Genomic DNA, 55150 nt, shown 5'->3' with positions numbered 1-55150 from the left:
CGCCCCGGCCGCGATGCCGTCACCGCACTCATCGGCGAGGGCTCGGTCGACATGCTCAATGTCGTCGTGTGGCTCGGCTGGCTCGTCCCGCTCATCATCGCCGCCGTGTGGGCGCACCGCCGCGATGAGGGCCGCCGCTTCTCCTGACTCGCCCACCTGAGTCACCTGCCCTCGGCACGGTCCGGCATCCGAGACGATGCCGGACCGCTGTCGTGGCGCTCACCAGGAGAATCACCGCTGACCACGCCAAGCGGGAACTCCCCGCCATCGATCCTTGACCGTGACCTGCGCCACACGTACTGTGAATGCAACACCGTTGCGTTTTATGCAACTCATGAGTTCTCTGCTTCCAAGGGAGGAAGCCATGGTCATGGAACCGAAAGCCCCCAGCCCTGAGACCGCGCCCGAAGGGACGCGACCGCACCCGGTGCGCAGCACCTCGGGCGCCTACGGGCCTACGCTCAGCGGACAAGGGCGCACACATCCCGACGGCGTCGATCGCGCCACCCGGCGGCGGGTGATCGCCGCGAGCTTCATCGGCAACTTCGTCGAATGGTTCGACTACGCCGTCTACGGCTACCTCGCCACCACCATCGCCGTGGTGTTCTTCCCCGAAAGCGACCGCCAGGTGGCACTGCTCTCGACGTTCGCACTCTTCGCCATCAGCTTCCTCATCCGCCCGATCGGCGGGTTCTTCTGGGGTCACCTCGGCGACCGGGTCGGCCGGCGCGTGGCATTGAGCTGGTCGATCCTGCTGATGTCGCTGGCAACCTTCTGCATCGCCCTCATCCCCGGATATGCGACCATCGGGTTCTGGGCGCCGGTCCTGCTGCTCATCATGCGCGTCGTCCAGGGATTCTCCGCCTCCGGTGAGTATGCCGGAGCCTCGGCGTTCCTCGTCGAATACGCCCCACCCCACCGCCGCGGGATCTACGCCGCGATCGTGCCGGCCTCGACGGCGACCGGACTGCTCATGGGCTCACTCATCGCCGCACTCCTCTATGGCGTGCTCTCCCCCGATCAGCTCTCCGACTGGGGCTGGCGGATCCCGTTCCTGCTCGCCGCCCCGATGGGCCTCATCGGCCGCTACATCCGCACGAAGCTCGAAGACACCCCGGTGTTCAAGGAGATGGCCGCTGAGGACGAGGCGATCAAGGCACCAGCCGGAGACCTGTTCAAGAAGCACTGGAAGGTGCTCATCCTCGCCTCCGGAGCCGTGCTGCTCAACGCCGTGGGCTTCTACCTGCTGCTGAGCTACATGCCGACCTACCTCACCGAGGTTGTCAAGCTCAGCCCGACCCTGTCGAACCTCTCGACTACCGTCGCACTGTTGACCTACATCGGCTTCATCCTGCTCACCGGATTGCTGTCCGACCGGCTCGGCCGCAAAAAGGTCCTCATCTCCGCCTCGGTGCTGTTCATGCTGCTGACGGTGCCGCTGTTCATGGTGCTCGACACCGGAATCTTCGTGCTCATCATATGCGTCCAGGTGGCACTCGGTGCGCTGCTGACCCTCAACGACGGCACCCTGCCGAGCTTCCTTGCCGAGCAGTTCCCGACCCGCGTGCGTTACTCCGGCTTCGCAGTGTGCTTCAACCTGTCGAATGCGCTCTTCGGCGGCACCGCCCCGTTCATGGCGACCTTCCTCATCGCCGCCAGCGGCTCGGATCTCGCACCGGCCTGGTACCTCGTCGCCGCAGCGCTCGTCTCCCTCATCGCAGTGGCCCTGGCGAAGGAGACCTTCCGCAAACCGCTCGAACACGACTGACCACCACAGCACCACCACTGGTCCACACCCAACCCGATCCTGCCCGAAAGGAGACTCACATGTCCTTCACCGCACCCCACACGGCCACTCCTCCCACCACGGCCGGGGCACCCAACCCAGCCGATCCGCCGCAGGCGACCCCCGCCTCGGCGGCGGAGGCCATGGCGGCCGAACGGCTGAAGATCATGCACAACGGCCAGAAGGTGCCGCTGACCTTCTCTCCTGCCGAGTTCGAACGCCGGCTCGGCGGGCTGCGCGACATCATGGCCGAACAGGACTGCGACGCCGTCGTGCTGACCTCGTATCACGGGATCAAGTACTACTCCGACTTCCTCTTCACCTCCTTCGGCCGCTCGTATGCGCTCGTCGTCACGCCAGAGGATTCGGTGTCGGTGACCGCGAACATCGACGCCGGGATGCCGTGGCGGCGCAGCCACGGAGAGAACATCGTCTACACCGACTGGCGGCGGGACAACTACTTCTTCGGCATCACCGAAGCCCTGCGCCAGCGCAGCATCCGCACCCGCCGGATCGGCGTCGAGTACGACTTCCTCACCCTCGACCAGCACGCGAAGCTGCAAGCAGCGCTGCCGGATGCCGAGCTCGTCGACATCAGTGCGGCGGCGACGCGGCAGCGGATGGTGAAGTCAGCCGAGGAGATCGAGGTCATCACGCATGGCGCACGGATCGCCGACATCGGCGGATATGCCGTGCGCGAGGCGATCCGGGAGGGCATCAGCGAATACGAGGTCGCCCTCATCGGCACCGAGGCGATGGTCCACGAGATCGCCCGCACCTTCCCCGACTCCGAGATCCGCGACACCTGGGTATGGTTCCAGTCCGGAATCAACACCGACGGGGCGCACAACTGGGCGACCACCCGCAAGCTTGAGCACGGCGACATCCTCTCGCTCAACTGCTTCCCGATGAGCTCGGGCTACTACACGGCACTCGAGCGCACACTGTTCCTCGGCGAGCCGAATGAGCGCAGCCTGCAGCTGTGGAAGACGAACGTCGAGGTGCATGAGGCCGGTCTGGAGCTCATCCGCCCCGGCGCGGTGTGCTCGGAGATCGCCGCTGAGCTCAACCTCATCTACGCCGACGCCGGGCTGCTGCCCAACCGCACCTTCGGCTACGGGCACTCCTTCGGGGTGCTCAGCCACTATTACGGCCGTGAGGCCGGCCTGGAGCTGCGCGAGGACATCGGCACCGTCATCGAACCGGGCATGGTCGTCTCCATGGAGCCGATGATTACGATCCCCGAAGGCCAGCCGGGTGCCGGCGGATACCGCGAGCACGACATCCTCGTCGTCGAAGAGAACGGTGCCCGCAACATCACCGGGTTCCCGTTCGGACCTGAGCACAACATTCTGTGACCAGCTGTGACCTGCCGCGCCCGCTAGGCTGTTGACAAGGAGGAAGACGATGCGAGAGTCCGATCCGGCAGCCGGGCGCGGCAGGTCCGTGACCGCGAACATCCTGGCAGTGCTGCGCTGCTTCTCCGTCGACGAGCCGCTGCTCGGTGTCACGGAGCTGGCAGCCCGCCTCGACCTGCACAAGTCCTCTGTCTCACGCATTCTCTCCGCCCTTGAAGCCGAAGAGGTCGTCGAGCAGGATCCGCATTCGAAGAAGTACCGGCTCGGCCTCGGCCTGCTTGCCATCGCCGGGCCGATGCTCGCGACCCTTGACATCCGCCGCTTCGCACTCCCCGTGCTCACCGAGCTCAGCGTGTCGACCGGGGAGACTGCTGCACTGACGGTGTGGAGTGCTGCTGAGGCGGTCGTCGTCGAGCAGGTGGCCAGCACCCAGATCATCAAGCACACTGTGCCACTCGGCACCCGCTACACCAACCTCGACTCCGCCTCGGTGCAGGTCTTCGCCGCCGAGGCGGAGGTCAGCGGCCAGCACACAGAACCGGGACTCGCCGAGCGTTTGGAGGAGGTGCGCACGCGCGGTTACGCCGTCAACCATGCCGCGACCTCTCCAGACGTCGTCGGCATCGCCGCTGGGGTCCGCGATCACCGCGGCGAACTCGTCGCAGCCATCATCATCGCTGCTCCCCTGTACCGGGTGCCCGATGACCGGATCGGCGAGCTCGGGGATGCCTGCGCGGCTGCGGCAGCGGACCTGTCGATGCGCCTGGGTCACCGCAGCTGATCATCTGCGTAAGCTGCCTGACGTAAGCTGATGCCAGACGAGGGAGGGAGGCGTCATGCACATCGTCGTCATCGGTTCGGGACTGGCCGGCATGGTCGCCGCCACCGAGGCCTGCGAGGCTGGGGCGACCGTCACGCTTCTCGATCAGGAGTCGGAGAACAACCTCGGCGGGCAGGCCTACTGGTCCTTCGGCGGGCTGTTCCTCATCGACTCGCCCGAACAGCGGCGGATGGGCATCCGCGACTCCCTTGACCTCGCCCACCGCGACTGGATGTCGACTGCCGGCTTCGATGAGTCCGATGTGTGGCCGCGCCGCTGGGCGGAGGCCTACCTGGAGTTCGCCGCCGGTGAGAAGCGCGCCTGGCTGGCGGCCAAGGGGCACCGGCTCTTCGCGATCGTCGGCTGGGCTGAGCGCGGTGACGGCCGGGCTGACGGGCACGGCAATTCGGTGCCGCGCTTCCACATCACCTGGGGCACCGGGCCCGGGGTCGTCGAACCGTTCCTGATCAGCGCCAAGGAGCACGTGCGCACCGGCCGACTCATCCCCCGCTTCCGGCACAAGGTCACCGAGCTCACCCGCTCACCTGCCGGGATCACCGGGGTTGCCGGGCACATGCTCGCAGATGACCCTGCCCCGCGCGGGAGGCCCACAACGTCCGAGGCGGTCGGCGACTTCTCGATCGCTGCCGATGCCGTCATCATCGCTTCCGGTGGGATCGGCGGGCGCCACGAGCTCGTACGCTCCGCCTGGCCCACGCGTCTGGGCGCCGCCCCGGAGTCGATGCTCACCGGCGTGCCGTCCTACGTCGACGGGTCGATGTTCCCCGTCGCGCAGGCGGCAGGCGCACACATCCACGCCCCGGATCGCATGTGGCACTACGTCGAGGGGATCCGCAACTGGAACCCGATCTGGCCCGGCCACGGCATCCGGATCCTGCCCGGGCCCTCCTCCCTGTGGCTCGATGCCGCAGGCAACCGCCTGCCGGCCCCGAACTTCCCCGGCTTCGACACGCTCGGCACACTCGGCCACCTGCGGGCCGGCGGGCATGAGCATTCCTGGTTCATCCTCAATGAGCGGATCATCTCCAAGGAGTTCGCGCTCTCCGGTTCAGAGCAGAACCCCGATCTCACCGGCCGTTCGGTCCGCAAGCTCGCCGGCCGCCTCGGCTCCGGGCCGCCCGGACCGGTGGCCGATTTCCTGCGCCACGGCGAGGATTTCCTCACTGCTGCGACAGTTCCCGATCTCGTCGGCCAGATGAACCGGCTCGAACCGGACCACGCACTCGATGCCGCAGCAATCGGCGAGCTCATCGCCGCCCGCGACGACCAGCTGGCCAACGGTTTCGGCAAGGATGCGCAGCTGGCTGCGATCCGCGATGCCCGCGGCTACCGGGGTGATCGGCTCATGCGCACTGCTGCCCCGCACCGGCTCACTGACCCGGCCGCCGGTCCGCTCATCGCTGTCCGCCTGCGCACGCTGACCCGCAAGACCCTCGGCGGGCTGCACACGGATCTCGACGCTCGCGTTCTCGACGCCTCCGGCACTCCGATCTCGGGGTTGTTCGCGGCGGGTGAGGCTGCCGGCTTCGGCGGTGGCGGCATGCACGGTCACCGGTCGCTGGAGGGCACGTTCCTCGGCGGCTGTCTGTTCTCCGGCCGGGTCGCCGGCCGCGCGGCGGCCTATGGCTGAGCCGATGGACACTCGTGGTCATGCCGCCTCCGGTCCCGAGGTGGTGCCTGCGGCAGGCGCGGTCGTCACCGATGGCCGTGGCCGGGTGCTGCTCGTGCTGCGGGGTTCGCAGCCGCACCGCGGCCGCTGGTCACTGCCCGGCGGGAAGGTCGAGCCGGGTGAGACCTGGCAGCAGGCCGCCGCCCGCGAGGTAGCCGAGGAGACCGGTCTTGAGGTGGCCATCGGTAGGCAGCTGCTGAGCCTCGACATTCCAGCTGGGGAGAATCGCATCTACCGTGTCCGGGATTTCGCTGCCACGGTCACCGGCGGTCAGCTGCGTGCACGTGATGATGCCGCTGATGCACGCTGGGTGACAGCCGAGGAGCTGGCGGCACTCACGCTGACTCCGAATCTCGATCGGCTGCTGTGTGACAGCGGCGTCTTCGACACCGACTGAATGACGTCAGCCCTGACTGCCCTCTGCCCCGCCTGCGTGGCGTTTGGCTTCGAGCGCCGCAGCGGCCTGCCGGCAGGTGAGCTCATTGATCCGCTCGGCCTCGTCGACGGCGACCGCAGTGTAGGCGCGCAGCCCGTCGCGATCGCGGCGCATCAGGTAGACATAGAGGCCTTCGGTCAGCAACCGTCCCTGGCTGTCGTAGAACAGCCAGCGCACATCAGCGAGGATGAGCTTGTCGGTGATCGCCCGGCAGCCCAGCAGGTCGTGGGCGATATCGGCCAATCCGAGCTGCTGGTAGCGGGGATAGCCCTGCTGGAGGCCTGCGGCCATCTCCTCCCGGGAATCGAGCACGCCGGCGAATTCATCGCTGATGACCATGCCCGGTTCACCCCACAGGCCAGCGCTCGTGTCCGCGTCGAAAGTGCGCAGTGAAGCGCCATAGGCGTGCAGGAATGCGTTGACCTGGGCGCGCGTCTTCTCGTCTGCGCTCCGGCCGATGAGCTGGTCGTCCGTCATGCTTCCACGGTAGGCCGGTGCCGCCGGTTCGTCGAGGGTGCTGCCGCCAGGCAGACGCTCAATCCCAGATGCCGGAGGCCCCGCGTCGGTGGGAGCCGATGAGGTGCGTGTCGACCATGCCGATGGCCTCCATGAGCGCATAGGCGCTCGTCGGGCCGACGAACCGGAACCCGCGGGCTTTGAGCGCCTTCGCTAGGGCCGCCGATTCTGCGGACGAGGTCGGGATCTCATCGACCGTACGCGGTCGCGGGGTCTCTGCCGGCTGGAACGACCAGATGAGATCGGGCAGCCCGCCGTCGGTCCGCAGGTCGATCGTCGCCTGGGCGTTGGTGATTGTGGCGCGGATCTTGGCGGAATTCCGGATGATCCGCGCATCATCGAGCAACTGAGTCACATCGGCCTCCGAGTACCGAGCAACTGTGTCGGGATCGAAGCCGGCGAACACCTCGCGGAAGGCCTCGCGCTTGCGCAGCACTGTCGCCCACGACAGGCCTGCCTGGAAGGCCTCTAAGCTGATGCGTTCGAACAGCCCGGCCTCATCTCTGACTGGCATGCCCCATTCGGTGTCGTAGTACTCCTGCAGGAGCGGGTCGGTGGCCGCCCAGGCCGGGCGGGCCAGCCCATCGGAACCGATGACGAGCCCTGTCGTCGCGCTCATGCAGCGGCCTCCAGTTCGAGCAGCTGCTGTTTGGCCGGCAGCCCGCCGCGATAGCCGCCGAGGCTGCCGTCAGAGCGCAGTACTCGGTGGCAGGGCACGATGAGCGGGATCGGGTTCTGGGCGCATGCGGTGCCGACTGCGCGCACGGCCGTCGGCTGGCCGACCGCAGCTGCGACTTCGCTGTAGCTTTGAGTGGTGCCGTAGGGGATCTCGGAGAGCTGACGCTGCACCTCGCGGCGGAATCCCGTTGACAGGCGCCGGTCGAGCGGGATGTCGAATTCGCGTCGCTGCCCGGCGAAGTACTCCTCGACTTGGGCTGCGATCGGCGCCAGCTGCGCGTCTGCTTCCAGCACGCGTGGGCTGATCTTCTCTGCCAGTTCAGCGAGCACCGCGTCGTGGTCTTCGCTGTCGAAGGCCACGCGCACCAGCCCTGTCGGGGTGGCCGCCAGCAGCAGTGCGCCGATCGGCGAGTCGATGATGGTGTAGCCGACATCGACGAGTCCGGCGTCTCCGGCGTGGTCGTCGAGCAGCTGGCGTACGCGGCGCATGTGCTCTTCGTCGAGTGGGAAGAGGTGGCTGAGGTCTTTCATGAGGATGCTCCGTTATCTGCCAGGTGGCCGGTGCCGACCCCCTCGCTGTCGAGGCGTCTGCGCAGGGCGGCGATGCCGTCAGCGGCGGCCCGCCGGACGGCAGCGGGTGTGCTTCCGGTGAGCTCGGCGGTCTGCACGTGAGTGAGCCCGCCGAGGTAGTGGTAACCGATGGCTTCACGCTGCCGGTCCGGAAGCCGGGCTACGTGGGTCCAGATCTCTGCTGTCTCCGAGCTGGCGGCCGGATCACAGTCTGCCGCGACCGGGTGGTCATCGCCGACCGGGTCTTCGCGGCGGCGGGAGCGGGCGCGCAGGACGTCGATGGCTTTGCGCTGGGCGATGCGCACGAGCCACGCGTCGACATTGGCGTCGGCGCCGAGGTCCGGCCAGGCGCGCAGTGCCGCCACGAACGTCTCCGCCCACGCGTCATCGGCATCGTGCGTCGTCCCGCCGCGCCCGGCGAGTACGGCCAGGCACACCCGCATGACCGTTGCCCCGTGGGCGCGGATGACCGGTTCGAATGGCTCATGCATGTGGCTCACTCCCTCCTCTCACTGCGCAGACGCAGCGGCGGGCGAAAGTGTGAGGTCGACGCCGGCGCCAGCGTGCCGAACCCCGTTCCCGAGGCGGTGGCTGGCTCAGGCGACACGGAAGTCCGCGGGCACCGTGAGCCGGTGGGTCAGCGTCCACTCCCCGAGTGTCAGGCGTTCGGCGCGCAGGTCGAGAGAAGGGTCACCGGTCTGTGCTGACACGGCGGCCAGCGCATTGGCAAGGTGAACGGCACCGGCCCGGCCGGCGGCGATGTCGTCGGCTGCCAGTTCGACGAGCAGGGTGACGGAGCGCTGCATCGCCTGCCCGTAGCGCAGCGACGGTGGCGTCATCGCTGCTGTCAGGGCAGCCGTGCGCAGGATCGTCTCGTGTCCGCAGCGGACGTGGGCGTATTCGTGGGCGATGATCGTCTGCAGCTGGGCCTCGGTGAGCAGCTGCTGCATCCCGGTGGAGACGATGACCATCGGCCGGGACCCGACTCCTGCCTCGGCGGGCGTGCGGGCCACGGCGTAGGAGAACACCTCTGGTGACCCGACGCGGGCTAAGACGAACGCCTCGCGCTGGCTGCGGGAGATGATGTGCGGTTCGAGTGCTGCGACGGCGGCATGCACAGAGCGCACGCTGGCGTGGTGGCGGTGCTTGAGCCGGAACCACACAGCGGCTGCGGCGATCATGACGGCGCTGACGGCGACTGGGATAAGCAGGTGGGCCGGATGCAGGTAGCCGGCGACAGCAGTGACGATCGCCAGCACACCGGACAGCACCGTGGTGATGAGCCCGATGATGACGGCGACGAGGGAGGCCATCCACAGCCGCAGCGCGGTGGCGGGGTGGCGCAGCGCCCATGAGCCCGGTGCCAGCAGGCGGGGGACGGTGATGATGAGGGCTGCGGTGGCGGCCGCGCTGAGGGCGAGGAGCGTGAGCATCGCTCAGCTGCGCCTGCGGTCTCGTTTCCGTGCAGCGGCGCGGGCGGCGTCCTTGCGGGCGTGCCGGGTCTGCGCCTGCTGCAGCGAGGAGCGCAGCACGTCGAGGTCGGTGTCGCTTAAGTGCCCGGCGAAGGCCATGAGGGTGGCCTGCCGGTCACCGGAGGAGGACAGCACGCTGACCATCCGGTCGCTGGCGTAGGCGTCGCGGCTCTGTGCGGCGCGGAAGCGGATCTTGCGCGGTGAGGGGTCGGAGCGCACGACCATGTCCTTGCGCTCGAGGCGCTCAAGGGTCGTCATGATCGTCGAGTAGTTCGGCTTGCGTCCGGCGAAGCGCTCGCTGACGTCGTTGGCGCTCAGCTGTTCGTCGGCATCCCAGAGGATCTCCATGACCGCAGCTTCGAGTTCGCCGCGCTCGCGTCGGCTGTTGAGTCCTGTCATCGCTCACCCTCCTGGGTCGGATGATATCAGCCCCCGTGCGAGCAGTGCTTCTGCAGACCGCGCAACTGGCCTTCGAGTCCCTTCAGTGGGTTGTTGCCCTCACCGTAGGCGCGGGTGGCCTCGACCAGGCCCTTGAGGTGACCGCGGTACTGCTCATCGCCTGCATCGGCCTGCTCCTCCATCCACGAGGCGGCTGCCTCCGGATCGGCATCGACGTTGTCGGGGAAGCCGCTCTCGAAATCCTCGAAGGCAGCACAGGTATCAGCTGAGACCTCGGGCAGCTCTGCTGTGGCGTTCTCATCGCCAGTACCGCCGGCAGTCGCATCGTCGCCAGCGTCGTCGTTCGCGTCATCGGCAGCGTCGTCGCTGGCGGTGCCGGTCGGCTAAGCGCTCGCCTCGGCAGTGGTGGCGTCGTCGGAGCTAAGTGTCGGCGGCTCTTCCTCGGGGTCCTGACCATAGGCGGTGAGCAGCAGGGCGCCGAGGGCAACGGCAGCGGCAGTGCGGGCGCGAGGGCGTGTCGTCATACTGCCATCGTCGCATAAGCTGCTGGACTCGGTCACCTGCATCGTCACCGTCCAGGGTGGCTGCCTGCCGGTCTCACAAAAGTTGACTGACGCCGCGTTTGAACCGTGCCCCGGCAGCCGGGTCCTGACGGTCGAAGTCCGTGCGGTGCTGTTCGATGATGAGGGCGCCGACGATGTAGTCCATCAGCGTCTCTCCCCCACGCTCCCGGATGGGCTCTGGGATGAGCTCGTCGCCTTCGAGTGCGAGGCCGAGGGCGTAGATCTCGGCTCCGTCGCGGTAGCGCAGCAGCACGGTGCGCAGCGCCCAGGCGAGATCGGCGGCCTCGGTGCCCTCCGCCTCGGCGACGGCGGCGGCGAGCATCTGGCGGGCCAGCAGCACGAAGAGGTCCTGCTTGTTCTTCACGTGCCAGTACAGTGCCGAGGGCTGCACGTCGAGCTCGCGGGCGAGCCTGCGCATCGACAGGTCGCCCATGCCGAATCGCGAGAGGATCCGCAGCGATGTGTCGATGATCGCCTGTTGCGACAGCGCCATTCAGGTCTCTCTTCCAGGGCCTGGAGACGCGGTTTTTGACGTCGGCATCTCTAGGGGTATAGTTGTCTCCGCTGACGGGATATAGCGCAGCTTGGTAGCGCGCCTCGTTCGGGACGAGGAGGTCGTGGGTTCGAATCCCGCTATCCCGACCAATCCGGCCGGTGGCCTGGTGAGACTCAGAGTTCGTCTCTGATCCGCTGGGCCACCGGCTTCAGTGTTTCCGGGCCCTGCATTTCGCTGGCCCGCTTGTGCATATCGAAGTCGGCCACGGAGTTCGTCGGCCACACGTGCACATGGGTATGAGGAACCTCATAGCCCTGGATGAGCACGCCGATCCGCTCGCAGTCGAAGGCCTTCTTCTGAGCCGCGCCGATGCGCTGGGCGACGTCCATGAGATGGGCGAGCAGGTCTGCTGGCACGTCGATCCAGTGGGAGATCTCCTCACGGGGAACAACGAGGGTGTGGCCCTCGGTCTGCGGCAGCGCGTCGAGGAACGCGACACAGCGGTCGTCTTCGTAGACGATGGCGCCGGGAATCTCGCCGTTGATGATCTTGGTGAAAAGCGTCGCCACTTTCCATCACTCCTTCGGATACTGGGTGTGGGGCCGGCCATGCCCGAGGTGTTGATGATCTCAGGTGCGTGGCTGTGGATGGGGTGCACTCAGCAGTCCGGGCAGCCGGCAAGGTGCCTGACTGCCCGGAGGAGAGTCTCAGCTGAAGTTCTTCTTGGCTTCGAGCCGGAAGCCGGACCAGTCGGGTGCTGCGCTGATGGTCTTCGTCATATGCATTCCCGCGGTCGGAGCAGCGTTGGTGATGTCGCCGGGCGGGATGTGCCCGTCGCGCTTGGCTTTGGGGGTCAGGAGCCAGATGATGCCGCCATCAGCCAGGGTGGTCTGCGCGTCGACGATGCCGTCGATGAGATCGGGATCGTCAGAGCGCCACCACATGACGACGACGTCGAACACATCGTCGACGTCCTCGTCTGCCATCTCCTCTCCGATCACCGCCTCGATCTCGTCTCGCAGGTCGAAGTCCACATCATCGTCATAGCCGATTTCCTGGACGTACTTTCCGGGCGCGAGGCCGAGGGTGTTCGCAGCGCTGCTGTCAGCATCCGCGTCCTGTGCAAGGGTCCTTTCGGAAGGAGTTGTGCTCATATCCCATATTGTTGCCCCCTTCCCTGCCCTGAGCAACTGTCCGGGCCGGTCTGCCGCGTTCTCACGCCGCAGGGGCGCCGCTCGCACCCGCTCACACTGGAACTTCCATGATGCGGCTGCAACTTCCACATAGTGGTTGGATATATTCCACAATGAAGCCCGATGTGCCTTAGGGTTGGTACCGAACCCCAAGGGCGGGATGCCGCTGCGGCCACGATCGCTGTGTGTCCCCCGCCCGCCGTCCGCCCGACGGTGAGTCCGTCCCTACGAGAGGACATGAAAGTGGCCAATCAGAAGCGAGGAATCATCCTCAACGGCCTGCCCAGCCAGGTCCCAGACGTCGATCCCGAGGAGACTCAGGAGTGGCTCGACTCCCTTGATTCGCTGGTCGACGAAGGCGGTCGCTCCCGGGCCCGCTACATCATGCTCAGCCTCATCCAGCGCGCCCGCGAGCAGAGTCTCGGGGTGCCCAGCCTCACGGCGACTGACTACATCAACTCGATTGGCCCCGAGGATGAGCCCTGGTTCCCCGGTGACGAGGAAGTCGAGCGCCGGTTCCGCCGTTGGATCCGCTGGAACGCGGCGGTCATGGTCCACCGGGCCCAGCGGCCGGGCATCGAGGTCGGCGGCCATATCTCGACCTACGCCTCGGCAGCCACGCTGTACGAAGTCGGCCAGAACCACTTCTTCCGCGGCAAGGACCACCCCGGCGGCGGAGACCATGTCTTCTACCAGGGCCATGCCTCGCCGGGCATGTACGCCCGCGCCTATCTCGAAGGTCGCCTGACCGAGGACCAGCTCGACGGCTTCCGCCAGCAGGCCTCGCACTGGATCGACGGTAAGCCCGCCGGCCTTCCGTCCTACCCGCACCCGCACCAGATGCCGGACTTCTGGGAGCACCCGACGGTGTCGATGGGCCTGGGACCGATGAACGCGATCGCGCAGGCGCAGTTCAATAAGTACCTGCACAACCGCGGCATCAAGGACACCTCCGAGCAGCGCGTCTGGGCGTTCCTCGGCGACGGTGAGATGGACGAGCCCGAAAGCCGCGGCATGCTGCAGTACGCCGCCTACGAGGAGCTCGACAACCTCACCTTCGTCATCAACTGCAACCTGCAGCGTCTCGACGGCCCGGTGCGCGGCAACGGCAAGATCATCCAGGAGCTCGAGTCGTTCTTCCGCGGTGCCGGCTGGAATGTCGTCAAGGTCATCTGGGGACGCGAATGGGATGCCCTGCTCGCCCGCGACCGCGACGGCGCGCTCGTCAACCTCATGAACAACACCCCCGACGGCGACTATCAGACCTACAAGGGTGAGGACGGCGGGTTCGTCCGCGACAACTTCTTCGGCCGTGATCCGCGCACGAAGGCTCTCGTCGAGGACTACACCGATGAGCAGATCTGGCAGCTCAAGCGCGGCGGCCACGACTACCGCAAGGTCTACGCCGCCTACAAGGCAGCTGTCGAACACACCGGTCAGCCGACGGTCATCCTCGTCAAGACGATCAAGGGCTACTCGCTCGGGCCGCACTTCGAGGCCCGCAACGCCACCCACCAGATGAAGAAGATGGGTCTGGAGGATCTCAAGATGATCCGCGACCACTTCTCGATTCCGATCTCGGACAAGGATCTGGAGGAGAACCCGCAACTGCCGCCGTACTACCACCCGGGCCCCGACGCCCCGGAGATCAAGTACATGCTCGAGCGGCGCCGTCAGCTCGGCGGCTTCAGCCCCGAGCGCCGCGACAAGCACGTGCCAGTCAAGCTGCCGGAGGACAAGCTCTACGACATCGCCCGGAAGGGATCGGGAAAGCAGGAGATCGCCACGACGATGGCATTCGTGCGCATCCTCAAGGACCTCATGCGCGACAAGGAGTTCGGCAAGCGCGTCGTGCCGATCATCCCGGATGAGGCCCGCACTTTCGGCATGGACTCCTTCTTCCCGACCGCGAAGATCTACAACCCGCACGGGCAGAACTACGTCTCGGTCGACCGCGATCTCTTCCTGGCCTACAAGGAGGCCACTGACGGACAGCTGCTGCACATGGGCATCAACGAGGGCGGCTCGACTGCCGCGTTCACCGCAGCCGGCACCTCATATGCCGCACACGGCGAGCCGATGATCCCGTTCTACATCTTCTACTCGATGTTCGGCTTCCAGCGCACCGGGGACGCCTTCTGGGCAGCCTGCGACCAGATGGCCCGCGGATTCATCCTCGGCGCCACCGCCGGCCGCACGACGCTGGTGGCCGAGGGCCTGCAGCACGGCGACGGGCACTCCCACGTGCTGTCCTCAACCTTCCCGTCGATCATCTCCTACGACCCGGCATACGGCTACGAGATGGCGCACATCGTGCGCGACGGCCTGCAGCGGATGTACGGCGAGGACGACGGGCGCGACCCGAACGTCATGTACTACATCACGATGTACAACGAGCCGATGGTCCAGCCCAAGGAACCCGAGGACCTCGACGTCGAAGGCGTGCTCAAGGGCATCTACAAGCTCAAGGACGGACCGAAGCTCGACGGCCCGAAGGTCCAGCTGCTCGCCTCGGGTGTGGGCGTGCCGTGGATCCTGGAGGCCCAGGAGCTGCTGGAGAAGGACTGGAACGTCTCGGCCGATGTGTGGTCGGTGACCTCATGGCAGGAGCTGCGCCGTGACGGCCTGGCCTGTGACGACGAGCGTCTGCTCGATCCCGACGCCGAGGCGCGGGTGCCGTTTGTCACGCAGCAGCTGGCTGATGCTGAGGGCCCGGTCATCGCCACCAGCGACCACACCCGGACCGTGCCGGACATGATCCGCCAGTACGTCCCCGGCCACTTCACGTCGCTGGGCGCCGACGGCTACGCGATCTCCGATACGCGCCCGGCCGCTCGCCGGCACTTCCTCATCGATGCCCCTTCGGTCGTCGTCCAGGCGCTCATCAGCCTCGGCGACCTCGGCATCGTCGATCCGAAGCTCGCCGCCGAGGCGTCGAAGAAGTACCAGCTCGACGATCCGCGGGCCGGCGCCACCGGTTCGACCGAGGGCGCTAGCGCCTGATCGCTCGCAGTTGCTGAGCACACAGAAGCGGGAGGGGAACACCCCTCCCGCTTTTGTGTCCGGCGCACAAATCCTTTGTCGTCTTTCATGTAATGTGGCCTCATGCCCGTTCGCTCTGAGGAAGCCGCCGCCCATGTGCGCGCCCGCGCTGAGACGAGCCGCCGCCTCAAGGCCGGTCAGGCGCTGCTGCACAAGCTGACCCTGCAGCGACTCGAGGCCCGCCTGCCGTGGTACCGCTCGATGAGCGCCGCCGACCGCGGCTGGGTCGTGGTGCTGGCCAACTCCGGCATCGCCTCTTTCATCGACTGGTACCGCGACCCCGATGCCCAGCTGCGGGTCGTCCAGGACATCTTCCAGTCCGCACCCCGTGAGCTCGTCCGCTCCGTCTCGCTGCAGCAGACCCTGCAGCTGCTGCGCGTCGTCGTCGAGGTCGTCGAAGAGCGCGTCGGAGACCTGGCCCGGCCCAATGAGCAGGCCAAGCTGCGCGAAGCGGTGCTCGTGTACTCCCGTGAGATCGCCTTCGCCGCCGCCGACATCTACGCCCGTGCCGCTGAAGCGCGCGGCTCGTGGGACGCCCGGCTCGAGGCGATGGTCGTCGACGCGCTCGTGCGCGGCGATTCCGTCGACGAGCTCGCCAGCCGCACGGCCGCCTTCGGGTGGCGCACCGAAGGCTCGGTGTACGTGCTCGTCGGCCGCGCCCCGCAGCGAGCCGCGCACAAGAGCATCGACGAGATCCGCAAAGCCGCCCAGAAATGGGCCGAGGATGCACTCGTCGGCGTGCACGACGACCGGCTGCTCATCGTCATCGGCGGCGTCGAGGACATCGACCAGGCTGCGACAGCTCTCTCGCAGTTCTTCGGCCCCTCCGAAGTCGTCATCGGACCCGAGGTCAGCACGCTGGCCGAAGCCGCCACCTCGGCAGCGGCCGCCGGCTGGGCGCTGCGCACCGCCTCGGCCCGCCCGATCGTCGCCCGGCCGGTCCACGCCCGCGACCTGCTGCCCGAGCGTGCGATCGCCGGTGACACCTGCGCGGTGCGCGAGCTCATTACCAGCTACTACGAACCGCTCAACTCCGGCAGCGGCCAGCTGCTCGACACCGTTGCCGCCTACGTGGAGTTCGGCGGTTCGCTGGAGAACACGGCCCGCTCGCTGCACGTGCACCCGAACACCGTGCGCTACCGGCTGCGCAAGATCGCCGACCTCATAGGCATCGATCCGACCGAGGCGCGCGCCGGTTTCGTCATCAGAATTGCGTTGGTGTACGGCCAACTGTCAGAAGCCGGGCAATTGTCGAACCTGAACAAATCCCCGTGACGAACCTCCACATTGACGTAAGTTGAAACACGACCTCGACTGATTGGAAGCTACTCCAGTGCTAGTTATCGCCTGCCCGGGCCAGGGAGCCCAGAAGTCCGGATTCCTCTCCTCCTGGCTCAATCGCCCGGCATTCGCCGAATCACTCGATGCGCTCTCCGCCGCCGCAGACCTCGACCTGCGCATCCATGGCACGGAGTCCGATGACGAGACGATCAAGAGCACCGACATCGCCCAGCCGCTGCTCGTCGCCTCGGCGATCGCCGCCTACCGGGAGCTCTTCGCCGACGTCGACGTCTCCCCCGACGTCGTCGCAGGCCACTCCGTCGGTGAGATCGGTGCTGCGAACATCGCCGGCGTTCTCGATGACACCGCGGCGATGAAGTTCGTCATGACGCGTGCGACCGGCATGGCAGAGGCCTCGGCCGCCACACCCACCGGCATGGCCGCCGTCGTCGGCGGGGAGCCCGACGATGTGCTTGCCGCCATCGAATCCGCTGGCCTGTCGCCTGCCAATGTCAACGGCGCAGGACAGACCGTCGCCGCTGGCGCGGTCGAGAACATCGAGAAACTGGCCGAGAACCCGCCGGAGCGAGCCCGCGTCATCCCGCTCAAAGTCGCAGGCGCCTTCCACACCTCCTACATGGGCTCGGCCCAGGCTCCGCTGGCGACACTGGCCTCGAACCTCGAAGCCCAGGACCCGCAGCTGACGATCCTCACCAACGCCACCGGTGAGCCGGTCGACTCCGGCTCCGAGTACCTCGACCTGCTCGTCAAGCAGGTGACGAATCCGGTGCGCTGGGATCTGTGCCAGAAGCAGCTGCTCGACATGCGCGTCACCGGTCTGCTCGAGCTCGTGCCCGGCGGCACCCTCACCGGGCTGGCCAAGCGGGCGATGCGCGGAGTCGAGACGTTTGCACTGAAGTCAGCCGACGATCTCGATGACGCCCGCGCCTTCGTCCAGGCCCACGCCGGCCAGTCCCCTGCAGAATCCTGAAGCGGCCGCACTCGCAGCTGTAGACAGAGAAGAGGTTCCCTATGACAGCACCGACACTGCAGACCACGCCGGCCGGCCGGTACTCCACCATCACCGGCATCGGCGGCTACCGCGGTGAGATCACCGTGCGCAACGACGACATCGTCGAGCCGATCGACTCCTCCGATGAGTGGATTCGCCAGCGCACCGGCATCATCACCCGCCGCTACGCCAGCGAGGACGTCGGCGTCGCAGAGATGAGCGAGGAGGCCGCGCAGGAGGCGATCGCCAACGCCGGCCTCAAGCCCACCGACATCGGCGGCATCATCATCGCCACCGTCACCTTCCCCCACCCGACGCCGTCCGTGGCAGCGATGCTGACTGACCGGCTGGGCACTGGCCCGATTCCCGCCTGGGACATCTCGGCTGCCTGCGCCGGATACTGCTATGCCATCGCCCAGGCCGACGGGCTGGTGCGCTCCGGCGTCATGGACAACGTCCTCGTCATCGGTGCGGAGAAGCTCTCCGACTGGATCGACCCGACTGACCGGTCGATCTCCTTCATCCTCGCCGACGGTGCTGGCGCTGTCGTCGTCTCCGCCAGCGACGAGCCGGGCATCGGCCAGAGTGTGTGGGGTTCGAAGGGCGAGAACTGGGACACCATCCACATGACCAATTCGCTGCTGGATCTCAAGAACAACCCCGAAGGCGGCACGTGGCCGACACTGCGCCAGGACGGCCCCAGCGTGTTCCGGTGGGCGGTCTGGGAGATGGCCGAGGTCGCCAAAGAGGCCCTCGAAGCCGCTGGTGTCGAAGCCAGCGGCCTGGCAGCTTTCGTGCCCCACCAGGCGAATATGCGCATCATCGACGAACTGGCCAAGCAGCTGAAGCTGCCTGACTCCGTCGTCATCGGCCGCGACATCGCCGACAACGGCAACACCTCGTCGGCGTCGATTCCGCTGGCCACCGAACGGCTGCTGCGCGAGCACCCCGAGCTCTCCGGTGGGCTGTCGCTGCAGATCGGCTTCGGTGCCGGACTCGTCTACGGGGCGCAGGTCGTCAAGCTGCCATGAGCACCACAGCAGGGATGACGGCGCGCCAGGCACGACCTGCCGAGGCACCTGGCTCCTTGCATATGCGCAGCAGGCATGACGTAGGATTCTGACGGGACAACTCGTCGAATCACGTTCCACAAGCCGGCCGGTCAACCTGGCCGGGAAGCATTGAGAAAGAAGGAAGATATGGCACATAGCGAAGCTGAAGTCCTCGCAGGACTCGCTGACATCGTGAACGAAGAGACCGGCCTGGCCACCGAAGCTGTCGAGCCGAGCAAGTCCTTCACCGATGATCTCGACATCGACTCGATCTCGATGATGACGATCGTCGTCAACGCTGAGAAGAAGTTCGGCGTGAAGATCCCGGATGACGACGTCAAGGATCTCGTCACCGTGCAGGACGCTGTCGACTACATCGTCAAAGCACAGCAGGCCTAAGAATTCCGATCACGGGGCGGCCGGCCCGCGCGGTCTCACCGCCCCGTGATGGACCCCAACCGATTCGACGAGGTTGATCACATGACTTCCACAGTTGTCGTCACCGGCATCGGTGCCGTCACACCCATCGGCACGACCGCCGAAGCCACCTGGCAGGCAGCGCTCAAGGGAACCTCGGGCGCCCATACTCTCGACAACAGCTGGTCTGAGGACTATGGCATTCCTGTCAGCTTCGCCGCCACCGTCGACCGCAGCGTCGTCGACGAACGCCTCAAGCGCGTGCAGGCCAAGCGACTCGACCCCTCAAGCCAGTACGCTCTCATCGCCGCCCGCGAGGCATGGGAGGACGCACAGACCCCCGAGATCGATCCCGAACGTCTCGCCGTCTCCTGGGCCACCGGCATCGGCGGTGTCTGGACGCTGCTCAACGCCTGGGACACCCTGCGCGAAGAGGGCTCCCGCCGCGTCATGCCGCTGACGGTGCCGATGCTCATGCCCAACGCTCCGGCTGCCGCCATCGGCATGGACCTCAAGGCGCGTGCCGCCGTGCAGACCGTTGTCTCGGCGTGTGCCTCCTCGACCGAAAGCCTCGGCCAGGCACTCGACGTCATCCGCTCCGGCAAGGCCGACGTCGTCATCGCCGGTGGTTCGGAATCTGCCGTGCACCCGATCACCATGTCGGCGTTCTCGTCCATGCAGGCGCTGTCCCGCCGCAACGACTCGCCGGAGACCGCATCGCGTCCCTACGACGTCGACCGCGACGGCTTCGTCATGGGCGAAGGCGCTGGAGCGCTCGTGCTCGAAACCGAAGAGCACGCCAAGGCCCGCGGTGCCAAGATCTACGCTGAGATCGCCGGCTGGGGCGTGTCGAACGACTCGCACCACATCACCGCCAACGAGCCCGAGGGCAAGTACGCGCTGCACGCGATGCAGCATGCCGTCGACAACGCCGGCATCGACGTTGCTGACATCAAGCACATCAACGCCCACGCCACCTCGACCCCGGTCGGTGACGTGCCCGAGTCCCTGGCTGTCAACGCGCTGCTGGGTGAGAACGTCTCTGAGGCGCTCGTCTCCGCGACGAAGTCGATGACCGGGCACCTGCTCGGCGGTGCGGGCGCAGTCGAGGCGATCCTCGCTGTGCTGGCAACTCACCATCGTGTCGCCCCGCCTACGATCAACATCGAGAGCCTCGATCCCGAGATCAAGCTCAACGTCGTCCGCGACACCCCGGCGGATCTCCCCAGCGGAGACTTCGCTGCGCTGACGAACTCCTTCGGATTCGGCGGTCATAACGCCGTGTGCGTCATCAAGACCGTCTGATCGGAGCACAACCGGTTTGCGGTTGGGCGTGTTTCAGGGCCTGCAGTCATCTGCGACTGCAGGCCCTGCTGCATCTGCGTGCTGGCTCGAGCCCCACGTGTGAGCTGGGAGCCCGAGCGTATGAGCCGAGAGCCGAGCGTGTGGGCCAGGGCCAGGACCGCTGGCATCGGTGAGGCAGCCTGCGGGCAGGAGGAAGACACCGAAAGGCCGGATGCACCCCGCAACAGCTGCCGCGATGCCAGCGCTGGTCAGTAAGAGCGCAGGTCTGTGGGTCAGACTGCGGTGGTCAGCCAGCGCACGGGAGCGCCGTCGCCGGCGTAGCGGAAGGCTTCGAGCTCGTTGTCCCATGCCTCGCCCAGGGCGCGCTGCATGAGCGATTCGAGCTTCTCGGGATTGCCGGCTGCACGCTCCATGACCGAGCGGATGATGTCTTCGGAGACCATGATGTTGCCGTGCACGTCGGTGACAGCGTGGTAGATGCCCAGGCGCGGAGTGTGGCTCCAGCGGCCGCCGTCAGCGCCGGGTGAGGGTTCCTCGGTCACTTCGTAGCGCACGCCCTCCCAGCCGCGCAGCGCCGAGGCGATGCGGGCACCGGAGCCTGCTGGGGCACGCCAGCAGATCTCGGCGCGGAACGTGCCGGGCGCGGCCGGTTGCGGCGACCAGTCGAAGGCCGCCTGCGCGCCGATCGCCCCGCCGGCGGCCCATTCGATGTGAGGGCACAGCGCACGAGGTGCTGAGTGGACGAAGAGTACGCCCTGAGTCATATCCATTTCTGCCTCCTGAGCCTTCGGATACGTCTTCCCCTACGATCCGAACAGGAGGATGCCACCAGCATAGACGATCGCCGTCCCTGTTCAAAAGACATCCCCGTCCTGGCGGCCTCGGTTCTCTGCTAATCTGTTGCTGGCCTCGGCCTGCTGGTGCTAAGGCAGGCGATGCTGGCCCCCATAGCTCAGCTGGTTAGAGCAGAGAACTCATAATTCTTTGGTCGTCGGTTCAAGTCCGACTGGGGGCACAGTCGGACAATCATCACCTCCGATCGCGCATATATGAGCGCATCTGGCGGCAGAACGGATTCCCAAAGCGACAACTCCGGCCGGCTCTTCTGCGGCTTGCGCAGAAGTGCTGCAGTCCATCTCTCTGAACATCGGCTTCGCATCAGCGCGGGCGGGTCATCCGGCATCATGCCGGTCGCGGACGCGAAGCCCACCGGGTCTTCACCACAGCGAAACCCCGCCGTCCGGAAACCCCAGGACACCCGGCAGCCCGAGGAGCAGCTCGGCCCCTTGCCGGCACGGCATGATCCGGTGCCGAGCGCGTTCAGCGTTCTGAGTTGACTCGGGTGAGGACCGCCCGTGCGGCGTCGATGCAGGCGTAGCGGTCGGTGGTGATGTAAACATCGAACTCGACTCGGCCCTCAGGCCCTGGGTCGTTCTTCCGAGAGGCAGTGACCATGCCCGACCAGTCCGGTCCCACGACGATGAGCCCGTATTCGTTGCGCAGCGGATCGGAGTGGTCGATGCGCCCGCTGCGCACACCGGGAACCGGTGCGACGTCGAAGCCGCCGGAGAGCATCGCGGAGAACCCACAGACCTGCTGGATAGATGCGAACCGCTCGGCGGTGTCCTCCCACACATCTTCCTGCTCGCCGTAGATGCCGATGATGACGATCGAGCTCGAACCATTGAGCGCGCGGCGCTGGAGCGATTCGAGTTCCGAGCCCACGAGCGCCTCGTCCATGATGAGCGGGTCGTGCTTGAGGCTCTTGCAGATGGAGAACGGGGTGCCCTGCACCAGCCGGTTGCGGGTGAAGTGGTCGACGAGCGGATCGTCGTAGAGCTTATCGACAGGGCTGGGCGCCTCCGTCGGCGCACCGATGAGCGGACCGGTGACATAGCGGGCGCCGATCGCACGCACCTGGCGCATATCCGCCTCAGTCGCCACACCCTCGGCGATGACGACGGCGTCGGTGCGTTCGACGTGAGCGCGCAGCAGGCGGATGAGCTCAGCGAGCTCCCCGCGGTCCTCCATATGCAGCACATCCGGATGCAGGCTCACGACCGAGGGATTGACCAGCGGCAGGAACGCAGCCGTACGCAGATCGGGGCCGATCGATTTCATGCCGATGCCCCAGCCGAGCTGGCGAGCTTGGCGCACCGAGCGCAGCACGGTGGCCGGCGCCCCGGCGATCCGCCCGGGATCGAGCTGCAGGATGACCGAGCGTTCGGGCTCGTCCGTGCGATCTTCGAGCGTGACAAGCGATTCGGGTTCAGCCCCGAGGAACAGCCGGGTGGAGGCGCCCAGCCCGGCAGAGACGGCATCGCGCAGGGCGATAGATCGCAGAGAGGAATCGAAGTCGCCGACCATGCCGCAGCTGCGCACATCAGCACGCAGGGCTGCGAACTCATCGATGCGGTCGCGGTCGCTGCCAGCGTTCCCGTCCGCCCGGGCTGGAAGCACGGTGTAGCCGACGGTCTCAAAACTCGACGCCTCTGCGACCGGTGCGAAATAGGTGTTGACGAGGCCATGCCGGATCAGTCCTTCGATCTCGCCCGACGCCGATACATCGGCGGGTGTCGACAGCACGAGATGTCCTTCCGTTGGCAGCTGAGTCCTGTAAAGTGCTTTCAGTTTCTCACACGCGGTGGACACCGATCACGGCAGAAAGTCATTTATGACAAGACTGATACACGATAGCCGGAAATCGATATCTGCACCCCTGCAGAAAGGCGCCCACCGCCTCGGGAGCGGAACGCTCAGCGCTGCGGATCCTCGCCGACGATCTCGATCGCACCGGTCATGGCGACAGCCTCGTGGTGGTGTTCGGGCAGGCTGAAGTGCAGCGTCTCTCCCCCGTCGAGGAGGCGTTCGTCGTCCCACACACGGACCTTGACCTTCGAGGTTTCGTGCGAGCGGCTGGTGAGGACGAGTTCGCGCGCCGAACAGCGCACATCGATGACCTGGCCCTGGAACAGCACCCTGAAGCGCACGCCGGTGAGCTTCTCGGGCAGGCGGGGGCGGAACTCGATGCGGTCGTAGCGGATGAGCACGCCGGCGAAGGCGCGCACGACGACGTCGACGGTGCCGGCCATCGCACCAAGGTGGATACCCTCCTGGGTGGTGCCCCATTGGGTGTCGTGCAGGTCGATGACGAGCGATTCCTGCCATACGTCCCAGGCTTCGGGACGGCCGATCGCGGCCAGCACGGCGGCGTTGACGACATTGGACAGGCTCGAGCCGTTTGTCGACCGGGCAGTGTAGTAGTCGACAGTCTGCTCGACCTGGCTCATCGTGTACCGGTAGCCCATCCGGCCGAGTTCGCGGATGAGGCCGTTGGCGCCGAGCAGGTAGATGAGCATCGTGACATCGGCCTGCTTGGACAGCTTGTAGTTGTTCGTCGAGTCGCCCTCGGCCTCCATGATGAGGTCCATGCGGCCGATATTGCCGTACTTCTTGCGGTAGGCGGCCCAGTCGAGTTCGTCGAGGTCGTCGTAGCCGTCGAACTGGCTGATGATGCCGTCAGCGTTGAAGGGCACCGCCAGGCGGGCGGCGAGCCGGCCCCACAGAGTGATCTCGGCCGGCTGGATGTTGAGCCGGAAGATGAGGTCCTCGGCGGCATAGGAGGGCAGCAGTCGAAAGATCTCGACCGCATGGCGACATACCCAGGCGGTCATGATGTTGGTGTAGGCGTTGTCGCGCAGCCCTGAGCCGGGCGTGCCGGGATATCCGTCGTGGAACTCATCTGGGCCCATGACATCGTTGATGTGGAAGCGGTCGGTCTCGGCGTCATACGTGGCCAGTGAGGCGAACAGCCGGGTGATCTCGATGACGAGCTCGCCGCCCTGCTCGGCGAGCCAGCCGACGTCCTCCGTGGCGCGGTAGTGCTGCCAGGCGTTGTAGGCGATCGCCAGGCCAACATGCTTCTGCCGCCAGGAGTTGTCCGGCATCCAGCGTCCCGCCCGCCGGTTGAACAACTCGACTGGAGTCTCCTCACGGCCGTCGGAGCCGGACTGCCAGGGAAACAGCGCCCCTTCGAGTCCGGCTTCGCGGGCGAGGTGGCGGGCGGCGTTGAGCCGGCGCCAGCGGTAGAGCAGCAGCGATTTCGAGATCTCGGGCAGCCGCAGGTTCACCAGCGGCAGCACGAAGAGCTCATCCCAGAAGATGTGGCCGCGATACCCCTCGCCGTGCAGTCCGCGGGCCGGGGTGCCGGTGTCGGCGAAGACGGTGTGCGGGGACAGCGACTGCAGCAGGTGGAAGGTGTGCAGGTGCAGCAGCAGCTGGGTGTTCGAGTCGGCTTCGACCTCGACGTCGAAGCGCTCCCACAACCTCTGCAGGGCAGCGGTGTGCCCGGGCAGCAGGTTCTCGTAGCCGATTGCCGGCAGCCAGTTGAGCTCATCGACCGCGCCTTCGCGCACGGAGGTGAGCGCATCATCACGGGAGTTGACCAGGGCTGTCGTCGTGTCGATGCCGACAGTCGCGCCCTTGCGCATCTCGATGGTGGCATCGGTGAAGATGCCGGCGGGGTACTCGACCGGATGCACCTTCACTCCGGTGTCTTCGTCGGTCTGCCGGACGGTGTGCTCGCCGACGTGGATCTGGGTGCGCTGGGCGATGGCGATGCGCAGCTTGCTCTGGCTCGTCTCGACCTCGGCCAGCAGCGTGCCGTCTGAACCGAACTGCTGGAAGGTCGTCATGAGGTGCTTCTTCGACAGCGCATCGTACTCACGCACGTTGTCGTTGATGACGTTCATGTCGATACCGGTGCGCACAACGATCGGATCGGCGGTGTTGACCGGCGTGATCTGCGTGAGCATCGCTGCGACATGCTTGCGGTCCATCGACACGAGCCGCTGCTGGCGGATGATGAGCTCTCGTTCCTGCGCGTCACTCAGCGTCAGCTCGCGGGTGAGCACACCGTTGGCGAACGACAGCGTGCGCTGGCCGCTGACGATCTTCAGCCCGCCGGCGGAGAACCAGTCGCCGTCGGCGAACCGGATGTCGCAGACGTTCCAGTTCGGCAGATTGACCAGCGACTCGTGCTCAAGGTCCCGGCCGTTGACATGGCTCCACAGCCGGTTGAAGATCCCAGCCATGTACGAACCGGGGTAATGGGAGTGCCCAGCCGGCGCCTCGGGAGCGGCTCCGCGCAGCGACATGTACCCGTTCGCCAGCGTCGTCAGCGCCTCCCGGCGGCCCTCATGCTCAGGCTCGAAGCCGGCGAAGCTCAGCTCCCAGGGATCCTGGGGCACGATGCCCAGGTCGAGCTCATTGGCGTCGGTGACGACCACATCCGCCCCGGCTGCCTCCAGATCGGCGCGGTTGCGGTCGCGGGCGATGCCGACGACGAGGCCGAACTCACCAGTGCGGGCGGCCTGGACACCGGAGACGGCGTCTTCGAGCACCGCGCAGTCCCGCGGTGGGAAGCCGAGCAGTTCGGCGGCGGCAACGAACGTGTCGGGGGCCGGTTTGCCGGGCAGGCCGCGGTCGCGGGCGACCTGACCGTCGATGACGACGTCGAAGAGGTCGGCGATGCCGGCGGTCTCCAAAAGCTGCGGGGCGTTGCGGCTGGCGGTCACGAGACCAATCGGGGTGCCGCCCCGGCGCAGCCGCTCGATGAGCTTGACGGTGCCGGAGAACACTTCGATGCCCTCGCGTTCGAGCAGCACAGAGAAGTAGTCGTTCTTGCGCCGGGCCAGCCCGTGGATGGTGTGGGCAGAGGACGGATCGTCATCGTCGCCTTCGGGCAGGAAGATGTTGCGGGCGTTGAGGAAGGTGCGTACACCGTCCTCGCGGGGCCGGCCGTCGACGTAGCGGCGGTAGTCCTCGACCCCGTCGAAGGGGGTGGTGTCGATGTGGTGGCTCAGCGGCAGGTCGCCGCTGGTCACTTCGGGGCTGGCGAGCACGTCGTCGAACAGCCGCTTCCAGGCGATCGCATGCAGAGACGCCGTGTCGGTGACGACGCCGTCCATGTCGAAGATGACCGCTGACCATGGGGTTGTGACGATCGTGTTCATGGTCTCCTGCTCGCTGGACGGGGGATGTGCGGCGCGCAGCGACCGAAGACGCCGGCTTGCGTCTAGCCTAGCGAGTACCCGGCGACACGGCACTCACCGGCAGATGAACGTCCGGTGGCAATCTGCCTGACAGGTCGCCTTGCGCTTTGTGCTTCAGCTGCGCGCCGCGGCCGCGTGCCGACCCTGCCGCCAGTCGACGATGCCGACCACCGCCGAGGCGGTGACGACGATGGCGATGACGGCGAAGGCTGCGCTGAAGGCCGCGGTCCACCCGTAGCCGGCCTGCACGGCGAAGAACACTGAGGTCACGACTGCCAGGCCCATGGCGGTGCCCATCCGCTGCCCGGTCTGCAGCACACCACCAGCGGCCCCGGCGTAGGTGAGCGGCACGTCGACGAGCGCGAGTGTCTGGTTGGGGCTGATGACCAGGCCCTGGGCGATGCCGATGAAGGACACGGCGATGACGACGAGGGCGAAGGGCCAGCCGGCGGTGTCGTGCATGATGACCGAGCCGATGCCGGCCAGCAACCCGAGGAACGCCAGTGCCATGCCGACGAGCACGAGCGGGCGGCCGAGGCGGATGACGTACTGTCCGGCGATCGCAGACGAGATCGCCGAGCAGATCGCAGCCGGCAGGCCGATGAGCCCGGCTTGGAGGGCGGTGAAGCCGAGTCCGTTCTGGGCGTAGACGGCGATGACGACCCACACGCTGGTGGTGCCGAAGAAGTACAGGGAGATGAGCAGGGCACCGTTGGCGAAGGTGCGGGTGCGGAAGAGGTCCATGTCGACCATCGGGCTGCGGCCGCGCCGCTTGTAGCGGTTCTCCCACATCACCCAGGCGATGATGAGGGCGATGCCGAGCACGCCGAGGGCGAGGTAGGCAAGTGCTGCCTTGCCGACGAGCAGCGGCACGAGCACGCCGAGGGTGCCCAGGCCCAGCAGGGCGACGCCGACGAGGTCGAGGTCGGGTTTGTCACCCGGTGCGGTGGTGGTCTGTGGCGGCTCCCAGGCTGAGCGCGGGAAGAAGATGATCGCCAGCGTCACGGCGAGGATGACGAAGGGCACGTTGATGAGGAAGGACATGCGCCAGCCGAGGTCTTCGCCGAAGAACCTCACGAGCACACCGCCCAGCGCCGGCCCGACGGCGACGGACACGCCGATCGCTGAGCCCATGAGCCCGAAGGCCTTGCCGCGGGCGGCGCCGGAGAAGTACTGCTGGATGAGCCCGACGACCTGCGGATTCAGCAGCCCGGAGCCGACGCCCATAAGCAGCCGGGCGAGGTTGAGCACGAGCGGGTTCGGGGCGAATCCGGCGAGCAGTGAGGCGACGCCGAAGACGATGAGACCGGCGATGAAGAGCCTGCCGCGGCCGAACAGGTCACCGGCGCGCCCGGCCGGGACGAGGATGACGCCGAAGGTCAGCGTGTAGCCGGTGAGCACCCACTGCAGGGCGGTATTCGAGGCGTCGAGGGAGCTGCCGATGGCCGGCAGCACGACGTTGACGATCGACACCGACAGCAGCGACATGAACAGCGGCACGAGGGCGATGAGGAGGATGCGGCGCTGATCATCGCTCATCTTCGGAGTCTGCGCTGACCCTGCCTGTGCCTCCGCGTGCCGTTTGTCTGCCATTTCTCCATTCCTACACCCCCGGCCTCTGGCCTGGCAATACTCGCCAGTCACTGCCTCGGGCAGCCAGCGCCTCGTTACGATGGGCGCATGGACAGCTTCCCGCCATCTGCCCCGCACGCCGAGACCGCACCTGCCGCGCGGGGTGCCGGCCGGTACGCCCCGAGCCCGAGCGGCCGGCTGCACATCGGCAATCTGCGCACCGGAGTCCTCGCCTGGCTGTGCGCACACTCCACGGGCCGGGCCTTCCGCTGGCGGATCGAAGATCTCGACCGGGTGCAGGCCGGGGCTGCCGAGCAGCAACTGGCCGACTTCGCCTCACTCGGCGTCACCCCCGATGGCCCGCTCGTCATCCAGTCAGAGCGCACCGAACTGTATGCAGCCGTCATCGAAGCACTCAACACGGCCGGGCTGGTCTATGAGTGCTACTGCTCGCGCAAGGACATCCAGTCCGCGCCCTCGGCTCCGCACACTCCCCCGGGTGCCTACCCGGGCACCTGCCGGAACCTGACCGGGTCTGTCCGTGAGGCTGAGCGCACCCGGCTGGCCGGCAACGGCCGGCAGCCGGCCCTGCGCTTGGATGCGCAGGCGGCAGCCGGGCTGCTGGAGGTGCCGGTGAGCCCGTCCGGTCCCGAGGTGGTGGTCGCCGATGTGCTGCTCGGTGACGTCCGCGGGTTCATCGATGATTTCGTGCTGCGCCGCGGTGATGGTGTGCACTCCTATCATCTGGCCGTCGTCGTCGATGATCTGGCGATGGGCATCGACCAGGTGGTCAGGGCTGATGATCTGGCGTCCTCGACTCCGCGCCAGGTGTTCTTCGCCAGGCTGCTGGACCTCGTCTGCCCGCAGCTTGTCGGCACGGAGTCTGGGCATGCGGGGATCGAGTGGGTGCATGTGCCGCTCGTGCTCGGGCCCGGCGGTCAGCGGCTGGCCAAGCGCGACGGTGCGGTGACCCTCGGCGACCTGGCCAGCACGGGGTTCGACTTCTTCGCCTGGCTCGGCAGCTCGCTGGGCTTCGGTCCGTGGGCTGACCTGGAGCAGGCGCGGGATGAGTTCGACCTGGACGCCATGACCGGCGAGCCTGCGGTCTTCGATCCGGCCGACTGGGCTCAGCCAGCCGCCGACTGAGCCTCGGCGATCACCTGCCGGTAGATCGATTCGAAGGTGTCAAGCGTGTGGCGGACATCGTGGCGGGCCACGAGCCTCCGGGAGGCATCCCCCATCTGCTGCCGGTCCGCAGCGCTCATCGTCAGCAGCCGGGTGAACGCATCGGTCAGCGCCTCGATATTGCGTGGTTCGAACAGGTAGCCGTTCTCGCCATGCCGGCACAGGTGCGGCAGCGCCACCGCATCGGCGAGCACGACCGGCTTGCCGGAAGCCATCGCCTCCAGGGTCGCGATGCTCTGCAGCTCGGCTGTGCTGGGCATGCAGAAGAACGTCGCCTCCTGATAGGCCTTCACAAGCTCCTCGTCGCTGACCTTGCCGCGCAGCCGCACCCGATCGGCCACCCCGAGCTCGGCCGCCTGGGCGCGCAGCGGCTCGGCTTCGGAACCGGCGCCGATGATCTCGGCATGCAGGTTGAGGCTCGGGTCGGCCGCAGCGAGGGCTGCGATGATGTCGCCGATGTTCTTCTCCAGTGACAGCCGGCCGACGAACAGCACCGTCGGGTGCGTCTGGTCGACATCATCGGCTGCGAAGAAGTGGGACAGGTCAATGCCGCAGGACACCGCCTGGATCGAGCTGCGGAACCCGTTCTCCGTCAGCAGATCGGCTGACAGCTGGGTCGGCACAGTGAGGTAATCGGCCTTCTCGAACGACCGGCGCAGATCCCACCAGGCGGCCGCGCTGCCATAGCGCAGCAGCCGCTCGGGAGCATTGACGTAGGGACGGACGTTGTCGGGCATGAAGTGGTTCGTCGCCACCACCGGGATGCCGCGCTTGCGGGATTCGCTGAGCGCATAGCGGCCGATGACGAAGTGCGCCTGCGTGTGCACGACATCGGGACGGATGAGATCGAGCAGGCGGGACACCTCGGGCTTGGTCTCCCAGGGCATGCAGATCGTCCACGTCGGGTGCAGGTACCAGCGGTGGGAGCGGATGCGGTGGACGAGCACGCCGTCCTCCCACGCCGTCGACGGGGTCTCGGTGGCCGAGGGGCAGATGACGTGCACCTCGTGACCGCGGGCGGCCAGCCCGGTCGCCAGGGTCTGCGCGAAGGTCGCGGCACCGTTGACCTCGGGAGCGTAGGTCTCAGCGGGGATGCAGATGCGCAGGGTGGTGCGGTCAGCCGGGGCAGTGCTCTGCTCGGTCTCAGTCAACGATCGTCCTCATCGGGGTGGGTGCCGTACTTGTCGTTCATGCGCTGGCGCTCCTTGGCCACCACGTCTGGATGATACCGGGACAGTGCGATGACCGCCCAGCAGGCGATCGCCCCGGTGACGGCCATGAGCACGAGCTGGAGGATCGAGGCCTCCATCGCCTCACCGAGCACAATCGAGCCGAGAAGGACTGCGAAGATCGGGTCGATGACGGTCAGCCCGGCGATGACCATCTCCGGTGGCCCGGCGGCATAGGCGGCCTGGACGAACCATGAGCCGATGATCCCGGCCAAAGCGAGGCTGATGACGTTGAACCAGGTGATCCCGCCGAGCCCGGAGTCGAAGAACTGGTTGGAGATGATGTGCACATTCGTCGCGACGGTGGCGAAGAGCAGTCCGGAACCGGTGATGAGCAGCAGCTGCGGTGGGTGGTTGCGCACGAGGATGATGATGCCGAAGACGACGGTGATCACCAGCGCGATCCAGGCGACGCGATGCGCGCTGGCCCCGTAGTGGACCTCGTAGCGGCCGATGACAGCGGCCACGGCGACGAAGGCGGCAAGGGAGAGGCCACAGGCGGCCACGGCGAGGACGATCGTGCGGGTAAGTGCCAGGCCGCGGTGGACGACGGCGAGGATGACGGCGGTGATGAGTGCGACCGCCCCGATCGGCTGGACGACCATGACCGGGGCGATAGCCAGGGCGATGATGTTGGCGGCGTTGCCGAGGATGAGGACGATGAGCCCGAGCAGCCAGGTGCGGTTTCTGAGGATGCGAGCGAACTCCTGGACCCGGAAGCGGGTGGACTCCTCCTCGCGCTGGTTGACGCCGCTGTGCTGCAGGAGCGCGGCGTACGCCAGCGCGATCGCTGCGAACAGCGCCAGGCTGATGGCCAGTAGGGTGGTCACCCGGCCAGTGTAGCCCGCGGCCCGCAGGTGAGGTTCACACGGCGCGGGGCGGAGACTCACATGCCGGGTTCAGTCACGCACCGCGCGCCGGGAGACCCTCAAAGCCGGCCTGCCTCGACGTGAGGTACGTCACCGCCGGGGTGATTTGAGAACTGCGCGATCCCGGTGCTAGAGTTGTTTCTCGCGTGATCATCACGATGACGCTATTCCTCCGTAGCTCAGTTGGCAGAGCATTCGACTGTTAATCGAAGGGTCGCTGGTTCGAGCCCAGCCGGGGGAGCCACTGCCCCGCTCCATGTGAGCGGGGCATTTTTGTGCCCACAGGCAGCTGCTCTTGTGCCCGCAGACAGCCGCCGTTCAGCTCAGACGGCCTAGATTCACTGTTCGGCGACGAGTCCGCGGTACTGCGGGAAGCGCTCGAGGTAGCGGTCGACATAGGAGCACATCGGGATGATCTTTTGATCGCGCTCCTGAAGCTGCTGGAGCACCTTGGTCACGAGTGTGCGCGCGTAGCCCTGCCGGCCGAAGGCCTCGTCGATGATCGTGTGCTGGAGTTCGTAGACCCCGGGTTCGGGCATCGTGTAGCCGAGGAATCCGACGAAGGTCCGCTCCGGGCCGGAGAGCCAGAGTTCGAACCGGTCGCGCGAGAGGTTGTCGACGACCTCGACGGGATTGCTGACGAGAACAGGGTCTTCCATGGGGAACTCCTCCTGGGGTCGGTGGTGATGAGTCTAGCTCAGGGATGCTCGCGGCTCAGGGGTTGTTTCTCCCCTGCGACGTAGACCGCGCTGGGGGTGAGGTCGAGCCACTCCTCAGGGTTGAGGTCGAAGGGGTTGCGGTCGTAGAGCTGGAAGTCGGCGTGTGCGCCGGGAGCCAGGGTGCCAAGTGTGTCCTCTTCGAAGGAGGTGTAGGCCGCGTCCGAGGTGTAGGCGCGGATCGCCTCGGCCAGGGTGATGTTCTGTTCGGCATCGAGGACCTGCCCGGTCTTCGTCGTCCGGGTCACTGCCCCGTAGATGCCCTCCCACGGGTTGCCGTTGGTGACCGGCACGTCGGAGTTGCCCGGCGCGATGATCCCGCGGTCGATGAAGGATCGGTGCGGGTAGACCCGCGGCATCCGGTCCCGCCCGAGCACCTTGAGGTAGGAGTCGCCGAGGTGGTAGATGAAACCGACAGAGGAGCAGGCGATGATGTTCCATTCGGCGAGGAAGTCGAGGTCCTCATCGGCCGGCAGGGTGCAGTGTTCGATGCGGGTGCGCCGGGTGCGCACCGCCTCGTCGTCACCGATGTTCTTCAGCGCGCGCCGGGCTTGTGCGATGGCGGCGTCACCGATGCTGTGGATCGCCAGGCGCAGCCCGCCTGCCACCGCCTCGCGTAGGTGCCCGGTCAGCGTCTCATCATCGATGTAGAGGATCCCGGTCTCGTCGCTGTGCTCGTACGGGCAGCACAGTGCGGCGGTCTTGCCTCCCACTCCCCCGTCCAGGACGAACTTCGCACCCTGGATGCGCATCCAGTCATCACCGAGCCCGCTGGTGACTCCGGCGGCAAGGGCGGCGTCGAGGATCCCGTCGTAGCCCATTTGGGTCAGCGCCCACAGCCATGGCCGCAGGCGGATGCTCAGCTGCCGGCTGTCGGCGAGCTCGGTGTACAGGCGCAGGTCGGTGCGGCTGGTGGACATGTCATGGACGGTGGTGATGCCCCAGTCGAGGAACTGCTGCTGGGCGCGGGCGAATCCGCCGGACAGTTCGTCGGGTTCGTAGTCGGGGACGGTGATGAGGTCCATCGCCTTCTCCTGGCACAGCCCGGTGAGCCGGCCGCTGCCGTCCTTCACGAGCCGTCCGCCTGCCGGATCCGGGGTATCTTCGTCGACGCCGCAGACTTCGAGTGCCTTTGAGTTGACCAGCAGCATGTGCCGGCAGGTGCGGGTGAGCACAACCGGATGGTCCGGGGCTGCTGCATCGAGGTCCTCGCGGGTGGGCACCCGGTCGTCTGCCAGGTACGTCTCGTCCCAGCCAGCTCCGCGGATCCACCCGCCGGGCTCAGTGCTGCTGGCAGCTTCCCGGATCGCTGTCTGGATGCCGGCGATGGAGTCGACGACGTCGGGTCGCACGTCGACCTGCAGGAGGGTCCGGCCGTACATGCTCGGGTGGCCGTGGCTTTCGATGAACCCGGGCATGACGAACTGTCCGTCGACGTCGATGTCCTCACCGGCACTGCCGTCTGCGGCCTCGTCGCCGGTGGCGGTGATCCGGCCGTTGCTGATGTGCAGCGTCGTCAGTGCGGTGAAGTGATCCTCGGCAAGCAGGCGCGCGTTGCGCAGCGTGATCTGGCTCATGCTCCAACCCTAATGCAGGGTCCCGGGCATCGGGCGTGGTCAGGGTGTCGGCGGCGGGCTCATCTCAACGTCGCTGCCGAAGGCGGCCTCGACGGCGTGTTCCCATTCGCCGTCGTCGGCAGCAGAAGCGATCCCCTCAGTGATCGCTTCGGCCAGAGCAGGGTCCTCCGTGCGCATCCGGATCCAGTAGCCGGCTGGGCGCAGCCGGTTCTCGCTCAGCGTCAGGGCCTGCGGATCCTGTGCGGCGAGTGCCTGCAGGTCGAGGTCGGCTTCGACGATGGCTTCGACCTCACCGGCTGCCAGAGCGGCGGTGCAGTCGGACAGCGTGTCGCGTTCGACGACCTCAGCGGTGGTCTCCTCCTCGACCGCCTGCTTCCCCGGTGAGTCGGGCAGTGCACAGACCTGCTGGTCGGTCAGCTCGCTGAACTGGGCGAGATCTGATGCGGCCGGGCTCAGCAGCGCCTGGCCGCCGAGGTGGTAGGGCCCGGCCAGGTCGGCTGGGATCCCCGTGCCCTCGGCGGTGGTGTCCTCGGTGGCACTGCCCTCGGTGAGTTCGCTCGCTTCATCACCAGCCTGTGTGGTCTCCGCCGCCGAGGCGGTGGCGTCGGTTCCCGGCTCCGAGTCGAGTCCCTCGATGGGCTGGCCGTCGGTGTCGATGAGGAGGTCGGCTGCCGGTTGATCACCCTCGAGGAGCGACGCCGGGTCTGCCGATGCGTCAACCCATGTGATCTGGTGAGCTGCGAAGCCCAGACGCCCGGCGATGAGACTGCCGATCTCGACGTGGAACCCGGCTGGCACGGCCCTCCCTGCTGAAAGATATCCGAGCCCTGGCTGGTCGAAGGGCACGCCGATGCGGAGCATCGCCGCATCATCGGCTTCCGTCCAGATCGGGCTGTCCTTGACGGCGGCCTCGGTGTCGACGGTGTAGTCGAGGGCCGGCTCGCTGCTGCTGCCGGAGTCATCGGTGATACCGCAGCCGGTGAGGAGCAGGGCGCTTCCTGCGAGCGCGGCTGCGGCGGAGAGCCTGCGGCGTGGCCTGGTGTCAGAAGTCGGCACGCGTCATCACCGGGATCACGTGATAGGCCGGTTCTTCGTAGGGGTGGGCGGCGAGCATCGCGTCGAGTGCCGCCGCGGCGGTCTCAGCTGGGCAGATGACTTCGATGCGCTCTTCGGCGACCTCCTCGGGGGTGCCGATGTCGCCGATCGTCGGGTTGGCTCCTGCGCCTGGGGTGAAGCGGCCGGTGCCGCGGCTGGAGAAGGAGCAACCGGTGTAGTCGCCGATGGCTCCGGCCCCGCCTGCAGCCAGTGCTGCGCGCACGGCATCAGCGGAGTCGATGGGCGTGTAGACGACGATGACGCAGTTCGACATGAGCCCAGCCTAGCCGCTGCCCAGGCTGCTGCCGGTGCGGCAACACGCCCTGAGTGTGAGAGCCCGGTCAGCTGCCGGTGAGCACCTCGGTGAGCACGGCACCGGCAGATGCCAGGTCGTCGTCGGCTGGTTCGACGATGACGGCTGCGACGAGTCCGCCGCGCTGCCCGATCGCCCACGGGCCGACCGTGCCGGTCTCGCCCTCTGCTGTGCCCGCGCTGCCGGTGAGGTCGACGAGGTGGGGTTCGAGGAGTTCTTCCAGTGTCTGGCGTTCGTCCTTCGTCAGGCTCGCATCGGGTGCCGGCGATGGCAGGTCCTCTCCCCCGGCCGACTGCACGAGGCTGATCGCTGGCTGCTGGCCGGTGAGCACCCGGGCTGCGGCGATTGCGACAGACACCGGGCTGCCGGTCGGCTGCCCGCCCGTCGACACGGCAGCCGGCATGCCCAGGTCGACCCGCTCGATGCCGAGCGCCGCGAGCACCTCGGACTCAGCGGCTCGGCGTTCCTTCGCCAGGGCTGTTGTGAGTGCGTGGGCGGGTGAGTCCGGATAGCTGCCGTTCAGCGCCCGGTCGAAACCTGAGTCCCCGCCGGCGTTGGCGACTGCGCGGACTTCTCCGCTCACGGAGTCGATGACGACGATGCCCACTGGTGTGCCGGCGGATGCGGCGGCTTCATCGGCACGCTGCTGAAGATCGCGTTCGATCGAGGTCGTCACCGGCGGGGCCGGCACGGCATCGACGCTGAGGATCGTCTCGCCATCGACCTGCAGGTCGACACCGGCGCGGCCGGAGAGCTCCGCTTGGTACAGCTTCTGCAGACCCGACTGGCCGACGAGGTCGCCGTCGCGCAGCAGCGGGTCCTCCTCCAGATCCTCGGCAGTCGCAGCACCGACCCGGCCGAGCAGCAGGGGTGCCAGCCCGCGGTGCACGGGCACGGACATGTCCTGGCTGCGGAACACGGTGCCGGGGATCGGGCGCAGCTCATCGGCGATATCGCGGTAGTCATCAGCGCGGATCGTGACGACCGGGACGAAGGCGTGTTCGGCTGCCGCTTCAATGCGGCTGGTCAGCGCTTGGGCGTCGATGTCGGTGATCCCGGCGAGTGCGGCTGCGGTGTCGTCTGCTGTCTGGGCGGGATCATCGGTGCGGGCCGGTTCGATGCCGACGCTGATGACCGGTTCGACGCTGGTGAGCACTTCATCGCCGGATCCAAGGATCTTCGCCCGCGGCGCTGCTTCGACCTCTGCGGTGATCTCAGCGTCGTCATGCAGCTGCGGGTGGACGACCTCAGGCCGGTACTCGGCCTTCCACGACAGCTGGTCCTTCACCACATCGACCTCGGAGGTGTAGGACCAGTCCGGGACCTGGGTGCGTGAACGCGGGTTCGTCAGCCACGCCCACGACAGGGTCGCCCGCTGCCGGGACGAATCGATCTCGGCAAGCTCGATCACCTTCACGGCCACCGGTGCGTGCAGGCCGGCAGCGCGCAGCTGGTGCTGGAGCTGATCGTGTGCCCGGCCGGCGGCGGCCGGATCCGTCCAGGGACCTGCCGCCACGGCGTCATCGGCGAAGGACTGTGCGGCGCGCTTGGCGGTGTCCAAGGGTGAGGAGCCCAGCTGCGGGTTGATGGCGGCGATGATGATGAACACGGCTGCCACCGCTGCCGCTGCTACAGCGGCGAGCACCCAGCCGGTGCGCGTGACTCGGGCCATCTCGTCTCCCCCATTGATCCGGTCGTCTCCAGACCGTGCTCTCCGGCTGCTGCCGGGATGTTGGAAGCCACCGGTGCCAGCCTAGCGTGACGCGCCTCAGAAGCGGCCGTCTGACACCTCGGTCACTAGCCCGTGAGACAGGCGGCGCAGGGGTGGACGGGTTGGTACAGTTTCTCCAATCCACATAGAGCCCCACGTCACACAGAGGATGTGAGCAGCATGCCAGCTTCCGAGATCTCAGCCGGTCATGTAATCGTCAAGTCATTGGCCGCCCATGGCGTCAAGCGCGCCTATGTCGTCCCCGGCGAGAGTTTCCTCGACGTGCTCGACGGGCTGCACGACTCTCCGATCGACACCGTCGTCTGCCGTCACGAGGGCGGAGCGGCCTATATGGCTGAGGCCGACGGCAAGCTCGGTGAGCTGCCGGGCATCGCCATGGTCACCCGCGGCCCGGGTGCGGCGAATGCGCACGTGGGCCTGCACACCGCCTGGCAGGATTCGACGGCGATGGTGCTCTTCGTCGGGCTCATCCCCTTCGAGCATCGCGAGAAGGAGGCCTTCCAGGAGTTCGACCCCAAGGCGTGGTTCGACACCGGCGCCAAGCGCGTCATGATCCTCGACCACCCGGAGCGCGCCTCCGAGGTGGTGGCCGAGGCGATGTTCGCTGCTGTGTCCGGCCGACCCGGCCCGGTGGTCGTCGGGCTGCCGGAGGACATCATCACCCAGCCGAATGACGGGATCATCCACCCGCAGATCCCCGTCGCCCAGGGCGGCATGACCGTCACCGATTGGAAGGCGCTGAAGTCCGCACTCATGGAGGCTGAGCGGCCGCTGTTCGTCTTCGGCGGCAACGACTGGACCGATGAGGGCGCCGACACCTTCACCCAGTGGCTGGAGTCGCACAATCTGCCGGCAGCTGCCGAGTGGCGCTGCGAGGGCACCGTTCCGTTCGGCTCCCCGAGCTATGTCGGCCCGCTGGGCTACGGGCGCCCACAGCACACCCACGAGGTGCTCGACGGCTCCGATCTGCTCGTCTTCGTCGGCACTGTTCCCGGTGACGTCATCACTGATGGGTTCACCGCCCGGCAGAACTGGGAGCGCAAGAACTTCATCGTCACCATCGACCCGTCGCTGCGGGGGCGCTCCGGGCCGGTGACCCACCAGATCGTCGCCAAGCCCGATGTGTTCGTCCGTGATCTCGTGCGCATGGATCTGCCGGTGTGCGATTCGTGGCGGACGTGGACGAATGAGCTGCGCGCCAAGCAGGTCGAGTTCTCCACCCCGCCGTCAGCTGAGCCCGGTGACGGGCAGGCGAAGATGGCGACGATGATGGCCAATCTCGTCAAGCGTCTCGATGAGGATGCGATGGTGACCTTCGGTGCCGGTGAGCACACGAACTGGGCGCACCGCTACTTCCCCACCAACGGCTATGCCTCGATGATCTCGGCCCGCAACGGCTCGATGGGCTACTCGGTGCCGTCGGCGGTGGCGGCGAGCCTGCAGTACCCGAAGCGGCAGGTCATCTCAATCGCCGGTGACGGTGAGTTCCTCATGAACGCCCAGGAACTCGCCACCGCCAAGCAGTATGGCGCCACCCCGCTCATCATCGTGATGGACAACCAGGAGTACGGCACGATCCGGACCCACCAGGAGCGGGCGTACCCGAAGCGTGTCTCGGGCACGCAGCTGGAGAATCCGGACTTCGCGCTCTACGCGCAGGCCTTCGGCGGATACGGAGTCCGGGTCGAACAGGACAAGGACATCCCCGGTGCCCTCGATGAGGCGCTGAAGGCGATGGAGAACGGTCAGTTCGCCCTCATCCATCTCATCGTCGAACAGCGCGTCAAGGCCTACTGAGCGAAAGCGCCTCAGCTGAAGAAGCGAGTGGCGAATCCCGGCACTGGGTTCGCCACCGCTTCGGCTGTGGACCCGGCCTGGACGACAGCACCCTGGTCGAGCACGACCACCCGGTCGGCCAGCGCCTCGACATCGGCACGGTCATGACTGATGAGCAATGCGGTGGCATCTCCGAGCAGCTCAGTCAGCAGCGCACGGATGTGCGGCACGCTGTCACGGTCAAGGGCTGACATCGGCTCATCGAGCAGCAGCAGATCCGGTTCGGCGATCGCGGCCCGGGCGATCGCCGCCCGCTGGGCCTGCCCGCCGGAGAGCTCGTGCGGCCGCCGGTCCTCCATTCCGGCCAGGTCGACGCGTTCGAGCATCGACGCCGCCCGGCTGTGGGCCTCGCGGCGGGCCACCCCGCGGCAGCGCAGAGCGAAGGCGACGTTGCCGACGACGGTCATGGTGGGAAACAGCAGAGGCGCCTGTGCCAGCTGCACGATCCCACGCTTGTGGGAAGGCACCCGCACCTTCCGGCCGGTAGTGCGCACAATCGGGCGCTCGCCGAGGGTGATCTCTGCCTCGGGCGGAGTCAGCAGCCCGGAGAGCACGTCGAAGGTCGTCGACTTGCCGGCCCCGTTCGGCCCGATGAGCGCCGTCGTCGACCCGGCCGGGACCGCCATGTCGATGTGGAGTCCGCGGGCCGGCAGCCGAAAGACAGCAGACAGGTCGCTCATGCGCCTGCCTGCTTGGGTGTGCGGTAGGTGGCCGCGACGATGGTGAAGGCGATGACCATGAGCACGACCGACAGCGCGATCGCCTGGGCCGGGTCGGTTTCGCGGGCCAGGTAGATCTCCAGCGGCATCGTGCGGGTGCGGCCCTGCAGAGAGCCGGCGAAGGTGAGGGTGGCGCCGAACTCGCCCAATGCCCGGGCGAAGCACAGCACCGTTCCCGACGCGAGGGCTGGGGCGAGCACCGGAATCGTCACCGTCAGCAGGGTGCGGGTGGGGCTGGCGCCCAGGCCTGCGGCGATGCGCTCATAGCGCGGGTCGGTGCTGCGCAGCGCGCCTTCGAGCGTCATGACCATGAAGGGCAGCGACACGAAGGTCTGAGCCAGGACGACGGCGATGGTGGTGAACGCGATCGAGATGCCGCCTGCTTCCAGGTAGCGGCCGATGAGGCCCATGCGCCCGAAGGTGTACAGCAGTGCGATGCCGCCGACGACCGGTGGCAGCACTAAGGGCAGCAGCCCCAGTGAGCGCAGCACGCGGCGGCCGGGGAACCGGGCGCGAGCGAGCACGAAGGCCAGCGGCACTCCGCCGAGCACGCACAGTCCGGTGGCGGCCAGCGAGGTCTGCAGCGACAGTCGCAGGGCGCTCAGCGCCGAGTCCGAGCTGATGAGATTCCACAGGTTCGCGTAGGGCACCTGGGTCAGCAGCCCGATGATGGGCACGATGACGATGGCTGCCCCGCAGGCTGCGGGCAGCCAGAGCCAGCGCGGCAGACCAGCGTGACTCACGGTGTGCCGAAGCCGGCGTCAGCCAGCGCTTTCTGGCCGGTGTCGGAGAGCACATAGTCGACCCACTGCCCGGCGGCCTTGGAGTTCTTCGAGGACTTCAGCACGCCGATCGGGTAGTTGTTGATGACCTCGGCGGCTTCCGGGAAGTCCACGGCGGTGACGTCATCTCCGGCACCGGTGGCGTCGGTGACGTACACGAGTCCGGCGTCGGCCTGGCCTGAGGTGACCTTGCCGAGCACATCGGTCACCGCGTTCTCCTCGCTCACCGGTGAGAGTTCGACACCGGCGAGCTCGGCGACTTCCTGAGTGGCGGCACCGCAGGGCACCTCGGGTGCGCAGATGACCAGTGAGACGTCATCGGCGCTCAGGCTGTGCAGGTCCTCGACACCCGTGGGATTGCCTGGGGCGGTGACGATGGTGAGGGTGTTGGTGGCGAACATCTGCGGCTGACCTTCCATCAGGTCCTCGTCGGTCATCTTGACCATGTTCTTCTCATTGGCTGAGGCGAACACGTCGGCAGGAGCCCCGGCCTGCATCTGGGCGACGAGGTCGGAGGAGCCGCCGAAGGAGAAGTCGACGGAGGTGCCGGTCTCCTCCTCGAAGGACTCGCCGAGGTCGGCGAAGACCTGGTTGAGAGAGGCGGCGGCGAAGACGGTGATGGAGCCCCTGTCCGGCTCGGCATCGTTGCCTGACGCGCCGTTGCCGGACCCGCCGGTGCAGGCGCTGAGTATGAGGGTGGCAACCGCCGTGAGCGCACCGGTAGCAATGAGAGTTGATTTCATGAGTGTGATCCCCTTGCTGCTGCGTCCATGCTGGCAGCAGTCCGCGCCAGCCTGAGGACACACTAGCACTGCATGTGCGTTTGAAGTGCCAGATTTCACACGATGATCAACTTATATTATCTATTATGACCCGCGTCTGCGGACTTCACAATACGTGGGCAGCTGCGCCCGCACTGAAGCCCAGCCCCCCCGAATCAGCGCCGCGGCATCTCCAGCAGCACCTGGGTGGCCTTGACGACGGCGGTCGTGACATCGCCGACGGTGAGCTCGAGTTCCTCGACGGCCTCAGCCGACATGAGCGAGACAACCCGGTGGGGGCCGCATTGAATATCGATTTGGGCCATGACGCCGTCCTTCTTCACGGCGGTCACGAGACCGACGAACCGGTTGCGCGCCGAGGACTGCACAGCCGCCGGATCCTTCGGCAGCACCGCGCTCGTTCGGGCCAACTCGGCCAGTTCGGCTCCATCGACGACGGCGCGCCCGCTGCCGTCGAGGCGCTGGGAGAGCTTTCCCGCGTGGATCCACCGGCGAAGGGTGTCATCACTGACCCCCATGAACAAAGCAGCATCGGAGATCCGCAGATCAGCCATGGCTCCACCTTTCCAAAATTCGGGATGACTGGTTCGAACTTCAGTCATTCTGCCACGCCAGCACGTCACACGCAGATCTGACTGCATAGCGGAATTCACGCGCTGGACGCATGAGCCGACATGCGGTGCCGCTCTCGGCATGAGGATGCCCTCGATACCACTCTCCACTGTGCCACGATGGGGGTATGCACGACGATCTCTCTCCAGCGGATTTTCCGCTCACCACGACGGACAAGCTGCGCTACTCCGACACCGACAGACAGGGTCACATCAACAACGCAGTCTTTGCGACGTTCTTCGAAACCGGCCGGGTCGAGATCATCTCCCAGATTGATCGGCACTCCGAGGTCTCCGATCGCGAATTCGTGCTCGCGCGGATCACGATCGACTATCTGCAGGAAGTCCATTGGCCGGGCACCGTGACGATCGGCAGCCGGATCAGCCGGGTCGGCACCTCTTCGCTGACTGTCGAGCAGGTGATCTTCGTCGACGAGACCGTTTGCGCGCGGGCCGAATCGGTGATGGTGCAGATCCGCACAAGCACCCGCCGCTCCGAACCGTTCGACGATGCCACGCGGGAATTCTTCAGCACCCTGAGCTGAACAGTCACCGACACGCCCATTGAGGTTTCCAAGCAGGTGGCTGTCGGCATAGGCTGGATGAGCGAAGGAGGCGATGACCATGACGAAGAGCGGACAGGAATCGAGCAGCTCAGGCTCGAAGGGTCTTGACAAGATCGAAGAGGCCGCCGAGAAGGTGCTTGGCGACTCACAGGTCGGCAAGGGCGAACGCGTCGGCTATGTCGAAGACGATTCCGAAGCGCGCACTGCCGCGGCTGCGGCAGCACATGGAGATGAGGCGATTCTGCAGGAAGACGGCACCCACCTCATCATCAGCAAGACCGAAGGCGATCCACCCGTCGACACCTGGCGGCACTGAATCGCACCACTGGGCAGAGCCCGCCGGATCACCGGCGGGCTCTGCAGCTGCTCACCGGGTCTTCGAGCGGGATTTTCTGGAGTGCAGCATCGCATGCGAGCGTGCCGTCCGCATCCTCACGGGTGCCTGCCTCGCTGCCGCGTTCCGCGCACCGGCGATCATCACCCTCGGCGTCCGGCTGCCGCCGGTGTTCCCCGCCCGCGCTGGCTTCACCACAGGCTGCGTGCGAGCATGGCGGTCATCATCAGCGGTCTCGTCGCCGCCTCCGCCGTCGTCGCCTCGGTACCGACGATCCACGGCGCCGCGTCCGACTTCGGCACTGCGACTGCGGCACTGCTGTGGAGGACCCGCGCACCTGGTTCCTGGTCCGCGGCGCACTGACGGGGATACCGCCGGCAGGCGGACACGGCACGATTCGGCCCGCCATGCTTATGACGATCAGAGAGGTGTCGGCCTTCCCGTTCGCGCGGCGGCGCTGCGGCCCCGCTGCGCCGGGAGGTTCAGAGGACGAGGAGGCCGAGCAGTCCGGCGGCGATGACAACGGCCCAGGCCGGAGCCTTCCACGCGCTCAGCGCTACGAAGGCGGCAGCTCCGATGACGAGCGTCAGCGCAGAGGTGATGCCGGTGGTGAACACCGGATGGTACAGCGCGGCTGCGAGGATTCCGACCACGCCGGCGTTGACTCCGCTCAGTGCCCGGCGGGCCAGCCGGTGCCCGGAAAGCGTCTGCCACAGCGGCAGGGTGCCGATGACGAGCAGCGCCGCCGGCAGGAACACCGCACCCAGCGCGATCGCCGCGCCCACCGCTCCCGTCGCCGAGGTGGTGCTCACCGTGCCGAGGTAGGCGGCGAAGGTGAATAGCGGGCCGGGCACTGCCTGGGTGGCGCCGTAGCCGGCGAGGAAGGCATCGTTCGAGACGATCCCGGTAGGCACGAGCTCGGCCTGCAGCAGCGGCAGCACGACATGTCCGCCGCCGAACACGAGCGCGCCAGCTCGGTATAGCACATCTGCCAGCTGCAGCGCATCGCTGCCGGTGAGCCGCGCGATGACCGGCAGCCCGATGAGCAGGACGGCGAAGAGGATGAGGCTGCCGGCGGCCACCGGCATCGGCACACGCACCCGGAACGGGTGCCCCTGCCCGCCTGAGGCGTCTGCCGCCTCGGGCACGGCCGGACGCAGCCATACCAGCCCGATGACGCCGGCGAGCACGATCGCAGCGACCTGCGCCCATGCGTTGGGCACGAGCAGGGCGATGGCCAGGGCAGCGACCGCGATGCTCGCCCGCGGTGCGTCGGGAGTCAGCGAGCGCGCCATGCCGAGCACCGCATGCGCGACGACGGCAACGGCTGCGACCTTGAGTCCGGTGAGCCAGCCGGCGTCGCCGAGGTCGCCGAGGGCATGGATGCCGAAGCCGAAGGCCGCCAGCGCAAGCGCCGAGGGCAGGGTGAACGCGACCCAGGCGGCGAGCATGCCGGCGAAGCCGGCGCGCTTGAGGCCCAGCGCCATGCCGACTTGGCTGGAGGCCGGGCCCGGCAGGAACTGGCACAGCGCGACGAGATCGGCATAAGCGCAGTCGCTGAGCCAGCGGCGGCGCTCGACGAAGGCCTCGCGGAAGTACCCGAGATGGGCAACCGGACCGCCGAAGGAGGTGAGCCCCAGCCGCAGGAAGACCCAGAACACCTCGGTCACGGAACCCCGGTGTGCGGGCTCGGCGGCAGGCTGACGGTCAGGCGATGAGGCGGAAGCTGGCATGCCCGCTATTCAACGCCAGGCAGGTGAACGCCAGGCGAACGACGCCGGCGTCAGCGCACGGGCTGACGCAGGATGGTCCGGCGCCGCTCAGCGGCCGTGCGCCGGAAGTCCGACAGGTAGATCTCGTGGTGCCGGCCGCGCGGCTTCATCCCGGCGGCCGGTATCACCGACTCGTGCATCTCAGCCAGCACGCCCGCTTCGTCATCGAAGCTGCCGATGTGCAGGGTATGAAAGCAGGTGCCCTCCTCCAGCACACCTGCCCGCAGGCGCTCGATGAGCGGGAGCGCCCCGCCCTTCTTCTCTGCTTTCCGGCGTGCCGCAGTGATTGCAGCATCGATATCGTCTGCGGTGAGCCAGTCGGGGACCATGAGCATGAGCGTCCACTGCCACTGCGCCCTGCCCCGGGCGGTGGTGAAGGCTGTCATGTTCTCAGCCCACCAGAGACCCTCCAGCGGTGGGACGACATAGTCGCGGCCATACGTGTCCTTCGAATGGAACTTCAGGGTGTGGGCCCCCGGGTAGAGGGTCTCGATCGCGGTGGTGAACGCCGGTGCAGTGTTCGGGTCTCCGGCACCGTCGACCATGAGATAGGTCGTCGCCGGCACGTCGAGCCGGTCGAATCGGCCGGCTCGCGCGCGGTAGCGGTCCATCGTCTTCTTGAAATCGACCTTGGTGCTCACAGCACACCTCCGGTGAGTCACTTCGTGCTGCACTCATCGTACGGCCCGGTCAACAGTCAGTGCTGATGCGCACATGAAGCTATGACAATATCCCCCGCGCCCTGCCACCATGACCGGCATGACTCTCCACGCATCACGCATCCCATCCCTCCTCACCGCCTCGGCTGCGGCGCTGTCACTGGCAGTGCTCGCCGGCTGCGGGAACTCCACCTCGAACGATGCCGGCCAGTCCCCCGAGCCCACTGAGCGGCAGACGGCAGAGACCGCCGGCCCGGCTGAGCGCATCGCCCTGACCTATGACGGCGGCGTCATGGTCCTCGACGGTGATTCCCAGAAGGTGCTCGGCACCTTCGAGGCCGAAGGCTTCACCCGCCTCAACTCCGCCGGCGACAACCGGCATCTGTTCCTCACCGAAGGCGACTCCTTCCGGCTGCTCGACATGGGCACGTGGTCCGAACCGCACGGCGATCATTCGCACTCCTACACCACCGACCCGCTGCTGACCGACCAGCGGATCGAGGGCAGCCACCCGGGCCACCTCGTCAACCACGACGGCACCTCGGTCGCGTTCTTCGACGGCACCGGTGAGATTCACTCTTTCGATCCCGCCGAACTCTCCGCTGATGCGCCGATCAAGACGGAGAAGACCCAAGCCAAGGAAGCCCATCACGGTGTCGCTGTCGTGCGCGCCGACGGTTCCATGATCCACACCGTCGGCAATGAGGACACCCGTACCGGTGTCGTCATCCGCGATGGCGAGGGCAAGGAGATCGCTGAGAACAGCGACTGCCCGGGCGTGCACGGTGAGGCTGCCGTCAAGGACGGTGTCATCACCGTCGGCTGTGAGAACGGCCTGCTCATCATCAAGGGCGATGAGATCTCCAAGGTCGACTCCCCTGATGAGCACGGCCGGATCGGCAACCAGCGCGGACACGAGGACTCCCCTGTGGTGCTCGGTGACTACAAGACCGATCCCGAGGCCGAGGTCGAGCGTCCCACGCGGGTGACCCTGACCGACACGACGAGCGGGAAGCTGAAACTCGTCGACCTGCCGGCGGCCTACTCGTTCCGCTCCCTCGGCCGCGGTGCCGAGGGCGAGGCGCTCGTCCACGGCACCGACGGAACTCTGCGCGTCATCGATCCGGAGTCCGGGAAGATCGACAAGGAGATCCCGGTGACCGGTGAATGGGAGGAGCCGAAGGACTGGCAGCAGCCGCAGCCGACCGTCCATGTCTCCGGTGAGAACGTGTACGTCACCGAGCCTGAGGCCAAGAAGCTGCACATCGTCGACCTTGCTGATGGCACGGTCACCGGCAGCATCGACCTGCCTGAGGTTCCCGGTGAGATCGCCACCGCTTCCGGCGAGGTTCCGGCTGGTGCTGAGGAGCACGATCACGACCATGGTCATGAGGACGGCCACGACCACGATCATGACCACGACCATGATCATGAGGATGACGGTCACAACCACTGAGCGCTGAGCGTTCAGCGCTGCCTGTCCGCAACCGCGGGCCCTATCCCCTGGGCCTGCGGCTGCGGACAGCTGCATTCAGCCACACGACCCGAGGCGCGCGACGCGATCCTGTTTGGAGTGCTGGCAGACGATAGGCTTGAGCCGACCTCCCCGACCGACCCTGGGACGTGACATGTCTGAGCTCATCATCACCCGCACCGTTGCCGAGCTGCGTTCGGAGATGGCCGAACTCATCCGCGACCGCGACGCCACCTCCGTCGGGCTCATCCCGACGATGGGCGCGCTGCACGGAGGGCATGCCGCCCTCATGCAGGCGGCCAGTGCCGCTCACGAGGTGGTCGTCGCCTCGCTGTTCGTCAACCCGCTGCAGTTCGAGTCGCCGCTTGACCTTGAGCGCTATCCGCGGGATCTCGACGGGGACTGCCAGACGATGCAGGCCAACGGCGTCGACATCGTCTTCGCCCCCACGGTGGAGGAGATGTATCCCGGTTACCCGGATGCCCCGATGATCCGGGTGACCTCCGGCCGGATGGGCACGACATTGGAAGGGGCCTCACGACCGAGCCACTTCGACGGCGTCGCGACCGTTGTGGCCAAGCTGTTCAACATCTTCGATCCGCCGGGACCCGCCCGCCTGCGCGCCTACTTCGGCGAGAAGGATGCTCAGCAGGTGATGATCGTCAAGCGGATGGTCGCCGATATGAACTTCCCGGTCACCATCGAGCCGGTCCCGACTCAGCGGACCGAGGCGGGTCTGGCGATGTCGAGTCGGAACCTGCTGCTCAGCTCCGAGCAGGAGGAGTCGGCACTGGCCCTGTCGAAGGCGCTGTTTGCGCTGCAGGAGCGCGCGCAGGCCGGCCGCGACTGGGATCTCGACGGGCTGCGCCAGCAGGTCCACAGCACCCCGGATGTCACGCTCGACTATCTCGAAGTCGTCGACCCGGCGACATTGGAGGCCACGACGGAACTTCCGGCGCTGGCACTCATCGCCGCCTATGTCGGCAGTGTGCGGCTGATCGACAATCTCATGCTCGAGCCCGGAACTCTGCTCGGTGTCAATCGTCCCGTGGACTGAGTCCCTCAGGCGCTTCTTCAGCACACTGAATAGCGGGCGGCAGGCAGCTCTGGCTGCCTGCCGCCCGCTAAAAGTGAGCCTTGGTCAGATGACCATGTCGTCGTGCTTACGTGCAGAACGGATGTCGGAGATGAATCCCTTGACGATGAAGAACAGCACTCCGGCGACGATGACCGGCCACATGAGCATGTACAGGGTCAGGATCGAAATGGACATCTGTGATCACTTCCTCTGATCGGAGTCGTTGCGGGTGGTGCGGTGGCTGGAGGTCTCGAACGGGCCGTCATCGGCTGCCTTCTCGTCCTCGTCCTGGAGTTCGCGCAGCTCGGCGTCGAGATCAGCGTCCTCGGTCTCGTCGCTGGGGTCGAAGTCACCGGTGACGCGCTGGATGATGCCGAAGTCGAAGTCCTGGTTCGAGCGCACGGACATCGACCAGCACACGAGGAAGGACACTGCGTAGGCGACCAGGGATGCCGAGAGCACCGTGTAGTCGCGCAGGAACCCGAAGCCGACGAACCCCGTGGCGACAGTGGCGAGAGCACCGACGATGATCGCCGGGCGGAGTCCGAAGAACCCGAAGGCCATGATGCCGAGCACCACTCCGACGCCGATGATCGCCAGCGCCTCGACGATGATCGCCCACGCACCGGTGACCGGGATGAGCTCGAAGCGCACGGGGATGAAGACTGCCAGTGCCGCGAGCACGGAGACGGTGAAGGCGCGGTTGGTGACCTTCTTCCAGTAGAACGAGGCGATGACGGGGAAGACGAGGCAGCCCCACAGCGCACCGACGAAGACGAGCAGGTCGAGGATGTTGAACCGGGCTGTCGCGAAGTACAGCGCGGCACCGGTGGCGACGATCATCGTCACCCGGCCGATGAGCAGCATGGTGCGTGGGTCAGCGTTGCGGCGGCCGACGGACTGGCCGTAGATGTCGGTCATGACGATCGAGCTGAGCGCCGACAGATCGGAGTCGGCTGTCGAGGACAGTGAGCCGATGATCATGATGAACGCGACGGCGACGAGGATGGCCGGCAGGTAGGTGGCGGCCATCTGCGGGAGCAGGTTGTTGACGTCTCCATCGAGCGGCTGCACACCGAGGTAGAGAGCCATGACGCCGATCATGCCGATGCCGATGACCGAGGCGCCGTAGCCGATGGTGGCGGTGACGAAGGTCGGCTTGATGAGGTCCTCGCGCACGGCGAACAGGCGCTGGGCGATCGTCTGGTTGCCGATCGCGTAGGCGAGGACGGCAGCGATGTAGGGCGCGCCCTGGTTCATGAACGCCTCAGAGGAGAAGAAGCTCTCCTGGGCGGCGGTGACGTTGCCGGCCGCACGGCCGGCTTCGAACATGTCCGGTCCGCCGGCGGCGAAGAACACGATCGGAATGATGATGACGGTCGCGCCGAGCATTGCGCACACCTGGGCGAAATCGGTCAGCACCGAAGCGCGGAAACCCGACCACAGGGTGTACAGCAGCACGCCTGCGGCGACGATGATGATGCCGCCGCCGAAGCTGATGGGTGACAGAAGCGAGATGATCGCACCGCCGGCGATGAAATTCGAGGTCAGCGAGATGACCGAGCCGAGAACGTTGGATCCGGCGAGCATGAGCTGCGAGGACCGGCCGTGGCGGGCGTACATCACCTCGGCCAGTGTGTGGGCGCGCGGGGCGACGGCGCGGATACGGCGGCCGAAGGGGTAGATGAACAGGATCATGAGCGCGCCCCACAGCCCGTAGTGGATCGGGCCCGAGACACCGTAGGTGTAGCCGGCGGTGACCGAGGCGTACATCGACGAGGCCCAGATCCAGGTCGCGGTCATCGAAGCTGCGGAGATGCCGAAGCCGATCCGGTTGCCGGCGGTCATGTAATCGTCTGCGTTCTCCTTCCTCTTCGATATCGCCATCGACATCCACATGGTTCCGCCGTAGAACAGCAGAAGTAGCAGCACGAGGCCGGGGATGCCGAGTTGGACAAGGTGTGAAGTATCAGAAGACGGCGGCACAGATTCTCCGTTTCGCAGGCGACGAGGGCAGCGTCTGCGCCGGCGCATCCGATCACATCAGACGTTCTCGGCGCAGAACGGCGCCGAAGCCAGAACTTGACCTCGGCACGCATTCGATAAAAGCACAAAGAACGCTGAGATTCGAATCGACGGCGTCTGAGAACCGGTTTTCGATTCCGCTGCTTCCCTTATGCGCGTAGGGAAAGGCGCGGTCGGAAAGAAACCCGTGTTCTCCCCTGTCAGACGCCCTCAGTAACGCGCCATCTGCCCGTCGACGGTCTCTGCCCACGCGTCGATCCCACCACCCAGATTCACGAGTTCCGGATCCGGCTGCTGATCCCCGGCTCGTGTGCGGAGGATATCGATCGCCTGCTGGGAGCGCACCCCGGATTTGCAGCAGAACACGTATGTCGCTGCGGCTGCAGTGGGCGGCAGCGCGTCCCAGCCGCGCTGTTCGATCTCACCGAGGGGGACGGCCACAGACTGCGGGATGGCAGCGATCGCCCGCTCCCACGGTTCGCGCACGTCGACGGCCACGGTGGTGCCGTCGTCCAGGCGGGCGCTGAGCTCGCGGGGTGTCATGCTCTCCCCCGTGCCCGAGGCGGTGGGCGGCAGCGCCTGGCAGTTCGCCTCGGCGGCGGGCTCGCCGATCGAGGTGACCTCGCCCGCGTCGGGATCGGGGGCCAGAGCGAGTTCGCGCCAGCTCATCGTCAGTGCGTCGAAGAGCAGCACGCGGCCGAGCAGCGGCTGGCCGATGCCGGTGAGCAGCTTGATCGCCTCGGTGGCCATGACCGAGCCGATGGTGCTCGGCAGCACGCCGAGCACGCCGCCTTCAGCGCAGCTGGGGACTTCGCCAGGCGGCGGGGGTTCGGGGTGCAGGTCGCGATAGGTGGGACCGTGTCCCGCCCAGAAGACGCTGACCTGCCCGTTGAAGCGCAGGATCGAGCCCCACACGCACGGCACGCCGGCCAGCGTGCAGGCATCTGAGGCGACATAGCGGGTGGCGAAGTTGTCGGTGCCGTCGATGACGACATCCCAGCCGTCGACCAGGTCGGCGGCATTGTCGGGACTGAGCCGTTCGATGAACGTCTCGACGGTGACGTGCGGATTGAGGTTCGTGATCTTCTCTGCTGCCGATGTCGCCTTGGCACGGCCGATGTCGGCGGTGGTGTGGATGACCTGGCGCTGCAGATTGGTGACCTCGACGGTGTCGTCGTCGACGATGCCGATGGTGCCGACCCCGGCTGCTGCAAGGTAGAGCAGCACCGGTGAGCCCAGTCCACCGGCGCCGATGACGAGCACGCGAGCGCTCTTGAGCCGCAGCTGGGCGTCGATCCCGAACCCGGGCAGGCTCAGGTGGCGGCTGGCCCGGTGCGCCTCAGCCTGGGTCAACCCGTCGGCAGGGGCGGCGAGCGGTCCTATGCCGGTCATGAGGCCGCCTCGGTGATCGGTTCGGCAGTCCCGAGCGGGGTCATGATGCCCTCCTGCGGTGAGCTGGCGATGGCGTGCCGGCGGGCCGGGATGCGCCCGGCACGGGCAGCGAGGCCGCCGGCGGTGACGGCGTGGCGCATCGCGGTGGCCATCGCGACGGGGTCCTGGGCGCGGGTGACGGCTGAGGCCAGCAGCACGGCGTCACAGCCGAGCTCCATGGACAGGGCGGCTTCTGAGGCGGTGCCGATGCCGGCGTCGAGGATGATCGGTACCCGGGCGCGGGCGCAGATGAGTTCGATGTTGTGCGGATTGAGGATGCCCAGGCCGGAGCCGATGGGAGCGCCGAGCGGCATGACGGCAGCGGCTCCGGCGTCTTCGAGTCGGCGGGCGACGGCGGGGTCGTCGGAGGTGTAGGCGAAGACGGTGAACCCGCGGTTGGCCAGCTGTTCGGTCGTGTCGACGAGTTCGACGACATCGGGCAGCAGCGTGTCCTCATCGGCGATGAGCTCGAGTTTGACCCAGTGGGTCTCGAGCGCTTCGCGGCCGAGTTCGGCGGTGAGGATGGCGTCGCGGGCGGTGTAGCAGCCGGCGGTGTTGGGCAGGATGCGGATATCGTTGCGCTCAAGCAGGGTGAACAGGCTGTCGCCGGTCTGCGGGGTGTAGCGGCGCATGGCGACGGTGGTGAGTTCCGTGCCTGAGGCGATGAGCGCGTCTTCAAGGACGCTCAGGGAGCTCAGGCCTCCGGTGCCCATGATGAGGCGTGAGTTCAGTTCGACGCCGTCGATGCTCAGCGGCGGCAGTGCGGGTGTATGGGTCATCGGGCTCAGCCTCCCTGCATCGCAGTGATGATCTCGATGTTCTGTCCATCGCGCAGACCGGTGGACGACCACCGGCTGCGCGGGACCACGGCCGCGTCGACGGCGACGGCGATACCGAGACGCTGGCCGTCTGCCGCGGTTCCGTCTGCCTGGAGCTGCCGTCCGGTGGTCTCGGCGATGATGTCGCTTAACGTCGTGTCCGCGTGAGCCGTGCGGGTCTCTCCATTGATGGTGACCGTCACCTCTGACTCCGTCGGGGTCGCAGGGCTGTGGTTCGCTGTCATGGTCTTCCTCCTTGTGGCTGATTCTCTGCAGCGTGATGTGCGATGCGGCGCGGGTCCATCGTCTGCAGATGGTGGTAGTCCGTGTCTGCGGTCTCCGCACTGCCGCCTGGTCGGGGCACGGCCTGCGGGTCGAGTTCGTGCAGCACGAGCTGGGCCGCCAGCCGTGAGGCGAGCGGGGTGAGCAGGATGCCGTGCCGGTAGAACCCGTTGGCAACGATGAGTCCCCCGACAGTGTCGCCTTCAGCGGTGGGCAAGGCGCCGAGGTAGGGGGCGTCGTCGTGGGTGCCGGGCCGGGCGCGGGCGGTGACTTCGGTCAGTTCGCTCTCGCCGATGCCGGGCACCAGGCGCTGGGCGTCGCGCAGCAGCTGTGCGACGCCTTCGACGCTGGGGCCTTCCCGGTTGTCTTCGCGGCTGGTGGCACCGATGACGATCTCCCCATCGGCCCGCGGCACGAGGTAGATGGGACGGCCTGTGACGATGCCGCGGATGGTGCGCTCCAGCAGCGGCGGCGCACCGTCCGGCAGGCGGGTGCGCAGCACCTCACCGCGGATCGGGCGCAGCGGCAGCGAGCGCTCCCTTGGCAGCAGCGTGATCGTCTGCGCCACTCCGGTGGCGAGCACAGTGACCGGAGTTGTGAGGGTTCTGCCGTCGTCGAGGCGGACTCCGGTCACCAGTGGCCCGCTGCTGTTCTCAGCTCGGATGAGTTCGACGGCCATCTGCCGGATGATGGTGGGCAGCACGGTCTGCAGGGCAGCGGTGATGCGGCGCGGGTTGACCTGGTGGTCACCGGCTGAGCGGAACACCCCGGACAGCGAGGGGCTCAAGGCGGGTTCGAGACGCCGGGCGGTACGGCCGGTCAGCGCTTCGACTACTCCGCCGGCGGCCTGCTGGTACTGCTGCAGATCCGCCAGCGCCTGCCGGTCTGCGGGGTCGGCAGCGCAGACGAGTGTCTCGGTCTCGCGGTAGTCGACGTCTGCCTGTGCATCGTCTTCAAGGTCTGCGACGAATGCTGGATATTCGGAAGCGGAGTCGCGCATGAGGGCGAAGAGCCGTTCATGCTGATAGCTCATCTCAGAGACCGGGGCGATCATCCCTGCCGCGGCGAAGCTGGCACCGGTTCCCGGGCTCGGATCGATGACGATTGTGCTGAGACCAGCACGGGCGAGGCGCCAGGCAGTGGCGAGGCCGATGATGCCACCGCCGACGACGGCGACGTCTGCTGTGAAAGTGTGTGCCTCATCTGCTGGCACGGGCATAGCGCATGCATCCTTTCCTCCGGCGGTCTCAACCGCATCAGGTTCAGCGGTCGGCGCTTAAGCCCTCTCAGCCCTCACCGGGCTCCCGCAGGATCGATCAGCGTTGATCGATGCCGTCAGTGTACATACGGCAGTGTCTTTGTGCAGTTCGCGGCTGAAATGCGGTCACATCGCGACAGACGCACGCAGATGAGAAGTCGTCAGCTCAGCTGCGAGGCATGGGCGCTGTATTCAGCCCAGCGTGTGCCGGTCCCTTCGCGCGGATAGCCGTTGCCGGTAGCACGGAAGCCCAAGCGCTCGTAGGAGCGGATTGCGGCCGCGTTGCTGTCATCGACGTCAAGCAGCAGTCTCGGTCTGCCCAGCTGCTCGGACAGGCGCGCAGCTTCGCGCACGATTGCGGCTGACACTCCCCTGCCTCGGGCGGCTGGACGCACCCAGATCTTGGTGAGAATCGCCTCGTCTTCGGCCAGCGGCATGTCCTCGGTGTACCCCTCAAGCAGCAGTACGAGGCATCCGAGCGGTTCGTCGCTTTCGCAATCGCGGACGTGCAGAACGATGCGAGCACCAGTGAGCTGCGCTCGCCAGTCCTCTGGGCTCAGCTGCAGGGCGTCGTCATAGCTGCCCCAGAACGCCTCGGGTGAGTCCTTGAGCATCGCCAGCCGAAGTGCACGATGAGTCTCCCAATCCGCTGGGCCAAGACGGACGATAGCCAGTGCTGTCGCCGGCGCATGGCTGCAACTGTGGCCTTTCATCGACAGTGATTCCTCACTCTTGTCGGGTCAACGACGGGCGAGATCGGACACGCCCACCCCGCCGCCGAAGGCTGCCAACGCGCCTCCCGACGCCTGGTCGAATCGGCGCAGCGTGCGCTTCTTGATGCCGCGCGCTGCGAGCAGCGTTCCTGATCCTGCCCAGAGCGGGGCCATCGCCGCTTCGCAGCTGATGTACAGCAGGCCGAGTACAGCCAACTGCACGCCGGAGGCCGCGAGGTTCGAGCTGGTGTCCACGGACGGTGGCAGGAACGGCGTGAATCGGCCAGCGAGTGCGAGCACCGCCCTGTTGAAGCCGCTGCGCAGTCCGTTGCGAAACGCGAGCAGGTTGTCGGCACCGGGCGAGGCCGCCACGGCCAGAGCCGCGGGGATGAAGTCCGCCAGCTGCGCCACGTCAACATGGTCTCAGCTTACGTGTCCAGCGGTGGTCGCGAAAGAGTGTTTTTGCTCATCACACGGCTCCCTTGAACCCTGTACTGTAGAAAGAGCACTGTGTACCGTTCGGCCAGCTCCTTTGAGCTTTCAGCGAGTAGTGCTCCAGGGTGAGCAAATTTTCTGAACGCGGCAAAGTGGCTGGCACGCAGTGCGCACGCGCCGATCCGGTGAGCTATGCCGCGCACAAGCCGAGGTGCCCGATACGAGGCCAGTGCCCACCTGTCACCGTCTCAAGTCAGCCGGGCGCGCATCTACCTACGCTGAAGTGATGACCGGTAAACGTCCCGACGGTGGCCGACCGCGAGAACGAGGATCACGACTTCTGAATCGTGGACGTCATAGACCACCCGGTAGTCCCCGACTCGTATGCGCAACGCGCCGCCGCTGTTCTTCAGAGTCTTACAGCCGGGAGGACGAGGATCTCCCGCCAGTTCGCCGATTGCTGTGAGCAGACGCCGCGCAACTGAGGCGTCGAGCTTCTTCAGGGTCTTTGCGGCAGACCGTGCGTAGGTAATGGAATAGGGCATCGACCAAACTCAAAGACCGAGTTCGCCCAGCAGCTCCTCATGGGAGATCCGACCAGCCTCATCGCGGGCAGCGACTGCCTCTCGAGCATCGACCGCATCCTCCAGAGCCTCGATTGCTCGGTCGAAGAATTCCGGCGACACGACGACGGCGCGTCGACCAACCCCACGCGAGGTGAGTTCGACCGGGGTGCGCTGAGCTTCGGCGATGTAATCGCTCTGACGGCTGCGGAACTGCGACAAAGTAACTGACGTCATGATCTAATAGTACAACTTGTACACGTCGTATTCAAGGCGGCAACTGCAACAATAAAAAATCTCGGCCACCGCGTGTGCGGTGTCCGAGATTTCAGAGCGTGGAGGTAAGGGGATTCGAACCCCTGACCTTCTCCATGCCATGGAGACGCGCTACCAACTGCGCCATACCCCCGTGTGGGTTGGTGTTCTCGCGAACGCCTGTACCGATGTTACTCACCCGCGCCCGAATTGCAAAATCCTTCAGGTGTGAGCTGCGCGACGTTGCGACCGGCCGGCTCGAAAGGGCGTGCCGGGCTCTGCTCACAGCGGCCATTGCCCGGCGCTAGATGTAGTTCCCCGTGAGGTTGT

At 66.8% G+C, this 55150-nt stretch carries 57 protein-coding genes, 4 tRNA genes and 1 riboswitch (1 of these 62 cut by a window edge); of the genes, 22 read left to right on the top strand and 39 right to left on the bottom strand.

Annotated elements, in window-relative coordinates:
• The 6 genes from B4E96_RS01600 to B4E96_RS01575 all read left to right on the top strand — a co-directional run.
• Positions 1–147 carry the 3' portion of an ABC transporter permease gene (locus B4E96_RS01600; protein WP_165883022.1) on the top strand. The gene continues 645 nt to the left of window position 1, outside the view, so 147 of the gene's 792 nt are visible here — the last part of the coding sequence; its start codon lies beyond the left edge, outside the window; the stop codon is at positions 145–147.
• Between the two features lie 223 nt (positions 148–370).
• The gene (locus tag B4E96_RS01595) at positions 371–1768 is read left to right on the top strand and encodes an MFS transporter (protein WP_286956172.1); all 1398 of its coding nucleotides are present in this window, start codon (positions 371–373) and stop codon (positions 1766–1768) included.
• A 161-nt stretch (positions 1769–1929) separates the two neighbouring features.
• Positions 1930–3144, top strand: a complete 1215-nt coding sequence (locus B4E96_RS01590; protein WP_286956431.1) for an aminopeptidase P family protein — start codon at positions 1930–1932, stop codon at positions 3142–3144.
• Positions 3145–3193: 49 nt separating this feature from the next.
• Positions 3194–3925, top strand: coding sequence for an IclR family transcriptional regulator (locus B4E96_RS01585; protein ID WP_170274029.1), 732 nt, complete (start codon positions 3194–3196; stop codon positions 3923–3925).
• A gap of 55 nt (positions 3926–3980) precedes the next feature.
• A complete protein-coding gene (locus tag B4E96_RS01580) occupies positions 3981–5615 on the top strand; it encodes an FAD-binding dehydrogenase (protein WP_286956171.1) in 1635 nt (544 codons plus the stop codon).
• Positions 5608–6051: an NUDIX hydrolase gene (locus tag B4E96_RS01575; protein WP_286956170.1), complete on the top strand. Its 444-nt coding sequence runs from the start codon at positions 5608–5610 to the stop codon at positions 6049–6051. The genes B4E96_RS01580 and B4E96_RS01575 overlap by 8 nt, the downstream gene beginning before the upstream one ends.
• Before the next feature lie 6 nt (positions 6052–6057).
• On the opposite strand, the gene B4E96_RS01570 is transcribed toward B4E96_RS01575, so the two are convergent.
• The 9 genes from B4E96_RS01570 to B4E96_RS01530 all read right to left on the bottom strand — a co-directional run bounded on the left by B4E96_RS01570 (position 6058) and on the right by B4E96_RS01530 (position 10781).
• The gene (locus B4E96_RS01570; protein WP_286956169.1) at positions 6058–6567 is read right to left on the bottom strand and encodes a hypothetical protein; all 510 of its coding nucleotides are present in this window, start codon (positions 6565–6567) and stop codon (positions 6058–6060) included.
• Between the two features lie 58 nt (positions 6568–6625).
• Positions 6626–7225 (bottom strand): DNA-3-methyladenine glycosylase I, encoded by a 600-nt coding sequence (locus B4E96_RS01565; RefSeq protein WP_286956168.1) that lies wholly within the window; start codon positions 7223–7225, stop codon positions 6626–6628.
• Positions 7222–7815 carry a methylated-DNA--[protein]-cysteine S-methyltransferase gene (locus B4E96_RS01560; protein ID WP_375544668.1) on the bottom strand — a complete coding sequence of 198 codons (594 nt, stop codon included), beginning with the start codon at positions 7813–7815 and terminating at the stop codon, positions 7222–7224. The genes B4E96_RS01565 and B4E96_RS01560 overlap by 4 nt, the downstream gene beginning before the upstream one ends.
• Complete coding sequence (locus tag B4E96_RS01555; protein WP_259795978.1) at positions 7812–8345, bottom strand: RNA polymerase sigma factor; 534 nt, start codon at positions 8343–8345, stop codon at positions 7812–7814. Before B4E96_RS01555 ends, B4E96_RS01560 begins: the two co-directional genes overlap by 4 nt.
• Before the next feature lie 105 nt (positions 8346–8450).
• Positions 8451–9287: a M48 family metalloprotease gene (locus B4E96_RS01550; protein ID WP_286956167.1), complete on the bottom strand. Its 837-nt coding sequence runs from the start codon at positions 9285–9287 to the stop codon at positions 8451–8453.
• A 3-nt stretch (positions 9288–9290) separates the two neighbouring features.
• A complete protein-coding gene (locus B4E96_RS01545; RefSeq protein ID WP_165883030.1) occupies positions 9291–9725 on the bottom strand; it encodes a BlaI/MecI/CopY family transcriptional regulator in 435 nt (144 codons plus the stop codon).
• A 26-nt stretch (positions 9726–9751) separates the two neighbouring features.
• Entirely contained in the window at positions 9752–9907 is a 156-nt protein-coding gene (locus B4E96_RS01540; protein ID WP_286956165.1) for a hypothetical protein, read from the bottom strand.
• Between the two features lie 201 nt (positions 9908–10108).
• Positions 10109–10249, bottom strand: coding sequence for a hypothetical protein (locus B4E96_RS01535; protein ID WP_286956164.1), 141 nt, complete (start codon positions 10247–10249; stop codon positions 10109–10111).
• 73 nt (positions 10250–10322) lie between these two features.
• Positions 10323–10781: a TetR family transcriptional regulator gene (locus B4E96_RS01530; protein WP_102159895.1), complete on the bottom strand. Its 459-nt coding sequence runs from the start codon at positions 10779–10781 to the stop codon at positions 10323–10325.
• 75 nt (positions 10782–10856) lie between these two features.
• Here B4E96_RS01530 and B4E96_RS01525 point away from each other — a divergent pair.
• A tRNA-Pro gene (locus B4E96_RS01525) sits at positions 10857–10933 on the top strand.
• A 24-nt stretch (positions 10934–10957) separates the two neighbouring features.
• Here B4E96_RS01525 and B4E96_RS01520 read toward each other — a convergent pair.
• Together B4E96_RS01520 and B4E96_RS01515 are read right to left on the bottom strand one after the other, a co-directional pair.
• Positions 10958–11353, bottom strand: a complete 396-nt coding sequence (locus B4E96_RS01520) for an HIT family protein (protein WP_102159894.1) — start codon at positions 11351–11353, stop codon at positions 10958–10960.
• A gap of 138 nt (positions 11354–11491) precedes the next feature.
• Positions 11492–11938, bottom strand: coding sequence for a DUF3052 domain-containing protein (locus B4E96_RS01515; protein WP_102159892.1), 447 nt, complete (start codon positions 11936–11938; stop codon positions 11492–11494).
• A 282-nt stretch (positions 11939–12220) separates the two neighbouring features.
• On the opposite strand from B4E96_RS01515, the gene aceE reads away from it, so the two are divergent.
• The 6 genes from aceE (at position 12221) to B4E96_RS01485 (ending at position 20086) form a co-directional block, all read left to right on the top strand.
• Positions 12221–14980 carry a pyruvate dehydrogenase (acetyl-transferring), homodimeric type gene (gene aceE, locus B4E96_RS01510; RefSeq protein ID WP_286956162.1) on the top strand — a complete coding sequence of 920 codons (2760 nt, stop codon included), beginning with the start codon at positions 12221–12223 and terminating at the stop codon, positions 14978–14980.
• A gap of 102 nt (positions 14981–15082) precedes the next feature.
• Positions 15083–16294: a PucR family transcriptional regulator gene (locus B4E96_RS01505; RefSeq protein WP_165883036.1), complete on the top strand. Its 1212-nt coding sequence runs from the start codon at positions 15083–15085 to the stop codon at positions 16292–16294.
• 58 nt (positions 16295–16352) lie between these two features.
• Positions 16353–17291 (top strand): ACP S-malonyltransferase, encoded by a 939-nt coding sequence (locus B4E96_RS01500; RefSeq protein WP_165884786.1) that lies wholly within the window; start codon positions 16353–16355, stop codon positions 17289–17291.
• Between the two features lie 41 nt (positions 17292–17332).
• Complete coding sequence (locus B4E96_RS01495; protein ID WP_102159884.1) at positions 17333–18343, top strand: beta-ketoacyl-ACP synthase III; 1011 nt, start codon at positions 17333–17335, stop codon at positions 18341–18343.
• A 168-nt stretch (positions 18344–18511) separates the two neighbouring features.
• Positions 18512–18763, top strand: a complete 252-nt coding sequence (locus tag B4E96_RS01490; protein WP_102159882.1) for an acyl carrier protein — start codon at positions 18512–18514, stop codon at positions 18761–18763.
• Positions 18764–18844: 81 nt separating this feature from the next.
• Complete coding sequence (locus B4E96_RS01485) at positions 18845–20086, top strand: beta-ketoacyl-[acyl-carrier-protein] synthase family protein (protein WP_286956161.1); 1242 nt, start codon at positions 18845–18847, stop codon at positions 20084–20086.
• 272 nt (positions 20087–20358) lie between these two features.
• On the opposite strand, the gene B4E96_RS01480 is transcribed toward B4E96_RS01485, so the two are convergent.
• The gene (locus B4E96_RS01480; RefSeq protein ID WP_102160700.1) at positions 20359–20850 is read right to left on the bottom strand and encodes a DUF3145 domain-containing protein; all 492 of its coding nucleotides are present in this window, start codon (positions 20848–20850) and stop codon (positions 20359–20361) included.
• A 177-nt stretch (positions 20851–21027) separates the two neighbouring features.
• On the opposite strand from B4E96_RS01480, the gene B4E96_RS01475 reads away from it, so the two are divergent.
• Positions 21028–21101, top strand: a tRNA-Ile gene (locus B4E96_RS01475).
• 305 nt (positions 21102–21406) lie between these two features.
• On the opposite strand, the gene B4E96_RS01470 is transcribed toward B4E96_RS01475, so the two are convergent.
• From B4E96_RS01470 to B4E96_RS01460, 3 genes are all read right to left on the bottom strand, one after another.
• On the bottom strand, positions 21407–22672 hold the full coding sequence (locus tag B4E96_RS01470) for an EAL domain-containing protein (RefSeq protein WP_286956160.1): 1266 nt from the start codon (positions 22670–22672) through the stop codon (positions 21407–21409).
• 170 nt (positions 22673–22842) lie between these two features.
• On the bottom strand, positions 22843–26100 hold the full coding sequence (locus B4E96_RS01465) for a beta-phosphoglucomutase family hydrolase (RefSeq protein WP_286956158.1): 3258 nt from the start codon (positions 26098–26100) through the stop codon (positions 22843–22845).
• 153 nt (positions 26101–26253) lie between these two features.
• Complete coding sequence (locus tag B4E96_RS01460) at positions 26254–27678, bottom strand: MFS transporter (protein WP_286956157.1); 1425 nt, start codon at positions 27676–27678, stop codon at positions 26254–26256.
• 141 nt (positions 27679–27819) lie between these two features.
• On the opposite strand from B4E96_RS01460, the gene gluQRS reads away from it, so the two are divergent.
• Positions 27820–28857, top strand: coding sequence for a tRNA glutamyl-Q(34) synthetase GluQRS (gluQRS, locus tag B4E96_RS01455; RefSeq protein WP_259795905.1), 1038 nt, complete (start codon positions 27820–27822; stop codon positions 28855–28857).
• Here gluQRS and B4E96_RS01450 read toward each other — a convergent pair.
• Positions 28839–30047, bottom strand: coding sequence for a glycosyltransferase (locus B4E96_RS01450; protein ID WP_259795902.1), 1209 nt, complete (start codon positions 30045–30047; stop codon positions 28839–28841). The two genes, gluQRS and B4E96_RS01450, sit on opposite strands and share 19 nt — an antisense overlap.
• Positions 30044–30955 (bottom strand): DMT family transporter, encoded by a 912-nt coding sequence (locus B4E96_RS01445; protein ID WP_286956155.1) that lies wholly within the window; start codon positions 30953–30955, stop codon positions 30044–30046. Before B4E96_RS01445 ends, B4E96_RS01450 begins: the two co-directional genes overlap by 4 nt.
• Positions 30956–31162: 207 nt before the next feature.
• Here B4E96_RS01445 and B4E96_RS01440 point away from each other — a divergent pair.
• Positions 31163–31238, top strand: a tRNA-Asn gene (locus B4E96_RS01440).
• Positions 31239–31332: 94 nt separating this feature from the next.
• Here B4E96_RS01440 and B4E96_RS01435 read toward each other — a convergent pair.
• From B4E96_RS01435 to B4E96_RS01415, 5 genes are all read right to left on the bottom strand, one after another.
• The gene (locus B4E96_RS01435) at positions 31333–31653 is read right to left on the bottom strand and encodes a GNAT family N-acetyltransferase (RefSeq protein ID WP_102159870.1); all 321 of its coding nucleotides are present in this window, start codon (positions 31651–31653) and stop codon (positions 31333–31335) included.
• 38 nt (positions 31654–31691) lie between these two features.
• On the bottom strand, positions 31692–33287 hold the full coding sequence (locus tag B4E96_RS01430) for an amidohydrolase (RefSeq protein ID WP_286956154.1): 1596 nt from the start codon (positions 33285–33287) through the stop codon (positions 31692–31694).
• A gap of 39 nt (positions 33288–33326) precedes the next feature.
• A complete protein-coding gene (locus tag B4E96_RS01425; protein ID WP_286956153.1) occupies positions 33327–34343 on the bottom strand; it encodes a transporter substrate-binding domain-containing protein in 1017 nt (338 codons plus the stop codon).
• Complete coding sequence (locus B4E96_RS01420; protein WP_102159864.1) at positions 34330–34656, bottom strand: hypothetical protein; 327 nt, start codon at positions 34654–34656, stop codon at positions 34330–34332. The genes B4E96_RS01425 and B4E96_RS01420 overlap by 14 nt, the downstream gene beginning before the upstream one ends.
• 67 nt (positions 34657–34723) lie before the next feature.
• Positions 34724–36367, bottom strand: a complete 1644-nt coding sequence (locus B4E96_RS01415) for a hypothetical protein (protein WP_286956152.1) — start codon at positions 36365–36367, stop codon at positions 34724–34726.
• A 219-nt stretch (positions 36368–36586) separates the two neighbouring features.
• Between B4E96_RS01415 and B4E96_RS01410 the strand changes: the two genes are divergently transcribed.
• Complete coding sequence (locus B4E96_RS01410) at positions 36587–38224, top strand: thiamine pyrophosphate-dependent enzyme (RefSeq protein ID WP_286956151.1); 1638 nt, start codon at positions 36587–36589, stop codon at positions 38222–38224.
• Positions 38225–38235: 11 nt separating this feature from the next.
• Here B4E96_RS01410 and B4E96_RS01405 read toward each other — a convergent pair whose 3' ends face one another.
• From B4E96_RS01405 to B4E96_RS01390, 4 genes are all read right to left on the bottom strand, one after another.
• A complete protein-coding gene (locus tag B4E96_RS01405) occupies positions 38236–38943 on the bottom strand; it encodes an ATP-binding cassette domain-containing protein (RefSeq protein ID WP_286956150.1) in 708 nt (235 codons plus the stop codon).
• A complete protein-coding gene (locus B4E96_RS01400) occupies positions 38940–39725 on the bottom strand; it encodes an ABC transporter permease (protein WP_286956149.1) in 786 nt (261 codons plus the stop codon). Before B4E96_RS01400 ends, B4E96_RS01405 begins: the two co-directional genes overlap by 4 nt.
• Positions 39722–40507 carry a molybdate ABC transporter substrate-binding protein gene (modA, locus tag B4E96_RS01395; protein ID WP_286956148.1) on the bottom strand — a complete coding sequence of 262 codons (786 nt, stop codon included), beginning with the start codon at positions 40505–40507 and terminating at the stop codon, positions 39722–39724. Before modA ends, B4E96_RS01400 begins: the two co-directional genes overlap by 4 nt.
• 194 nt (positions 40508–40701) lie before the next feature.
• The gene (locus B4E96_RS01390) at positions 40702–41100 is read right to left on the bottom strand and encodes a TOBE domain-containing protein (protein ID WP_286956146.1); all 399 of its coding nucleotides are present in this window, start codon (positions 41098–41100) and stop codon (positions 40702–40704) included.
• 185 nt (positions 41101–41285) lie between these two features.
• Between B4E96_RS01390 and B4E96_RS01385 the strand changes: the two genes are divergently transcribed.
• From B4E96_RS01385 to B4E96_RS01375, 3 genes are all read left to right on the top strand, one after another.
• Positions 41286–41702 carry an acyl-CoA thioesterase gene (locus B4E96_RS01385; RefSeq protein WP_259855155.1) on the top strand — a complete coding sequence of 139 codons (417 nt, stop codon included), beginning with the start codon at positions 41286–41288 and terminating at the stop codon, positions 41700–41702.
• Positions 41703–41775: 73 nt separating this feature from the next.
• Positions 41776–42039 (top strand): hypothetical protein, encoded by a 264-nt coding sequence (locus B4E96_RS01380; protein ID WP_102159848.1) that lies wholly within the window; start codon positions 41776–41778, stop codon positions 42037–42039.
• A 231-nt stretch (positions 42040–42270) separates the two neighbouring features.
• Positions 42271–42420 carry a hypothetical protein gene (locus tag B4E96_RS01375; protein ID WP_286956145.1) on the top strand — a complete coding sequence of 50 codons (150 nt, stop codon included), beginning with the start codon at positions 42271–42273 and terminating at the stop codon, positions 42418–42420.
• Between the two features lie 119 nt (positions 42421–42539).
• Here B4E96_RS01375 and chrA read toward each other — a convergent pair whose 3' ends face one another.
• Positions 42540–43790, bottom strand: a complete 1251-nt coding sequence (gene chrA / locus B4E96_RS01370) for a chromate efflux transporter (RefSeq protein WP_286956143.1) — start codon at positions 43788–43790, stop codon at positions 42540–42542.
• A gap of 50 nt (positions 43791–43840) precedes the next feature.
• The gene (locus tag B4E96_RS01365; protein WP_286956142.1) at positions 43841–44470 is read right to left on the bottom strand and encodes a GyrI-like domain-containing protein; all 630 of its coding nucleotides are present in this window, start codon (positions 44468–44470) and stop codon (positions 43841–43843) included.
• 118 nt (positions 44471–44588) lie between these two features.
• On the opposite strand from B4E96_RS01365, the gene aztD reads away from it, so the two are divergent.
• Both aztD and panC read left to right on the top strand, forming a co-directional pair.
• Complete coding sequence (gene aztD, locus B4E96_RS01360; protein ID WP_180964662.1) at positions 44589–45944, top strand: zinc metallochaperone AztD; 1356 nt, start codon at positions 44589–44591, stop codon at positions 45942–45944.
• Between the two features lie 172 nt (positions 45945–46116).
• The gene (gene panC / locus B4E96_RS01355; protein WP_286956141.1) at positions 46117–47019 is read left to right on the top strand and encodes a pantoate--beta-alanine ligase; all 903 of its coding nucleotides are present in this window, start codon (positions 46117–46119) and stop codon (positions 47017–47019) included.
• An 84-nt stretch (positions 47020–47103) separates the two neighbouring features.
• On the opposite strand, the gene B4E96_RS01350 is transcribed toward panC, so the two are convergent.
• From B4E96_RS01350 to B4E96_RS01300, 11 genes are all read right to left on the bottom strand, one after another.
• Positions 47104–47235, bottom strand: coding sequence for a putative transporter small subunit (locus B4E96_RS01350; protein WP_219722576.1), 132 nt, complete (start codon positions 47233–47235; stop codon positions 47104–47106).
• A 6-nt stretch (positions 47236–47241) separates the two neighbouring features.
• Positions 47242–48939: a sodium:solute symporter family protein gene (locus B4E96_RS01345; RefSeq protein ID WP_239557204.1), complete on the bottom strand. Its 1698-nt coding sequence runs from the start codon at positions 48937–48939 to the stop codon at positions 47242–47244.
• 336 nt (positions 48940–49275) lie between these two features.
• On the bottom strand, positions 49276–50457 hold the full coding sequence (moeB, locus tag B4E96_RS01340) for a molybdopterin-synthase adenylyltransferase MoeB (RefSeq protein WP_170273997.1): 1182 nt from the start codon (positions 50455–50457) through the stop codon (positions 49276–49278).
• Positions 50454–51275, bottom strand: a complete 822-nt coding sequence (locus B4E96_RS01335; RefSeq protein ID WP_170273996.1) for a thiazole synthase — start codon at positions 51273–51275, stop codon at positions 50454–50456. The genes moeB and B4E96_RS01335 overlap by 4 nt, the downstream gene beginning before the upstream one ends.
• 5 nt (positions 51276–51280) lie before the next feature.
• Complete coding sequence (thiS, locus tag B4E96_RS01330) at positions 51281–51559, bottom strand: sulfur carrier protein ThiS (protein WP_102159833.1); 279 nt, start codon at positions 51557–51559, stop codon at positions 51281–51283.
• On the bottom strand, positions 51556–52815 hold the full coding sequence (gene thiO, locus B4E96_RS01325) for a glycine oxidase ThiO (RefSeq protein WP_170273995.1): 1260 nt from the start codon (positions 52813–52815) through the stop codon (positions 51556–51558). Before thiO ends, thiS begins: the two co-directional genes overlap by 4 nt.
• Positions 52813–52914, bottom strand: a riboswitch (TPP riboswitch). (Overlaps the previous gene by 3 nt.)
• Before the next feature lie 101 nt (positions 52915–53015).
• A complete protein-coding gene (locus tag B4E96_RS01320; RefSeq protein ID WP_170273994.1) occupies positions 53016–53468 on the bottom strand; it encodes a GNAT family N-acetyltransferase in 453 nt (150 codons plus the stop codon).
• A gap of 126 nt (positions 53469–53594) precedes the next feature.
• Positions 53595–53978, bottom strand: a complete 384-nt coding sequence (locus B4E96_RS01315) for a hypothetical protein (RefSeq protein WP_286956138.1) — start codon at positions 53976–53978, stop codon at positions 53595–53597.
• Between the two features lie 293 nt (positions 53979–54271).
• Positions 54272–54547 carry a type II toxin-antitoxin system RelE family toxin gene (locus tag B4E96_RS01310; protein WP_259835465.1) on the bottom strand — a complete coding sequence of 92 codons (276 nt, stop codon included), beginning with the start codon at positions 54545–54547 and terminating at the stop codon, positions 54272–54274.
• Positions 54548–54556: 9 nt separating this feature from the next.
• Complete coding sequence (locus B4E96_RS01305; RefSeq protein WP_286956136.1) at positions 54557–54802, bottom strand: type II toxin-antitoxin system prevent-host-death family antitoxin; 246 nt, start codon at positions 54800–54802, stop codon at positions 54557–54559.
• 99 nt (positions 54803–54901) lie between these two features.
• Positions 54902–54974 (bottom strand) — tRNA-Ala (locus tag B4E96_RS01300).
• Positions 54975–55150 lie beyond the last annotated feature (176 nt).

Origin of the sequence: Brevibacterium sp. UBA7493, from assembly GCF_002479565.1 — a bacterium.
Lineage (GTDB): Bacteria > Actinomycetota > Actinomycetes > Actinomycetales > Brevibacteriaceae > Brevibacterium > Brevibacterium luteolum.
The sequence above is the reverse complement of the archived record's forward strand: the minus strand, read 5'-3'. Positions and strand labels throughout refer to the sequence as shown.

Bases quoted from the DNA above. Each gene is read 5' to 3' on its own strand.
- B4E96_RS01375 (WP_286956145.1), top strand. From the start codon at position 42,271: ATGGCGGTCATCATCAGCGGTCTCGTCGCCGCCTCCGCCGTCGTCGCC.
- aztD (WP_180964662.1), top strand. From the start codon at position 44,589: ATGACTCTCCACGCATCACGCATCCCATCCCTCCTCACCGCCTCGGCT.
- B4E96_RS01505 (WP_165883036.1), top strand. From the start codon at position 15,083: ATGCCCGTTCGCTCTGAGGAAGCCGCCGCCCATGTGCGCGCCCGCGCT.
- B4E96_RS01535 (WP_286956164.1), bottom strand. From the start codon at position 10,249: ATGACGACACGCCCTCGCGCCCGCACTGCCGCTGCCGTTGCCCTCGGC.
- B4E96_RS01385 (WP_259855155.1), top strand. From the start codon at position 41,286: ATGCACGACGATCTCTCTCCAGCGGATTTTCCGCTCACCACGACGGAC.
- B4E96_RS01345 (WP_239557204.1), bottom strand. From the start codon at position 48,939: ATGTGGATGTCGATGGCGATATCGAAGAGGAAGGAGAACGCAGACGAT.
- B4E96_RS01485 (WP_286956161.1), top strand. From the start codon at position 18,845: ATGACTTCCACAGTTGTCGTCACCGGCATCGGTGCCGTCACACCCATC.
- B4E96_RS01545 (WP_165883030.1), bottom strand. From the start codon at position 9,725: ATGACAGGACTCAACAGCCGACGCGAGCGCGGCGAACTCGAAGCTGCG.
- B4E96_RS01540 (WP_286956165.1), bottom strand. From the start codon at position 9,907: ATGGAGGAGCAGGCCGATGCAGGCGATGAGCAGTACCGCGGTCACCTC.
- B4E96_RS01435 (WP_102159870.1), bottom strand. From the start codon at position 31,653: ATGGAAGACCCTGTTCTCGTCAGCAATCCCGTCGAGGTCGTCGACAAC.
- B4E96_RS01555 (WP_259795978.1), bottom strand. From the start codon at position 8,345: ATGCATGAGCCATTCGAACCGGTCATCCGCGCCCACGGGGCAACGGTC.
- B4E96_RS01390 (WP_286956146.1), bottom strand. From the start codon at position 41,100: ATGGCTGATCTGCGGATCTCCGATGCTGCTTTGTTCATGGGGGTCAGT.
- B4E96_RS01495 (WP_102159884.1), top strand. From the start codon at position 17,333: ATGACAGCACCGACACTGCAGACCACGCCGGCCGGCCGGTACTCCACC.
- B4E96_RS01420 (WP_102159864.1), bottom strand. From the start codon at position 34,656: ATGTCGAACTGCGTCATCGTCGTCTACACGCCCATCGACTCCGCTGAT.
- panC (WP_286956141.1), top strand. From the start codon at position 46,117: ATGTCTGAGCTCATCATCACCCGCACCGTTGCCGAGCTGCGTTCGGAG.
- B4E96_RS01585 (WP_170274029.1), top strand. From the start codon at position 3,194: ATGCGAGAGTCCGATCCGGCAGCCGGGCGCGGCAGGTCCGTGACCGCG.
- thiO (WP_170273995.1), bottom strand. From the start codon at position 52,815: ATGCCCGTGCCAGCAGATGAGGCACACACTTTCACAGCAGACGTCGCC.
- B4E96_RS01570 (WP_286956169.1), bottom strand. From the start codon at position 6,567: ATGACGGACGACCAGCTCATCGGCCGGAGCGCAGACGAGAAGACGCGC.
- B4E96_RS01310 (WP_259835465.1), bottom strand. From the start codon at position 54,547: ATGCCCTATTCCATTACCTACGCACGGTCTGCCGCAAAGACCCTGAAG.
- B4E96_RS01480 (WP_102160700.1), bottom strand. From the start codon at position 20,850: ATGACTCAGGGCGTACTCTTCGTCCACTCAGCACCTCGTGCGCTGTGC.
- B4E96_RS01560 (WP_375544668.1), bottom strand. From the start codon at position 7,815: ATGAAAGACCTCAGCCACCTCTTCCCACTCGACGAAGAGCACATGCGC.
- gluQRS (WP_259795905.1), top strand. From the start codon at position 27,820: ATGGACAGCTTCCCGCCATCTGCCCCGCACGCCGAGACCGCACCTGCC.
- B4E96_RS01460 (WP_286956157.1), bottom strand. From the start codon at position 27,678: ATGAGCGATGATCAGCGCCGCATCCTCCTCATCGCCCTCGTGCCGCTG.
- B4E96_RS01335 (WP_170273996.1), bottom strand. From the start codon at position 51,275: ATGACCCATACACCCGCACTGCCGCCGCTGAGCATCGACGGCGTCGAA.
- moeB (WP_170273997.1), bottom strand. From the start codon at position 50,457: ATGACCGGCATAGGACCGCTCGCCGCCCCTGCCGACGGGTTGACCCAG.
- B4E96_RS01565 (WP_286956168.1), bottom strand. From the start codon at position 7,225: ATGAGCGCGACGACAGGGCTCGTCATCGGTTCCGATGGGCTGGCCCGC.
- B4E96_RS01350 (WP_219722576.1), bottom strand. From the start codon at position 47,235: ATGTCCATTTCGATCCTGACCCTGTACATGCTCATGTGGCCGGTCATC.
- B4E96_RS01550 (WP_286956167.1), bottom strand. From the start codon at position 9,287: ATGCTCACGCTCCTCGCCCTCAGCGCGGCCGCCACCGCAGCCCTCATC.
- B4E96_RS01380 (WP_102159848.1), top strand. From the start codon at position 41,776: ATGACCATGACGAAGAGCGGACAGGAATCGAGCAGCTCAGGCTCGAAG.
- B4E96_RS01410 (WP_286956151.1), top strand. From the start codon at position 36,587: ATGCCAGCTTCCGAGATCTCAGCCGGTCATGTAATCGTCAAGTCATTG.
- B4E96_RS01530 (WP_102159895.1), bottom strand. From the start codon at position 10,781: ATGGCGCTGTCGCAACAGGCGATCATCGACACATCGCTGCGGATCCTC.
- B4E96_RS01590 (WP_286956431.1), top strand. From the start codon at position 1,930: ATGGCGGCCGAACGGCTGAAGATCATGCACAACGGCCAGAAGGTGCCG.
- B4E96_RS01580 (WP_286956171.1), top strand. From the start codon at position 3,981: ATGCACATCGTCGTCATCGGTTCGGGACTGGCCGGCATGGTCGCCGCC.
- B4E96_RS01465 (WP_286956158.1), bottom strand. From the start codon at position 26,100: ATGAACACGATCGTCACAACCCCATGGTCAGCGGTCATCTTCGACATG.
- chrA (WP_286956143.1), bottom strand. From the start codon at position 43,790: ATGCCAGCTTCCGCCTCATCGCCTGACCGTCAGCCTGCCGCCGAGCCC.
- B4E96_RS01430 (WP_286956154.1), bottom strand. From the start codon at position 33,287: ATGAGCCAGATCACGCTGCGCAACGCGCGCCTGCTTGCCGAGGATCAC.
- B4E96_RS01305 (WP_286956136.1), bottom strand. From the start codon at position 54,802: ATGACGTCAGTTACTTTGTCGCAGTTCCGCAGCCGTCAGAGCGATTAC.
- B4E96_RS01595 (WP_286956172.1), top strand. From the start codon at position 371: ATGGAACCGAAAGCCCCCAGCCCTGAGACCGCGCCCGAAGGGACGCGA.
- B4E96_RS01575 (WP_286956170.1), top strand. From the start codon at position 5,608: ATGGCTGAGCCGATGGACACTCGTGGTCATGCCGCCTCCGGTCCCGAG.
- thiS (WP_102159833.1), bottom strand. From the start codon at position 51,559: ATGACAGCGAACCACAGCCCTGCGACCCCGACGGAGTCAGAGGTGACG.
- modA (WP_286956148.1), bottom strand. From the start codon at position 40,507: ATGAAATCAACTCTCATTGCTACCGGTGCGCTCACGGCGGTTGCCACC.
- B4E96_RS01415 (WP_286956152.1), bottom strand. From the start codon at position 36,367: ATGGCCCGAGTCACGCGCACCGGCTGGGTGCTCGCCGCTGTAGCAGCG.
- B4E96_RS01515 (WP_102159892.1), bottom strand. From the start codon at position 11,938: ATGAGCACAACTCCTTCCGAAAGGACCCTTGCACAGGACGCGGATGCT.
- B4E96_RS01320 (WP_170273994.1), bottom strand. From the start codon at position 53,468: ATGCTCAAGGACTCACCCGAGGCGTTCTGGGGCAGCTATGACGACGCC.
- B4E96_RS01405 (WP_286956150.1), bottom strand. From the start codon at position 38,943: ATGAGCGACCTGTCTGCTGTCTTTCGGCTGCCGGCCCGCGGACTCCAC.
- B4E96_RS01490 (WP_102159882.1), top strand. From the start codon at position 18,512: ATGGCACATAGCGAAGCTGAAGTCCTCGCAGGACTCGCTGACATCGTG.